The 44,553-nt window shown below is 67.1% G+C and carries 50 protein-coding genes and 1 pseudogene; 37 read left to right on the top strand and 14 right to left on the bottom strand.

Annotation, left to right across the window (positions count from 1 at the left end; translation table 11 throughout):
- The first annotated feature begins 151 nt into the window (after positions 1-151).
- Positions 152-301, top strand: a complete 150-nt coding sequence (locus tag ACFVJS_RS05775) for a hypothetical protein (RefSeq protein ID WP_378877946.1) — start codon at positions 152-154, stop codon at positions 299-301.
- Here ACFVJS_RS05775 and ACFVJS_RS05770 read toward each other — a convergent pair.
- Complete coding sequence (locus ACFVJS_RS05770) at positions 298-480, bottom strand: hypothetical protein (RefSeq protein WP_008359744.1); 183 nt, start codon at positions 478-480, stop codon at positions 298-300. The two genes, ACFVJS_RS05775 and ACFVJS_RS05770, sit on opposite strands and share 4 nt — an antisense overlap.
- A 290-nt stretch (positions 481-770) precedes the next feature.
- Between ACFVJS_RS05770 and ACFVJS_RS05765 the strand changes: the two genes are divergently transcribed.
- On the top strand, positions 771-1,361 hold the full coding sequence (locus ACFVJS_RS05765; protein ID WP_008359746.1) for a hypothetical protein: 591 nt from the start codon (positions 771-773) through the stop codon (positions 1,359-1,361).
- Positions 1,362-1,540: 179 nt separating this feature from the next.
- Positions 1,541-2,254: a Crp/Fnr family transcriptional regulator gene (locus ACFVJS_RS05760; RefSeq protein ID WP_378877945.1), complete on the top strand. Its 714-nt coding sequence runs from the start codon at positions 1,541-1,543 to the stop codon at positions 2,252-2,254.
- 431 nt (positions 2,255-2,685) lie between these two features.
- On the opposite strand, the gene ACFVJS_RS05755 is transcribed toward ACFVJS_RS05760, so the two are convergent.
- From ACFVJS_RS05755 to ACFVJS_RS05745, 3 genes are read right to left on the bottom strand one after another with little or no spacing between them, the layout of a single operon-like run.
- On the bottom strand, positions 2,686-3,555 hold the full coding sequence (locus tag ACFVJS_RS05755; RefSeq protein WP_378877944.1) for an ABC transporter permease: 870 nt from the start codon (positions 3,553-3,555) through the stop codon (positions 2,686-2,688).
- A complete protein-coding gene (locus ACFVJS_RS05750) occupies positions 3,552-4,403 on the bottom strand; it encodes an ABC transporter permease (protein WP_008359755.1) in 852 nt (283 codons plus the stop codon). The genes ACFVJS_RS05755 and ACFVJS_RS05750 overlap by 4 nt, the downstream gene beginning before the upstream one ends.
- Positions 4,400-5,329, bottom strand: a complete 930-nt coding sequence (locus ACFVJS_RS05745; protein ID WP_378877943.1) for an ABC transporter ATP-binding protein — start codon at positions 5,327-5,329, stop codon at positions 4,400-4,402. The genes ACFVJS_RS05750 and ACFVJS_RS05745 overlap by 4 nt, the downstream gene beginning before the upstream one ends.
- 75 nt (positions 5,330-5,404) lie before the next feature.
- Here ACFVJS_RS05745 and ACFVJS_RS05740 point away from each other — a divergent pair, with 75 nt between their 5' ends.
- Positions 5,405-6,052, top strand: coding sequence for a TetR/AcrR family transcriptional regulator (locus ACFVJS_RS05740; protein ID WP_008359758.1), 648 nt, complete (start codon positions 5,405-5,407; stop codon positions 6,050-6,052).
- Positions 6,053-6,096: 44 nt separating this feature from the next.
- Here ACFVJS_RS05740 and ACFVJS_RS05735 read toward each other — a convergent pair whose 3' ends face one another.
- Complete coding sequence (locus ACFVJS_RS05735; protein ID WP_008359760.1) at positions 6,097-6,486, bottom strand: heavy metal-responsive transcriptional regulator; 390 nt, start codon at positions 6,484-6,486, stop codon at positions 6,097-6,099.
- 128 nt (positions 6,487-6,614) lie between these two features.
- Here ACFVJS_RS05735 and merA point away from each other — a divergent pair, with 128 nt between their 5' ends.
- A complete protein-coding gene (gene merA, locus ACFVJS_RS05730; RefSeq protein WP_008359762.1) occupies positions 6,615-8,069 on the top strand; it encodes a mercury(II) reductase in 1,455 nt (484 codons plus the stop codon).
- Positions 7,979-8,719 carry an organomercurial lyase MerB gene (gene merB, locus ACFVJS_RS05725; protein WP_378877948.1) on the top strand — a complete coding sequence of 247 codons (741 nt, stop codon included), beginning with the start codon at positions 7,979-7,981 and terminating at the stop codon, positions 8,717-8,719. The genes merA and merB overlap by 91 nt, the downstream gene beginning before the upstream one ends.
- A 45-nt stretch (positions 8,720-8,764) precedes the next feature.
- Here the strand turns inward: merB and ACFVJS_RS05720 are convergent.
- Positions 8,765-9,352: pseudogene (locus ACFVJS_RS05720) on the bottom strand (MFS transporter); the annotation flags it as partial.
- A gap of 31 nt (positions 9,353-9,383) precedes the next feature.
- Positions 9,384-11,645, bottom strand: a complete 2,262-nt coding sequence (locus ACFVJS_RS05715) for an MMPL family transporter (protein WP_008359766.1) — start codon at positions 11,643-11,645, stop codon at positions 9,384-9,386.
- A 77-nt stretch (positions 11,646-11,722) separates the two neighbouring features.
- Between ACFVJS_RS05715 and ACFVJS_RS05710 the strand changes: the two genes are divergently transcribed.
- The 4 genes from ACFVJS_RS05710 to ACFVJS_RS05695 are packed head-to-tail and all read left to right on the top strand — an operon-like array spanning position 11,723 to position 15,272.
- Positions 11,723-12,115, top strand: a complete 393-nt coding sequence (locus ACFVJS_RS05710) for a helix-turn-helix transcriptional regulator (protein ID WP_008359767.1) — start codon at positions 11,723-11,725, stop codon at positions 12,113-12,115.
- Positions 12,112-14,082 carry a heavy metal translocating P-type ATPase gene (locus tag ACFVJS_RS05705; protein ID WP_378877942.1) on the top strand — a complete coding sequence of 657 codons (1,971 nt, stop codon included), beginning with the start codon at positions 12,112-12,114 and terminating at the stop codon, positions 14,080-14,082. Before ACFVJS_RS05710 ends, ACFVJS_RS05705 begins: the two co-directional genes overlap by 4 nt.
- A complete protein-coding gene (lspA, locus tag ACFVJS_RS05700) occupies positions 14,079-14,639 on the top strand; it encodes a signal peptidase II (protein ID WP_008359769.1) in 561 nt (186 codons plus the stop codon). The genes ACFVJS_RS05705 and lspA overlap by 4 nt, the downstream gene beginning before the upstream one ends.
- 33 nt (positions 14,640-14,672) lie before the next feature.
- Entirely contained in the window at positions 14,673-15,272 is a 600-nt protein-coding gene (locus tag ACFVJS_RS05695; protein ID WP_008359771.1) for a cadmium resistance transporter, read from the top strand.
- Positions 15,273-15,288: 16 nt separating this feature from the next.
- Here the strand turns inward: ACFVJS_RS05695 and ACFVJS_RS05690 are convergent, their stop codons facing one another.
- Together ACFVJS_RS05690 and ACFVJS_RS05685 are read right to left on the bottom strand one after the other, a co-directional pair.
- Complete coding sequence (locus ACFVJS_RS05690) at positions 15,289-16,611, bottom strand: hypothetical protein (RefSeq protein ID WP_008359773.1); 1,323 nt, start codon at positions 16,609-16,611, stop codon at positions 15,289-15,291.
- Between the two features lie 4 nt (positions 16,612-16,615).
- Positions 16,616-16,840: a hypothetical protein gene (locus ACFVJS_RS05685; RefSeq protein WP_378877941.1), complete on the bottom strand. Its 225-nt coding sequence runs from the start codon at positions 16,838-16,840 to the stop codon at positions 16,616-16,618.
- Positions 16,841-17,402: 562 nt separating this feature from the next.
- On the opposite strand from ACFVJS_RS05685, the gene ACFVJS_RS05680 reads away from it, so the two are divergent.
- The 7 genes from ACFVJS_RS05680 to ACFVJS_RS05650 all read left to right on the top strand — a co-directional run bounded on the left by ACFVJS_RS05680 (position 17,403) and on the right by ACFVJS_RS05650 (position 20,928).
- Entirely contained in the window at positions 17,403-18,050 is a 648-nt protein-coding gene (locus ACFVJS_RS05680; protein ID WP_378877940.1) for a M15 family metallopeptidase, read from the top strand.
- Between the two features lie 25 nt (positions 18,051-18,075).
- Entirely contained in the window at positions 18,076-18,453 is a 378-nt protein-coding gene (locus tag ACFVJS_RS05675; protein WP_008359779.1) for a BlaI/MecI/CopY family transcriptional regulator, read from the top strand.
- 38 nt (positions 18,454-18,491) lie between these two features.
- A complete protein-coding gene (locus ACFVJS_RS05670) occupies positions 18,492-19,442 on the top strand; it encodes a M56 family metallopeptidase (RefSeq protein ID WP_378877947.1) in 951 nt (316 codons plus the stop codon).
- A gap of 91 nt (positions 19,443-19,533) precedes the next feature.
- Positions 19,534-19,857 (top strand): hypothetical protein, encoded by a 324-nt coding sequence (locus ACFVJS_RS05665; RefSeq protein ID WP_040755606.1) that lies wholly within the window; start codon positions 19,534-19,536, stop codon positions 19,855-19,857.
- Positions 19,854-20,276 carry a MerR family transcriptional regulator gene (locus tag ACFVJS_RS05660; protein ID WP_008359783.1) on the top strand — a complete coding sequence of 141 codons (423 nt, stop codon included), beginning with the start codon at positions 19,854-19,856 and terminating at the stop codon, positions 20,274-20,276. Before ACFVJS_RS05665 ends, ACFVJS_RS05660 begins: the two co-directional genes overlap by 4 nt.
- Positions 20,273-20,605, top strand: coding sequence for a hypothetical protein (locus ACFVJS_RS05655; RefSeq protein WP_008359784.1), 333 nt, complete (start codon positions 20,273-20,275; stop codon positions 20,603-20,605). Before ACFVJS_RS05660 ends, ACFVJS_RS05655 begins: the two co-directional genes overlap by 4 nt.
- The gene (locus ACFVJS_RS05650) at positions 20,593-20,928 is read left to right on the top strand and encodes a YnfA family protein (RefSeq protein ID WP_008359785.1); all 336 of its coding nucleotides are present in this window, start codon (positions 20,593-20,595) and stop codon (positions 20,926-20,928) included. Before ACFVJS_RS05655 ends, ACFVJS_RS05650 begins: the two co-directional genes overlap by 13 nt.
- A 62-nt stretch (positions 20,929-20,990) precedes the next feature.
- Here the strand turns inward: ACFVJS_RS05650 and ACFVJS_RS05645 are convergent, their stop codons facing one another.
- A complete protein-coding gene (locus ACFVJS_RS05645) occupies positions 20,991-23,003 on the bottom strand; it encodes a cytochrome c oxidase assembly protein (protein ID WP_008359786.1) in 2,013 nt (670 codons plus the stop codon).
- Entirely contained in the window at positions 23,000-23,635 is a 636-nt protein-coding gene (locus ACFVJS_RS05640; RefSeq protein WP_008359788.1) for a copper resistance CopC family protein, read from the bottom strand. Before ACFVJS_RS05640 ends, ACFVJS_RS05645 begins: the two co-directional genes overlap by 4 nt.
- 148 nt (positions 23,636-23,783) lie before the next feature.
- Here ACFVJS_RS05640 and ACFVJS_RS05635 point away from each other — a divergent pair, with 148 nt between their 5' ends.
- A complete protein-coding gene (locus ACFVJS_RS05635) occupies positions 23,784-24,140 on the top strand; it encodes a helix-turn-helix transcriptional regulator (RefSeq protein ID WP_008359794.1) in 357 nt (118 codons plus the stop codon).
- A complete protein-coding gene (locus tag ACFVJS_RS05630; protein ID WP_008359795.1) occupies positions 24,140-25,048 on the top strand; it encodes a cation diffusion facilitator family transporter in 909 nt (302 codons plus the stop codon). Before ACFVJS_RS05635 ends, ACFVJS_RS05630 begins: the two co-directional genes overlap by 1 nt.
- Here ACFVJS_RS05630 and ACFVJS_RS05625 read toward each other — a convergent pair.
- Entirely contained in the window at positions 25,038-25,817 is a 780-nt protein-coding gene (locus ACFVJS_RS05625; protein WP_378877939.1) for a class I SAM-dependent methyltransferase, read from the bottom strand. The two genes, ACFVJS_RS05630 and ACFVJS_RS05625, sit on opposite strands and share 11 nt — an antisense overlap.
- A 190-nt stretch (positions 25,818-26,007) precedes the next feature.
- Between ACFVJS_RS05625 and ACFVJS_RS05620 the strand changes: the two genes are divergently transcribed.
- The 5 genes from ACFVJS_RS05620 to ACFVJS_RS05600 are packed head-to-tail and all read left to right on the top strand — an operon-like array spanning position 26,008 to position 28,728.
- The gene (locus ACFVJS_RS05620) at positions 26,008-26,679 is read left to right on the top strand and encodes a thioredoxin (protein WP_008359797.1); all 672 of its coding nucleotides are present in this window, start codon (positions 26,008-26,010) and stop codon (positions 26,677-26,679) included.
- 41 nt (positions 26,680-26,720) lie between these two features.
- Complete coding sequence (locus ACFVJS_RS05615) at positions 26,721-27,290, top strand: vitamin K epoxide reductase family protein (protein ID WP_378877938.1); 570 nt, start codon at positions 26,721-26,723, stop codon at positions 27,288-27,290.
- Positions 27,291-27,300: 10 nt separating this feature from the next.
- Positions 27,301-27,774, top strand: a complete 474-nt coding sequence (locus ACFVJS_RS05610; RefSeq protein WP_378877937.1) for a cytochrome c biogenesis CcdA family protein — start codon at positions 27,301-27,303, stop codon at positions 27,772-27,774.
- Positions 27,660-28,085, top strand: a complete 426-nt coding sequence (locus tag ACFVJS_RS05605; protein WP_378877936.1) for a cytochrome c biogenesis CcdA family protein — start codon at positions 27,660-27,662, stop codon at positions 28,083-28,085. Before ACFVJS_RS05610 ends, ACFVJS_RS05605 begins: the two co-directional genes overlap by 115 nt.
- A gap of 22 nt (positions 28,086-28,107) precedes the next feature.
- Positions 28,108-28,728 carry a TlpA disulfide reductase family protein gene (locus tag ACFVJS_RS05600; protein ID WP_008359800.1) on the top strand — a complete coding sequence of 207 codons (621 nt, stop codon included), beginning with the start codon at positions 28,108-28,110 and terminating at the stop codon, positions 28,726-28,728.
- 181 nt (positions 28,729-28,909) lie between these two features.
- Here ACFVJS_RS05600 and ACFVJS_RS05595 read toward each other — a convergent pair whose 3' ends face one another.
- On the bottom strand, positions 28,910-29,788 hold the full coding sequence (locus tag ACFVJS_RS05595; protein WP_008359802.1) for a DUF6192 family protein: 879 nt from the start codon (positions 29,786-29,788) through the stop codon (positions 28,910-28,912).
- A 575-nt stretch (positions 29,789-30,363) separates the two neighbouring features.
- Between ACFVJS_RS05595 and ACFVJS_RS05590 the strand changes: the two genes are divergently transcribed.
- Positions 30,364-31,119, top strand: a complete 756-nt coding sequence (locus ACFVJS_RS05590) for a DUF6338 family protein (protein WP_008359805.1) — start codon at positions 30,364-30,366, stop codon at positions 31,117-31,119.
- Between the two features lie 435 nt (positions 31,120-31,554).
- On the opposite strand, the gene mobF is transcribed toward ACFVJS_RS05590, so the two are convergent.
- A complete protein-coding gene (gene mobF / locus ACFVJS_RS05585; RefSeq protein ID WP_378877935.1) occupies positions 31,555-35,163 on the bottom strand; it encodes a MobF family relaxase in 3,609 nt (1,202 codons plus the stop codon).
- A gap of 200 nt (positions 35,164-35,363) precedes the next feature.
- Here mobF and ACFVJS_RS05580 point away from each other — a divergent pair, with 200 nt between their 5' ends.
- The 12 genes from ACFVJS_RS05580 to ACFVJS_RS05525 all read left to right on the top strand — a co-directional run.
- Entirely contained in the window at positions 35,364-36,482 is a 1,119-nt protein-coding gene (locus ACFVJS_RS05580) for a DUF3644 domain-containing protein (protein ID WP_328530734.1), read from the top strand.
- 630 nt (positions 36,483-37,112) lie between these two features.
- Positions 37,113-37,463: a hypothetical protein gene (locus ACFVJS_RS05575; RefSeq protein ID WP_328530733.1), complete on the top strand. Its 351-nt coding sequence runs from the start codon at positions 37,113-37,115 to the stop codon at positions 37,461-37,463.
- Positions 37,464-37,729: 266 nt separating this feature from the next.
- The gene (locus tag ACFVJS_RS05570) at positions 37,730-38,425 is read left to right on the top strand and encodes a hypothetical protein (protein WP_328530732.1); all 696 of its coding nucleotides are present in this window, start codon (positions 37,730-37,732) and stop codon (positions 38,423-38,425) included.
- A gap of 99 nt (positions 38,426-38,524) precedes the next feature.
- Positions 38,525-39,130 (top strand): SAF domain-containing protein, encoded by a 606-nt coding sequence (locus ACFVJS_RS05565; protein WP_378877934.1) that lies wholly within the window; start codon positions 38,525-38,527, stop codon positions 39,128-39,130.
- A complete protein-coding gene (locus tag ACFVJS_RS05560; RefSeq protein ID WP_008359816.1) occupies positions 39,130-39,897 on the top strand; it encodes a hypothetical protein in 768 nt (255 codons plus the stop codon). The genes ACFVJS_RS05565 and ACFVJS_RS05560 overlap by 1 nt, the downstream gene beginning before the upstream one ends.
- A 350-nt stretch (positions 39,898-40,247) precedes the next feature.
- The gene (locus tag ACFVJS_RS05555) at positions 40,248-41,396 is read left to right on the top strand and encodes a CpaF family protein (protein WP_378877933.1); all 1,149 of its coding nucleotides are present in this window, start codon (positions 40,248-40,250) and stop codon (positions 41,394-41,396) included.
- Positions 41,397-41,551: 155 nt separating this feature from the next.
- Positions 41,552-42,244: a type II secretion system F family protein gene (locus ACFVJS_RS05550; protein ID WP_328530729.1), complete on the top strand. Its 693-nt coding sequence runs from the start codon at positions 41,552-41,554 to the stop codon at positions 42,242-42,244.
- Positions 42,241-43,143, top strand: coding sequence for a type II secretion system F family protein (locus ACFVJS_RS05545; protein ID WP_008359819.1), 903 nt, complete (start codon positions 42,241-42,243; stop codon positions 43,141-43,143). The genes ACFVJS_RS05550 and ACFVJS_RS05545 overlap by 4 nt, the downstream gene beginning before the upstream one ends.
- A 32-nt stretch (positions 43,144-43,175) precedes the next feature.
- On the top strand, positions 43,176-43,385 hold the full coding sequence (locus ACFVJS_RS05540) for a hypothetical protein (protein WP_008359820.1): 210 nt from the start codon (positions 43,176-43,178) through the stop codon (positions 43,383-43,385).
- Positions 43,363-43,761 (top strand): TadE/TadG family type IV pilus assembly protein, encoded by a 399-nt coding sequence (locus tag ACFVJS_RS05535; protein ID WP_008359821.1) that lies wholly within the window; start codon positions 43,363-43,365, stop codon positions 43,759-43,761. The genes ACFVJS_RS05540 and ACFVJS_RS05535 overlap by 23 nt, the downstream gene beginning before the upstream one ends.
- Positions 43,758-44,198 (top strand): TadE/TadG family type IV pilus assembly protein, encoded by a 441-nt coding sequence (locus tag ACFVJS_RS05530; protein WP_328530728.1) that lies wholly within the window; start codon positions 43,758-43,760, stop codon positions 44,196-44,198. Before ACFVJS_RS05535 ends, ACFVJS_RS05530 begins: the two co-directional genes overlap by 4 nt.
- The coding region (locus ACFVJS_RS05525; protein ID WP_378877932.1) for a pilus assembly protein TadG-related protein at positions 44,195-44,553 on the top strand (359 nt) is incomplete at its 3' end. The genes ACFVJS_RS05530 and ACFVJS_RS05525, both read left to right, overlap by 4 nt.

Here is a 44,553-nt window from a genome sequence, read left to right as displayed (position 1 = left end):
CCGGGTCAAACAGGTCAGGAGCCGAAGCCGTTTTCGAGGTCGTATAGCCGTTCCTTAGCCGATAGATTTAACCCAGAACGGCTACGCGCCGTGGCTTCGCGTCGATCTGAACCGCCCGCAAGGCGGTCGGGTGGCGCCCGCACCTACCGTCATGGTTACCTACCAAGACCGCACCCGGGTCCCGATCGCGGGGTTCCACGTCGGGTACGGGTTGAGCTCGGCGAAACGTCCCGGGACGTTCGTCTGCTCTTCGGAGACGCAATACTCCGTCACCGAGGCGAGGGCCGCGGTCGCCACCTAGGCAAACGGCGGGTAACTGTTCGGGTACGACAGCGCGATGCCGTCGCGCAGCAGCCGGGTGAAACAGAGCTCGAGCAGGTGTGGCGATTGTCCGATCTCGACGATGCGTGGTCGCAGCGGCTCGAGCGGGAACGGCGCCTCGTCACATCGAACGCGATCGGCAGGTGCCGTCATGGTCACGCCCCCGCCTCGAACAGATCGAGCAAACCTGAGTACCCATCCTCGACCAGTGAGAACGGCCTCCGCCTCGGCGGGCGTGACGCACGGGCGTCATCGTGAGCGTAGGTATGTAGCGCAGCAACGGTCGCACCCGATCGTCGACCTCTGCGGTCTCCAGGTCGGCGAGAAGGTCCAGGAGCCGGCCGAAATTGCGCGAGGCCGGAGTGTAAGCGCGCTCACCGACACGCCCGACGCGCGCGGCAACGCTGGCTGTTATCAGCACAACAGCCAGCACAAGAAGGAGCAATCAGATGAGCACCACCAGTCCCAGCCTCGCCAGGGGTGCCGCATACGGCGCCGGTGCCGGCGCCGTGGCCTCGGTCGCCATGGGTATGTACGCGATGATCGCGTCTCTGATCAAGGACACCGGTTTCTTCACCCCGCTGCACCACATCGCCACGCTGTTCGTCGACCCGACGGCCATGATGGAGTCGATGATGGGCGCCATGTCCGGCGAGGGATCGTTCGAGATCTCGGCCGGCCCGGCGATCCTCGGCCTGGTCATCCACATGATGACCGGAGCCATGTACGGCGCCCTGTTCGGTATCGCAGCCGCCCTGCTGAAGCAGGTCTCCACGGCCGTGCTGGCCGTCGCCGGCCTCGTGTACGGCTTCATCGTCTACCTGATCAGCGCCTTCGTCGGCCTGCCCGTTGCCGCGGCCATCTTCGGCGTTGACACGCTGGCCGAGGGCGACATGAATGGCATGAACCCGATCGGCGACATGGCCCAGATGGCGGGTACCAACGTGTTCATTCCCGAGCACCTGGTCTTCGGGCTCGTCGTGGGCGTGCTCTACGCACTCAGCCTCCGTTCGACCACCAAGGCGACCGTCAACGCGTGATCGTCAGCACCGGTGAGCCGGGCTACCTCTCCAGGAGGGCCCGGCTCAGCCACCAGATGACCCAAGCACGAAAGGCTGGCACGATGACTCTCGACCCTCCTTCCTGCCTCCGCTTCACCAATCCGGTGGATCTGGCAGGCGACGCCAGACCCTGGTCGCCGGGGCGACGAGAGGAAGACGTGGACATCGAACGCGCAGCTAAGAACCCCGACCGGCCCAACCGGCTGTGGTGCATGGCCGAGGTCGACATCTTCCGCGACCTCGACGCCGCTGAGATGGACGCCATGGCGCAGGCCGCACCGATGAGGACGTTCAAGCGCGGCTCGCTCGTCTACACCCCGCACCAGCCGGCCGAGACGCTCTTCATCCTCAAACAGGGACAGATCAGGATCTTCCGGGTCTCCCCCGACGGCCGCGCGCTCACGACCGCCATCGTCGAGCCGGGAACCATCTTCGGCGAGATGATCATCGTCGGCCAGCAGATGCACGACAACTTCGCCGAGGCGATGGAGGATGTCGTGGTCTGCGTCATGACCAAGGCCGACGTCCAGACGCTCCTTCTCGGCGACCAGCGCATCGCCGCCCGTATCTCCGAGACCCTCGGACGCCGACTCGGCGACCTCGAACAGCGACTCTCCGACGCAGTCTTCAAATCCGTCCCACAACGCGTCGCCACGACATTGCTCACGTTGTCCGAAGGACACTCCACACCACTCGGCCGAGGACAACAGGTGAAGCTCACCCAGGAGCAGCTGGCCGCCCTCGCTGCCACGTCACGCGAGACGACGACCAAGGTCCTCGGCGAGTTCGCCGAGCTCGGACTGATCTCCCTCGGTCGCGGCCGAATCGCCGTGATCGATCGGCAGCGCCTCGAGGCCATCTGCGGCGACTGACCCCAACCAGCGCACCGGGTGAAGTCTTGCCTGAGCGACGCCGACTGGGCAGACGCTCAGACCGTGAGCCCCAGCGGGCGCATCACGGCCGCCGTCGGTCGACCCATCGCAGGATCGGGCCGATCACCGGGCGGTCGTGCCAGCCTCGGCCGATCACGGCGGCGCGCGTCTGAGCCAGGGTTCGACGCAGGCCCCCCCGCAGTCCGCGGCGGCCTGCGTCGGCACGCAGCAGGGCCCGGCGTCGTACCCATCGGGCGCAGTCGAAGCAGATCGATACCTCGGGATGGGCGCCTAGGTGGACGACTTCGGTGGCGGGGAACTCGTTGTCGCAGCACCAGCAGCGAAGCCGTTCATCTGCCTTCTGCTCCGCGTGCGTTGTCATAGTTGCAGCATCCTCTTGGCTACCGGCATGCGCAACCACGGCACGTGCATCAGTAGCGGCCCAGCGTGCCCCGGCGCTTGGCGGTGCGCTCGCCGAGGGTGAAGGCACCGATGCCGGCGAGCAGGTACGTCACCGAGACGAGGAGCAGGGGCAGGTAGCCGCCGGTGCCCCAAGCGGTCAGGGACTGGTCGGCGAGGAGGGTCAGGTGCAGTCCGCCGACCACGTCGGTCAGCGGGAGGAACCGGCCCACCGTGGCCCACCAGTCGGGCACCGCGATCAGCGGCAGCGCGCTGGCGCTGAACAGCATCACGACGACCATGAGGGTGTCGTTGACCAGTTGGACCCGCTTCCAGACCAGAGTTGCTCCGGCGACGCCGAGCGAGACCCCGATCGCGGCAACGACTCCGGCCGCAAGCGGGACAAGCGCGGCGAGGCTCCAGTCGATGCTCAGTGGCACGAAGAGGGAGACGATGCCGAATGTCGCAGCCGCAACGAAGGTGGTCTCGATCAGGGCGGCGACTACTCGGCCGGTGGCGACCACCAGCCAGCTCGGCAGCGGCGAGAGGAAGACCTGCTCGATAGTGCCGGCCTGGATCTCTGCCAGGAGTCGCCAGAACATCTTCACGACCTGCATGTAGAAGAAGGAGAAGGGAACGAACCAGACCACCATGACCGAGGTGGTCTCGCTGTCGAGCCTCCAGGTGGTCGTCCCGGTCGCGATCTGGTCGGCCTGCCCGATCAGGGGCCCCAGCAGGAGCACGAATGCGGCGAACATGGGTAGCTCGATGAGGATCTGGGCTCGTTCGGACCAGGCGAACTGCAGTCCCTTGCGGATCTCGTTGACGATCGCCGACGTCAAGGCTCCGGGCCCCAGTCGTGAGCCGGCAGATGCAAGAGCGGGGTTGATATAAGTGCTCATCGGGGGCTCAGGCCTCCTTCGCGAAGCGCGCGGCGCATGGCGGCGTGGTAGGTGGCCAGGCCGATGACTATGAGGACCGAGGTGTGCACCAGCAGCCATGGCAGTGTGCCGTCGGCCCAGGCGGCGTCGAGTCCGCTCGACCCGGTGCTGGACATGGTGGTGTTGAGGGCCTGCACGCCGAGCGCCGTGGGGATGAGGTGGCTGAGGGTCTCGATGCCGTCGGGGAACACCGTGACCGGGACGAGCATGCCGCCGAAGAACATGATCGCCATGTTGAACACGTGGGTGATGGCGCCGATGCTGGCGACCCGCAGGGTGAGTCCGACCATCAGCAGGCCGTAGGCGACCGCGTTCAGCACCGTCAACCCGGCGGTCAATGCGGCGGGCAGCAACGCTGCGGTGCTCCAGTCGTAGTCGAGGTCGAACCAGGTCGTGAAGACGACCGCCAGCGCACCGGCGGCCAGCAAACCCTCGACAGCCAGGGCCGCCATCCGGCCAAGGGCTTGCAGGTACGCCGGTGCCGGGCTGAGCCGGGTCTGCTCGAGGGTGCCGCCGTTGATCTCCTCGGCGATGCCACCGCTGCCGTTGACCGCGGCGGTCTCGGCGATGGTGACCGCGAGCAGTGCGGGCAGCGTGAGCACCATCAGCTCCTCGACGATGTGGCCGCCGCCGATGAACAGGCTGATGCCCAGGTAGGTCAGGGTGTTGAGCACGATGCCGACGACGACGGTGCCCTTGCGATGCCAGGCGAGCCGCAGTCCTTTCGCGGTCTCGCTGCCGAACAGCCCGAGCCGGGTCGGTGTCCGACCGGGCGCACGGACTACGGGGGCGAGGCCGAGAGCGGTCATGGCGCGACCTCCCGGACCTCGGGCGCGACCGTCATAGCGTCTTCGTGCAGCAGCCGGATGAAGACTTCCTCGAGCGTCGGCTGTGCCTTCTCGATCGAGAGCAGTCGGGCACCTGCCGGGAGCACGTCCTCGAGCCCGGCCGCTAAACCGTCTGCGAGCCCGTCCGGCGAGCCGGCGAGGTGGATGTCGTAGCGGTCTTCGGCGTAGCGGGCCAGCAGGTCGCCGGTCGGGAGGTCGGCGATGATCTCGCCCTCGCGGATCACCGCGATCCGGCCTGCCAGCTGTTGGGCGACGTGGAGCTGGTGGGTGGTCAACAAGATGGTCTTCTGCTCGTCGCGGGCCAGGTGGGCGATCCACTCCTTGAAGGTGCGCGCGGACTCGACGTCGAGCCCGAGAGTCGGCTCATCGAGCAGCAGGATCGGCGGATCGGCGATCAGCGCGGCGGCGACGGCGACCTTCTGCTGCATGCCCCGGGAGTAGGAACCAACCGGCTCGTGACGCCGCGGCCACAGGTCCAGGTCGCGCAGCAGCTGCTCGGCCCGGGGCTTGATCGCGCCGCCTCGGAGCCCCTTGAGGTGGCCGAAGTAGAGCAGGTTCTCCCAGGCCGATAGCGGCCAGTACACGTTGCGTGACCCTTCGAGCACCGCACCTATCTGTAGCACCGCCCTGCCGCGATCGGCGCTGATGTCCCAGCCGCCGATCCGGGCGGTGCCGACGGTGGGTGTCACCAGTGCGCTGATCATCTTGATCAGCGTGGTCTTGCCGGCGCCGTTCGGGCCGAGCAGGCCGATCACCTGCCCCCAGGGAACCGACAAAGTAGTCGGGCGCACCGCGACGCGAGCTGACGCGCCACGGCCGTAGGTCTTGCCGAGCCCGTCGAGCTCGAGTGCCGCTGCCGCGGAGGTGGGCCGAGTGTTACGAGGCATCATGTGCGTCCCCTAACTTACAGTGTAAGCAGCGTCTGCTGGACACCCTACGACTTACGCTGTAAGTTCACAAGGGTGAGCACAGGAACCGCCGGCACAGAGATCCGCCTCGCGCTGACTCGCGAGCGGATCATCGAGGCCGCCGTCGACTTCATCGACATCCACGGGCTCGACGCCCTGAGCATGCGCAAGCTGGGCACAGCCCTCGACGTGAAGGGCATGTCGCTCTACAACCACATCGCCAACAAGTCCGAGCTGCTCGACGGCGTGGTCGAGTCACTGTGGGCCGAGACCGAGGCAGCCGCACCCGCGTTGCCCGACTGGCGCGAGGGTATCCGGTCTCTGGCGCACGCGGTGCGCGCAACCGTACGCCGCCACCCCAATGCCGCACCGCTGATCTTCAGCCAGCAGCTGATGCCGCAGGCAGCGCTGCGGCTGGTGCGTACGCATGTGGCCGAATTGGTGGCGGCGGGATTCGACCGGAGCACGGCCTACGACCTATTGCGAACGATTTGGTCCTACGCGTTCGGTTCGGCGTTCGCCGAGATCACCTGGGACCCCGGAAACCCAGGCTGCGCGGTCGACGCACGCCAACTGCTGCGGCCCGGCACGCCCGACGAGCTCGCCGCGGTCGCAGACGTCTTCTGCGGCCAGTCCAACGCGGAGGCACAGTTCGAGCTGGGGCTCGACCTGATGCTCCGTGGCATCGAACAGCCCAGCTGACCGCCCAGCTACTCATCTGCCTGAGGCCGACTCCGAGCGCCCGCTCACAGATAGCGGCAGACCAGATCGGATCCGCAGCTCTCGGGGTCGGGGTCAGCGGCCCCATCACGCAAGGCGGCGATGGTCTCGCGCAGCGCATCCAGTTGAGCGATCTGCTCCTCGATCTCGCTCAGGCGTGAATCGAGCAGATCGAGCACGTGCTCGCAGGGGGCTTGGCCGTGGTCGCGGATGTCGAGGATCTGCTTGATCTGGGCGAGGGTCAGCCCGGCGGCCTGGCCGCGGTGGATGAAGTCGACACGGGCGATCGCGTCGGCGGTGTAGTCGCGGTAGCCACTCGAGGTGCGTTCGGCCGGCGGGAGCAGTCCCCGCTCCTCATAGAAGCGCAGCGTCTTGGCCTTCGAGCCAGCCGCCTCGGCGAGTTCCCCGATCCGCATCCCGATCCCCTTTCGTGTCGCAGGTATCGCCTGGCGCAGGGAGGAGTATCGCTTGACCTTCCCCTGTACTGGAAGGTCCAGTATGGCTGCATCAAGAGCTTTTCCCAACCGCTCCGGGAGGAATCGGGATGCAGACCAGGTACGACCTCGCCATCATCGGCTCAGGCGGCAGCGCGTTCGCCGCGGCCATTCGCGCGACCACGCTGGGCAAGTCGGTGGTCATGATCGAGCGCGGCACCTTCGGCGGTACGTGTGTGAACACCGGCTGCGTGCCGTCGAAGGCACTCATCGCGGCCGCCGAGGCACGCCACATCGCCGTCGATGCGACGGCCCGCTTCCCAGGCATCGCCACCACCGCCGAGGCGGTGGACATGCCGACGCTGATCGACGGCAAGCAGGACCTCGTCGAGAACCTGCGGGGTGAGAAGTACCTCGATATCGCCGATTCCTACGGCTGGCACGTCCGCCACGGCGAGGCCGCCTTCGCCGGCACCCCCGATGCTCCTGTCCTCGAGGTCAGGTCCGCTGACGGCGTCGCCGAGACGGTCGAGACGATCGAGGCGGCGCACTACCTGGTGGCCACCGGCTCCCGACCATGGGCTCCGCCGATCCAGGGTCTGGAGGAGGCCGGGTACCTGACCTCCACCACCGCGATGGAGCTGAGCGAGGTCCCCGAGTCGCTGCTTGTGCTCGGCGGCGGGTACGTGGCCCTGGAACAGGCACAGCTCTTCGCCCGGCTCGGGTCGAAGGTCACCGTCCTGGTGCGCTCGCGACTGGCCTCGAAAGAGGAACCGGAGGTCTCCAAGACCCTGGCCGAGGTCCTCGCCGACGAAGGCATCCGGGTCGTCCGCCGCACGGTCCCGACCAGCGTCACCCGCGACTCCGCCCCCGATGGCGCCCCCGATGGTGACGGCCAGGTAGTCGTGACCGCGGACGTCTCCGGTGGCGCGCAGGAGTTCCGTGCCGACCAGGTCCTGGTCGCGCTCGGCCGCCGGCCGGTCACCGACACCCTCAACCTCGAGGCCGTCGAGGTGAAGACCGGCGAGCTCGGCCAGATCGTGGTCACCGACCAACTGCGGTCCTCCAACCCCCGGATCTGGGCGGCCGGCGACGTGACGGCGCACCCCGAGTTCGTCTACGTCGCCGCACGCCACGGCACCCTGGTCGCCGAGAACGCCTTCACCGACGCCGAGAGGCCGGTGGACTACACCCGGCTTCCGCGGGTCACGTTCACCAGTCCCGCGATCGGCGCGGTCGGGATGACCGAGGCGCAGGTGCTCGCGGCCGGGATCCGGTGCGAGTGCCGGGTGCTGCCACTGGAGCACGTGCCCCGTGCGCTGGTCAACCGCGACACCCGCGGCTTCATCAAGATGGTTGCCAACGCCGAGACCGGCGAGATCCTCGGCCTCACCGCCGTCGCCAAGGACGCCGGCGAGCTAGCTGCCGCCGGGGTCCACATCCTCGGCAAGACCACCACCGAGGTCGCCGAGGCATGGGCGCCTTACCTGACCATGACCGAGGGCATCCGGATCGCCGCCAAGGCCTTCACCACCGACGTCTCGAAACTGTCCTGCTGCGCCTGACCATCACCCACACACGAGACCACCACTCCCGCCACGCAGTTCGTTTCACCCAAATCAGTCATTCACGAAGGAGAATCCGTATGTCGGATCTCAGCACGCAGCTACCCCAACGACTCAGCCAACCCGAGGAGACCGGCCTCGACGCCGGGCTGCTGATCCCGCTCCTGCGGCTGCTCGTCGACGGCGACCCCGTCACCCTCGAGCAGCTCGCCGCGGCCGCCGGGCGCCCGGTCGATGACGTACGCACGAGTCTGGCAGCCGTACCGGACACCGAGTACGACGACCAGGGCCGAATCATCGGGCAGGGCCTCACGCTGCGACCCACCCCGCACCGATTCACCATGGCCGGCCAGGAGCTCTACACCTGGTGCGCCCTCGACACCTTGATGTTCCCGGCCCTGCTCGGGCGCATGGCTCGCGTGGATTCGGTCTCTCCGACCAGCGGCGACCCGATCCGGGTCACCCTCGACCCTGCTGTTGGCCTCACCCGCGTCGAGCCCGCCGACGCTGTGGTCTCGCTGGTCAACCCGGAGCAGATCACCTCGATCCGCTCCTCCTTCTGCAACCAGGCCCACTACTTCACCTCCCCCGAGGACGCCGCAGGCTGGCTGGACGAGCACCCGGGCTTCGATGACCCCGTAGACGAGTGAGGTGAGTCCGGTTGTGGACAGGAGCGCGCCGAGTACGTCGGGGCGGCGCGGTAAGGGGTCGCGCGACTCCGGGAGCAGGACCGCTATCGCGACCGCCCCGAGGATCGCGATCGGGACGTTGATCAGGAAGATGGATCCCCACCAGGAGTGTTCGAGCAGGTAGCCACCGATGATCGGCCCGAGCGGGATTCCGATCCCGAGCCCCATCACCAGCAGCGAGACCGCCTTTCCGCGCTCGGCCGGGCCGAAGAGAGCGGCGAGTACCGCGAAGGCGACCGGCATCACGATGGCTGCCCCCATCCCCATCACGCCGCGTGCGGCGATCACCAGGGCGGCCGAGTCAACCCCTGCGGCGATGGCCGAGGAGATTCCGAACAGGCCGAGCCCGATCAGGAGCAGGCGTTTGCGGCCGTACCGGTCGCCCAGCGCCCCGCAGGTGAGCATCAGGCCGGCGATCACCAAGACATAGGCGTTGACCATCCACTGCAGGCCGTCGGTGCCGACCTCCAGCTCGGTGGCGATGGTCGGCAGCGCGACATTCATGATGGTGATGTCGAAACCGAGAGTGAGTACCGCCAGGCCGAGGGCGGCCAGCGCCCACCATCGCCGTGGGTCGGCGTACGTCGTCGCCATGATGCTCCTTTCGTAGTGGTCCGGTTGGGGGTCAGTCGGTGAGGCCGAGCCGGTCGTGGAGCCGTCGTAGAGGGGCGGGGGCCCACCAGTTCGCCTCTCCGGCGAGCCGCATGATCGCGGGGACCAGCAGGGCGCGGACGATGGTGGCGTCGAGGATGACGGCCAGCGTCAGACCGACGCCGATCACCTTCAGCGCAGTCAGATTCGAGGCAGCTAGGGCGAGGAAGACGGTGACGAGGATGGCGGCCGCGGCGGTGATCAGGCCGCCGGTGCGTTGCAGGCCCTGGGCCACGGCTTCGGTGGTGGTGGCACCCTTGCGGTGGGCCTCGGTGATCCGGGAGAGCAGGAAGACCTCGTAGTCCATCGAGAGACCGAAGGCGATGCAGAAGACCAGCACCGGCAATGTGGTCTCCAAGGTCCCGGTCGGTATGAAGTCACCGACCAGCCAGCGCAGGTGACCCTCCTGGAACACGTACACCAGGGCGCCGAAGGTGGCGCTGAGGCTGAGCAGGTTGGTCACGATCGCCTTCACCGGGATCAGCAGCGACCCGGTGAACAGGAACAGCAGGATGAGGGTGGACAGTGCGATCACGCCCAGTGCCCAGGGCAGCCGGTCGGCGATCGTCTCGGTGGCATCGACCAGGGTGGCCGCGGAGCCGCCGACCAGCACCTCCCCGGGGGCGGGAAGATCACGGACACTGCCGACGACGTCGCGGGCCTCGGCAGGGTCCGCGGCCGACGGGGTCACGGCCACCCACGTTCCCGATGCCGAGGTGTAGCGGGCGTCTAGGACACCGGCCTGCTCACCGGCAGGAGCAGTCGACTGTCCGTCGACGTATCGGCCCGTGGCGGTCTCCACGGCGCTCACGCCCGGCAGAGTTGAGAGCTGGGTGGCGTACGCGTCCAGCTCGTCCTCGCCGACCGCTGTCCCGGACTGTCCGGACAGGACCACCGTGATCGGGTGCTCAGCCGCACCAGGGAAGTCATGCACCAACCGCTCAGCGGTTTCGGCCACGGGATGGTCGGCGGGAAGGGTCCGGTGATCCAGCAACCCGAACCGCACGCCGGTAAATGGCAGCACCAGCAGCACCAGCACCGCGCTGACCGAGACCAGGATCAGCACGGGACGGCGCATCACGAACGCGGCGATCCGGTGCCAGGCCAGGCGGCCCTCCCCAACCTGGGCACGGCGTCGTGTGAACCGCCGGCGGATCGGGGCGAACAGGTCGGCTCGCTCCAGCCGGTGCCCGACCAGGGCGAGAAGCGCGGGAACCACGATCACCGCCATCGCAGCTGCCAGCGCGGTGACCGCGATTCCGGCGTACCCCAGCGACCGCAAGAACGGCATCGGGAACAACAGCAGCGCCGAGAGCGAGAGCGCCACCGTGAGAGCGGAGAACACCACGGTGCGCCCCGCGGTACGCACCGTGATGACCACCGAGGCATCGACAGTGCGGCCGGCACGGCGTTCCTCACGGAATCGGGTCACCAGGAACAGGCTGTAGTCCACCGCGAGCCCGAACCCCAGAGCGGTGGTGAGGTTCAATGCGTAGGTTGACATCGTGGTGGCGTCCGCGATCGTGCCGAGCACGGCCAGTGTGCCAACCACGGCCCCCGCACCCACCAGCAGCGGCAGGCCGGCCGCGATCGCCGAGCCGAAGACCAGCAGCAGGACGAGCAAGGTGATCGGCAAGGTCACCATCTCCGCAGACACCAGATCGCTCTCGGCCTGCTCGTCCACCGCCAGGCCCACGGCGGCTGGCCCGGTGACACTCAGCCTCAGCGTGCCCGACGTCCGCGCAAGGTCGTCGGTGATCTTGGCCGCGGTCTGCTGTGCGGCGTGCTCGCCCCCGGTCAGCTGCACTGCGATGAGCGCGGATCGGCCATCGGGCCCGCGCAGAGATGAATCCGGGGTCGTCCAGTAGGAGTGGACGCCGCCGACGCCAGCTGTCTCGGTCAGCTGTTCAGCGAGGTCTCGTCCTGACTGCACGGGCTCCGGCGAGTCGATGGTGCCCTCGCGCACCTCGGCGATCAGAAGGAGGTTCGTCGGCCCGCCCGGGAACTCGCGGTTCAGCAATTCCTCCGCGCGTTGAGACTCCGCCGATGGGTCCAAGTAGGCACCCGAGACCAGCTTGTCCCCGGCGTCTCGCCCGGCGACGCCGGCGAGAAGGATGAGCATCAGCGCGGTCAAGAGCACCAGTCCACGTCGGCGAAGCAGCAGCTGCAGGAAGGCGCCCGGTTCCGTGTCCGGTTCCGTGTCGTGTCTCCTGCCCTGCTCGTCGCGCATATCCATCGTGACCACCGAAACCTCCAGTCTTGCCGCTGTCAGCGGGATTAGACGATCAATACGCAGGACGCTATCATCGGCGTATGGCAATGACAACGGATAATCCTGAGCCAGCGTTGCGGCGCGGTGCCGCGCTGTTCCATGGCCTCGCGGACCGCAATCGGCTGGCGATCGTCCGTCAGCTCGCCAGCGGCGAACGCCGGGTGGTGGACCTCACCGATGCGCTTGGGCTGGCCCAGGGCACGGTGTCGGGCCATCTGGCCTGTCTGCGCGACTGCGGTCTGATCGTGGGCCGACCCGAGGGTCGGCAGATGTTCTACTCGATCGCGCATCCCGAGCTGATGGACCTGCTGGGTGCGGCCGAGCAGCTGCTGGCTCTGACCGGCGAGGCTGTTGAGCTCTGTCCGAACTACGGCGCTGGCGCCGAGACTCCGGCCGAGATGACTCCGACGACGACCAAGGAAGTAGCACCATGACGGACGCCTGCGGCTGCGGCCACGACGAACCACGCAACGAAGACGGCGAACTGGAGGAGCACGAGCCCGAGCGGCTCTGGGAGATCAGTGAGCTGAGGTTCGCTGCGCTCGCCGGACTGTTCCTCGTGGCCGGCTTCATCGCCGACCGCTCCGGCGCCTCCGGGATGACCGTTACCGGGCTGAACGCCGTCGCCTTGGCGCTCGGCGCCTGGACCTTCGTTCCGAGCACGCTGAGGCGGCTGGCCAAGGGCAAGATCGGCGTCGGGACCCTGATGACGATCGCCGCGGTGGGTGCGGTGATCCTGGGTGAGGTTGCCGAGGCAGCGATGCTGGCCTTCCTCTACTCCATCAGTGAGGGCCTCGAGGAGTACGCGGTGGCCCGCACGCGCCGCGGCCTGCGCGCCCTGCTTTCGTTGGTCCCGGCCGAGGCCACCGTCCTTCGCAACGGCACCCAGGTAAACGTCGCTCCGGCCGAGCTCACGATCGGCGACCTGTTGCTGGTCCGGCCAGGTGAGCGAGTCGCCACCGACGGCGTGATTCATGATGGCCGCACCGCGCTGGACACCTCGGCTCTCACCGGGGAATCTGTCCCGGTTGAGGTTGGTGTCGGAGACACCGTCTATGCCGGCTCCATCAACGGCACCGGCGTCCTCGAGGTCGAGGTGACCACCACCGCCGAGGACAACTCCCTGTCCCGGATCGTCAACATCGTCGAGGCCGAGCAGTCCCGCAAGGGCAACGCCCAGCGCCTCGCCGACAGGATCGCCAAGCCGCTGGTGCCCGGGATCATGGTCCTGGCCGCGATCATCGCGATCACCGGCAGCCTGCTCGGCGACCCCGCCACCTGGATCGAGCGTGCCCTGGTCGTCCTGGTCGCCGCCTCCCCGTGTGCTCTGGCGATCTCCGTGCCGGTCACCGTGGTCGCCGCCATCGGTGCCGCCAGCCGCATCGGCGCCCTGGTCAAGGGCGGCGCGGCCCTCGAAGCGCTGGGCCGGATCCGTGCCGTCGCTCTGGACAAGACCGGCACGCTGACCCGCAACGAGCCCGCGGTCGTCGAGGTCGCGACCTCGACAGGCCGTACCCGCGAGCAGGTCCTCGACATCGCCGCCGCCCTGGAGGCCCGCAGCGAGCACCCCCTGGCCCGCGCCATCCTCGCGGCCGTACCCGAGCACCGCGACGCCGAGGGTGTCGAAGCCGTCACCGGCGCCGGCATCACCGGCATCGTCGAGGGCCGGCCCGCCCGCCTCGGGCGGCCCGGCTGGATCCCCGCCGGCGACCTCGCCGAGCCGGTGACCCGTATGCAGGAAGCCGGCGCAACCGCCGTACTCGTCGAGTACGACGGGGAAGTCATCGGCGCTGTCGGTGTCCGCGACGACCTGCGCCCCGAGGCCGCCGAAGTGGTTGGCCGGCTCCGGGCCGGCGGCTACCAGGTCGCCATGCTCACGGGCGACAACGAACGCACCGCCGCCGCCCTGGCCGCCCAGGCCGGCATCACCGACGTGCACGCCGAGCTTCGCCCCGAGGACAAGTCGGCCATCATCCGCCGGCTCCGCGAGAACCGGCCGACCGCGATGGTCGGCGACGGCGTCAACGACGCCCCCGCCCTGGCCACCGCCGACGTCGGGATCGCGATGGGGGCCATGGGCAGCGACGTCGCGATCGAGACCGCCGATGTCGCGTTGATGGGGGAAGACCTGCGTCACCTGCCACACAGCCTGAGCCACGCCCGCCGGGCACGGTCGATCATGCTGCAGAACGTGGGCCTTTCGCTGGGCCTGATCGCCATTCTGATCCCGCTAGCCGCCTTCGGCGTGCTCGGGCTGGCTGCAGTGGTCCTGGTCCATGAGGTCGCCGAGATCTTCGTCATCGGCAACGGTGTGCGCGCTGGACGCGCCCGTCCGCTGCCCGCGGCGCCGGTGGATGCGCCGACTGCCGCTTCGGCGCCGACGAAGGTCGGGGCCAAGTGAGCCGGGCACCGGCCAGTGCCGCGGTTCACGCGCGGACCGGTCGCGCCGCGGTAGTGCTGGCCGCCGTGAGCGTCGCCGCGGTCGACCTGGCCGCAAAGGCCCTCTCCGAGGCTCGACTCGCCGACTCCACGGTCGACCTGGGACTGATCCAGCTGCAGCTGGTCTACAACCCCGGTATGGCATTCAGCATGGGCGACAGGCTGCCCGGCGGCGTGATCGTCACTGTCACCGCAGCCATCTCGGTCGCCCTGGCCATCTATGCCTGGCACCGGGCCCCACAAGCCGGGTGGGTCGAGCGGATCGCCGGAGGCGCCGTGATCGGCGGCGCGGTCGCCAACGTGGTCGACCGAGCACGCGACGGCGTGGTCACCGACTACCTGCACACCGGGTGGTGGCCCACCTTCAACCTCGCCGACACCTTCCTCGTGATCGGATGCATCGTCGTCGCCCTCGTGAACGCCCGTCCCGAGCACGCGACTGACGAGGAAGCGGCTGACGAGGACGCGGCACCGGCGCCGGTACGCACCAGCCCGACCAAGCCGGACACCGACCTGTGACCCCGCCACCGACGGCGGGTAACTGAGGAAGAGATGAACGTGATCAGCTCGGCTCTGCAAGCGATCGGCTTGTTCCTGGTGACCAACATCGACGACATCATCGTCTTGTCCTTGTTCTTTGCCCGCGGGGCCGGGCAAAGAGGGACCACCGCCAAGATCGTCGCAGGGCAGTACCTCGGGTTCGGTGGCATCCTCGTCGCGTCCATCGCGGTGACCCTCGGAGCCGGACTCTTCCTTCCCGACGAGGCCATCCCGTACTTCGGGCTCATTCCCCTGCTGCTCGGTCTCTACGCCGCTTGGCAGGTATGGCGCAACGGCAGCGAGGACGACGACGACTCCCTGGCGGACAGGCGCATCAGTGCGATCACCGTGGCCGCAGTCACATTCGCCAACGGTGGAGACAACATCGGGGTCTACGTCCCGGTCTTCCTCGCGGTCGGCAACGGCGCCCTCGTCGCCTACTGCGTCGTGTTCCTGGCTCTCGTCGTCGTCCTGGTCCTGGCGGCGAAGTTCATCGCCACCCGAAAGCCCATCGCGGAGGTGCTGGAGCGATGGGAACACATCCTGTTCCCCCTGGTCCTGATCGGGTTGGGCCTCGTCATCTTGATCGAGGGCGGGGCGTTCGGTCTGTAATGCGCTGCGACGTGGTTCAGCCGCTGAAGAGCAGGTACAGGCCGCCGACGGTATAGACGACCATCACGGCGAGAAGCGCTAGCTGGCCCGTGACCTGATGCCGCTTCGGCAAGATCTTGACGGCACGGTCGTGGGCGGAGATGACGCCGATGACGTGTCCGGCGACGACGGCGGCGACCTTGATGACAGCGAGGGTCGTCGGATTGCCGGACAGGAAGTAGTTGACGCTCCATTCGGCGGTCCCGAAGAGGTTGGAGCCGTTCACCATCGGGTCGCTGATCTGGATCAGCACCATCTGGCCGTACTCGAGCAGGAGCGTGAGGTAGTGGGCGACGATGTACCCCACGATGATCGGCACAACCGAGTGCGCGAAGAGCGCTGGCAGCGCTCGCCGGGGCGTGTTGGGCGGCGGTGTGGTCGCCATTGTCCCGGCCGTAAGGGTCGCCCACACGAAGACGCAGAAGGCGAGCAGCACAAGTGTGCCGGAGACGGTGGGGTTGATCCCGATCGTCTGACTGAGCTTCGCCCAGGTCGTGGAGCGGCTGAAGCTGTCGTATGCGGTCGACCCGAGGAGAACCGCGACGATGGCGACGCGGCTGGGGGTCGGGTTGAGGCCGTCGAGGTGGTTCAGCGGCGACTGCCACACCAGCGTTCCCTCCCGCGTGCGGCCGATCGGTGAGAGGTGGGCGATCAGGGTCGAGTACGCCTCGAACGGATCGGCCCGTGCGAACCACTTCGGGCCGAAGAGGACCGCACCACCGAGCACGAAGAGGACGTAGAGCGCGAGCCATCCCTGGAGTGGCGCAAGGTACGTCGAAGCCGGATGCACGAGCTCGAGCCAGACGAAGGCGAACAGACCGAGTGCGGCCGGCCAGTAGCCGACCCATGCAGGTAGGGGGATGAACCCGTCACGAGCACTCGCGCCGGCAGTCCGGGTGATCCCGGCATGCAACGTTCGCAACGGGTTCAGCGCTCGCCACACCGGGCCGAGGGCGAGTGAGGCAGGCACCAGTCCGACCCAGAGCAGCACGTAGACGATCCCGAAGATCGGGTTGCTGGCCAGGTCTGGGCCCCAGAGGGCCCAGACCAGGTAGGCGAGGATCAGCATGCCCAGCGTCCGGGCGACGATCCTGAGCCAGGTCGAGTCGATGGTCGAGGCCAAGTGAGGTCTGAGCGGGATGCCGGTCCTAGTGCCGTCGAATCGGGGTCGGCGCCAGGCGAGGACGAGCACGATGAATGAGACGGCTACCGCGACGCCGGCGCCGGTGATCGCGTATCCCGCGGGGATCGGGAGGTCCTGGGCGCCGCCGACTCCGTGTGCGGGGAGAATGGTCTGCACTGGGTCAGCGGACTTCGAGCTGGGCGATGAGCGCGTCTGACTCGTGCTCCTCGACGTCGACCAGCCCGGGCTTGTCGACGGTGACTGCGATCGTGGTGGTGCCCTTCTTGAACTCCGGCGTCTGCTCAGGGCTCGAGTGCACGTGCAGTCCACCTGCACGGTCCGAGGTGACGATGAAGGTCACCGGCTCGCCGACCTTGGCGTCGATGCGGTCGCCCTTCGGAGACACGTTCTCACCGTTGATCGTCACTTCCACGACGGGCCCGGCCGGTTCGGACGGCTCCGCAGAAGGCGGTGCGGTCGTCGCTTGGCTGCTCGGGCCGGCGGCCGTTGAGCCGATCGATTCGGCCGCAGAGGGTGCCACCGAGGACCGGGGCGCCGTCGACTCGCCTGCACCGCAGGCGGCCAATAGCGCCACCAAGGCTCCAGCAGTCCCGAGAACGAGTGGCTTCCTCACAGGCTTCCTCCAGTTTGCGTGCGTTGCGTATGGTTCGACCGCGCCACTTCGGCGATCTCCGAAGCTGGATAGTACGTTAGATGCGCCCCCTGAGAGTTCCCCCAATCGCACGCGCCCAAACGGTCGCGAACCGACCAACCGCTGGACTCTGCTGGATCGGCTGTCATCAGACCCCCACGACCGACCCACGAGGATGATGAATTCCACCCGACCATCTGGGCGCCACCGCGCCGAAGACTCGAAGCCGTTCTCGCATCGGCCCAGTCCCGGACGACGTCGTGCCCGCCGTCCGACCGCTCCTTGGGTCCTCGGCGCCTCGGCAGCGGTGACCGCGGTGTCGGCGGGTCTCGTTGCGCTCACCGGGGCCACCCAGGCCGACGATGCGACCGGCTCCGAGTCGGTCGACATCGCCAGCGCGCCGGCGAGCCCGCCCGCCCAGACCAAGGCCGCCCCCGTTGCCCCGTCGCCGACGACGACTCCGTCCAAGGACCGAGAGCGACAGGTCTCACGTGGAGGCGACCGGACCTCGCCGGATCCGAAACCGGAATGGCTCGCCTCCTGCGGCCCGGCGGACGAAGAGGGGCGGCACAGCAACGGCCGCCTCGCGGTGTCCGATCTGTGTGAGATCCCGGTCGAAGGCACCCATCTTCTCCATCCCGACGCCGCGACAGCCTGGTGGCGCCTCGACCGCCGCTACCGCGCTCGGTTCGGCGAGCAGATGTGCGTCACCGATTCGTATCGCAGCATCGAGGCGCAGGAGCAGGTCTACGCCGAGAAGCCCGGGCTGGCTGCGACCCCGGGCACGAGCAACCACGGTTGGGGTGTGGCCCTCGATCTCTGCGGCGGGGTCGAGTCCTTCTCCTCAGAACAGTACGCGTGGCTGCGCGAGCAGGCCCCTGCTCTGGGCTGGGACAATCCCGAATGGGCGCGTGCCGAAGGATCCAAGCCGGAGCCCTGGCACTGGGAGTTCTCTGCAGCCTGAGCCCCCAGCAGACACCGATGGGAGAATGACCCGCATGCGACACCTCGGACACCTCGAAGCAAGGATCATGGACCTTCTCTGGTCGGCTGATCGTCCGCTCACGGTTCGCGAGGTGCACGAGCAGCTGCCGACTGACCGCAAGCGTGCCTACACCACGGTCATGACCGTGTTGGACAACTTGTTCAAGAAGGATCTGCTGGCCCGAGACCTTCACGGCAAGGCCTACCGGTATCGACCGGTGACCACCCAGGCCGAGCATGCCGCCGCGGCCATGGAGGAGCTGCTGAGCGCCAGTGGCTCGCCGGGTTCCACGTTGCTGCACTTCGTCGAGCAGCTTGCACCCGAGGAAGCACGAGAGCTCCGCAAGGCGCTTGATTCCGTCACGGAGGTCGATGGCAGATGACCGCCGTCTTACTGAGCTCTGCTGCCGTGTTGCTCGCGGTGCTGGGCGGTCGGGTGCTCACTGCGGCGGGCATCGCGGTCCGCGCCCCTGGGGCCGCGGTGTTGCTGTGGCAGTCGCTCACGATCGCAGTCTTGGGCTCGGTCCTGCTGGCCCTCGTGGTGATGATTCTGCCTGCGTCGCCGGCAATGCTGTCAGAGACGGCAGCCTGGTTGGGGACGTGCCTCGGGTTGCTGGAGGCGCACTATCCCGCGCCGCTCGGAGATGCTGGCTCCCTGGCCGCGCTGGCCCTCTTGGTCGTTGTCGTGGCACGAGGCGCTGCAGGCGTACTCGGCGAAGCGATGGCCGCCGGCCGCGCACGCACACGCGCCAGAGAGCATCTCGCCGTTCTCGTGCGAGACGCCAAGCCAGACTGGCTCGTGGTGGTCGATGACCCTCGCCCGACGGCCTACTGCATACCGGGGCGGCGGCCAGCCATCGTGATGACTTCAGGGGCCATCTCATCGCTCAACGATGCGGAGCGAGGTGCCGTGCTCGCCCACGAGCGGGCACATCTCCGCAGTCGCCATCACTGGGTGATCACCTGGGCGACCGGCCTACACCGCGCCTTCCCGTTCGTCCCTGCGTTCCGCGCAGCGGCCGACGCGCTCCCACTCGTCATCGAGATGCACGCCGACGACGTCGCCGTACGGGTCGCTGGCCGACGCGCCTTGGCCACCGCCCTGGTGCGCATGGCCGAGGGTCCTACCCCGGGGGCGACCCTTGCCATCAGTGGGTCCGGTGCGCTCGTTCGTGTCCGCCGGCTTCTGACGGAACCGTGTCGTCTGAGCAGGGCCGCGATCACCGGGGTCGTGGCACTCATCGTGGCGATGCTGGTCGCGCCGGCGTTGATCATGCTTGCGCCTGCGATGGAGTCAGCACTGCGTGATGACTGCGCTCCGTACGAGCATCCGTGCGACGTGCCCGGTCGCTCAGACGTCTCGCTCAACTGATCGTTCGCGGCTCGATGCCGCGGGTCGCCGGCTCGGTCGAAGCTGCCGAGGCTTGCAACTTGGACCTTGGTACAGGTTTACCGTGGTCTCCATGGAAACCTTGCTCACCACCGATGCGTGCACCATGCCCACAGCTGAACGACCGCTGCGGCTTGCGGAGTTCGACGACCTCTTCGCTACTGCCGTCCGCGCGGTCGAGCGCCGCAGAACCCACGTCCGGATGCACCTCAGCGGCGATAAGGGTCTGGGCGAGCGGGTTCGGGATCTGACGCAGCGGGAGAGCTCGTGCTGCTCGTTCTTCACCTTTGCCATCGATGGCACCGACCAGGCGCTCACCCTCGACATCTCCGTACCGCCGGCGCGGCGCGAGATTCTGGACGCGCTCGCTGCGCGTGCCGAGGAGCTGTCGGCGTGAGTCTGCGCATCAACGAGGTCGCCCAGGCCGCCGGCGTCAACCGCGAGACCCTGCGATACTACGAACGCCGCGGACTGATCGAACAACCCGACCGCAGCCCTGGAGGCCACCGGCTCTACGACCAACGAGCGGTGCAGACGCTGCGGATCATCAAGGCGGCCCAGCGCCTTGGCTTCACGCTGGACGAGGTGGCGGACCTGATCGAGGTCGGCCGCCGACGCGGCCGTGACTCAGGGCTCCAGACACGTGCCAGGGCCAAGCTCCTCGAGGTCGAGGAGCGGATGGCTGACCTCGCCGCGATCCGCGACAACCTCCGTGCGGCGCTCGACGCCGGATGTGATGACCTACACCAGTGCGCCACCAGCGACTGCTGCCCATTGCCGTTCATCGAGATCACCACCAGGAAGGCCGACGCATGAGCGCGAAGATCAAGGACCGCCACCTGGTTGGCGCCGGAGCGGCGGCATGCGCGATCTGCTGTGCACCGCCACTTCTCGCGCTCCTCGGCATCGTCGGCGCCGGCATCGCAGCTACCGTCGCCACCCTGGCTTTCGCCGGCCTCGCCTTCGGCGCTGTCGTCCTGAGCGTGGCCCTGCTCGCCCTCTGGGCACGCCGCCGTGCGGCCCACGCCACCTGCGCGCCAGGTGGTGGTCCCGTCGATGTGTCCATCAGCGGCCGCCCCAGCGATAGCGACGCACCGCAGGATCCGATGCCGGCGGCTGACAAGATTGCGCCGTGGACGCCCTGAGATCGATCGCCCTGTTCGTCGCCGCTGCCGTCGCCGAGATCGGCGGTGCGTGGCTGGTCTGGCAGGGCGTGCGTGAGAACAAGGGTTGGGTCTGGATCGGTGCAGGCGTGATCGCGCTCGGCATCTACGGCTTCGTTGCCACGTTGCAGCCGGACGCCCACTTCGGACGGATCCTCGCTGCCTATGGCGGCGTGTTCGTGGCCGGCTCACTCGCCTGGGGCATGGCGCTCGACGGCTTTCGACCCGACCGGTACGACGTCACCGGGGCACTCATCTGCCTGGTCGGAGTCGCGGTGATCATGTACTCGCCGCGGACCACCTGAACACTGGTCATCTGAGCCCTGGACCGAATCGGCGGTCGAGACCGCCATGATGCGCTCGAGCGTCAGGTGTCCCGGTCCATGGGCTGGCGATGCTGCTCCCGGCCGTCCTCCGATGCATCAGCCAGAGTCTGCAGGTAGGAGTTGTATGCGGTGAGGGCGGCGTCTCCATCGCGGTTTGCCTGGCGGTCGAGACGCCGCGCCTCCCGCTGGTCATCGCGGACCCACGCCACCACGAGAGCCCCCGCGAGCACCGCAAGGGGAAGATCGCCCATCGCCCACCCGAGTGAGGCACCGAGGTACTGGTCATCTGCCAAGCTCGGGCCCCACGAGCGCTCGAAGCTGCCGAACCAGCTTTCAGCCAGGATCTCGCCGCTCGACATCAGTGAGATCGAGAAGAACGCATGGAACGCGAAGGTGACCATCAACAGCACGACGCGGAACGGGTAGGCCGGACGCTTCGGCCCAGGGTCAATCCCGCAGATCACGTTGGCCAGCAGGTAGCCGCTGATCATGAAGTGCGCCGTCATGAACAGATGCCCGGTATGCGTGCGCAGCGACAGCTCGAAGAGCCCGGAGTAGTAGAAGACGAAGAGGCTCCCCACGAACACGACCGCGGCGATCACCGGGTGGCTGACCAGGCGCATCGGCCAGGACCGCACCGCCACCAGAAGCCATTCTCGAGCGCCGCGGGACCCGTCCTCACGCCGTCGAAGCGCCCGGAACGCAAGGGTCACCGGTGCGCCCAGGACCAGCAGGATGGGCACGAGCGTGGTGATCGTCATGTGCTGGACCATGTGCATGCTGAACAGCACGTCGCCGTAGGCCCCGGGAGCTCCGCTCGTCGCCCAGAAGAAGACCAGCCAGCCTGCCGCCCAGCACGTGGTGCGGTCGACGCCCCAGCGCACCCCACGGCGGACCAAGCGTCGCACGCCGCCCAGATAGAGGAGGACGGCAAGGATGGCGACGGGTCCCCAGAACGTGTCCAACTGCCACTGTGTCAGCCACTCCTCCCGCCGGAGAGGAGGCGGCATCGGATGGCCCAGGACGACCTCGGTCGGCGTGGGTACCGGCTCAGAGCCGGCAGGAGGCCCGGTGCGACTCAGGGCGACACCGGTGCCGATCGCCACAGCCATCACGACCAGCTCGCCCAGCACGAGGCGCACGAACCGGCTCCCGGTGCCGGGCTCCGCTGTCGCAGCGATCCTGCGCCGATACCACCAGCCGATGGCGACGCACGCGCCGAGCGCAAGGACCTTGATAGCGAGCAGGAGGCCATACGTGCTGGCGATCGCACCCACCTCTGGCAGCCGGATCGCGGCACTCAGCACGCCGGATGCCGCGACGATGAGCACGCACCAGCCGGCGAGGCGGGAGTAGGCACGCATGACCTGCGGCGTCCGGGCAGCTCGGCCTGCGATGACTATGGCCGCGAGGCCGCCCACCCACACGGTCACCGGGACCAGATGAAGGAACTGGAGATTGACCCCCAGTTCATGGTCGGTGTCGCCCGCCGCATGGCCCGTGAGCGCCAGCGGCCACAACGCCGCGAGTGCGATGACAGCGGAGACCCCGAGCCCGGTGACGCTGCCGACCAAGGTCGCCGAGTACGCAGCGACCGAGGCCAGCACCAAGCTGGCCAGCAGGGCGCGGCCGCCCTCGCTCTGGGTGGCGAAGAACCACACCTCTCCGAACCCGGTCCGGCCGACGGGCTGACCGACGACATCTGAGGCGACCAGCATGAGCTCGGCGACCGCGGCCACCAGCCACACCGCCCCGACCGCGGCGGCCACGCGCTGCAGACGCTGCGGATGTGGCCCGACCAGCGCCGGGTTGTCGTCGCGGCCAGGTAGCAGCACTGCCGCGACCACCAGCGCGCCGATCACGACGGTAGCGGACCCGTCCCGCACGGCCTTCGCCACCGGAAGTCCCCACTGCGTCAGCCACCCCGTATCGGGCAGCCCGACAACAGCAGACGAGCTCAAGCCGCCGGTCAAGGCGAGCAGCACTACTGCGGTCATGGCCGGCAGGAACAGGAGTGCCCAGGTGGCGTGGCGGAGCACGAATGGCGGAGTCAACGCCGCACACCTCGTCTCCGGAGGAGCAAGACTGGGATGCCGAGTATGGCCGCGGCGACGACCGCGATCGCGACCATCATGCCGACGCCGCCAGATGAAGACTCGTCGCTCGGCCCCGACGTCGGTGACTGCGGCTCCGCGAAGCTGCTCGGTGACATTCCCGGCGACGTTTCAGACGGCGGGGTGATCTCGGGGGTTGCTGTTGCGGCCGGCGCACGCACCGTGAACCCGATCTTGCCGGCGATCGGATGTCCGTCCGCCGAGACCACTCGGTAAGCGAGGGTCCATCGCGTGCTGGCCGCCTGTGCGGCAACCGTCGGTCGGGCGGCGCTGACACGTGGCCCGTCTACCTTGGCTCGAAGCTCGACGGGTGAGCCGTTGGCAGGGGTGAGTACGACGTTGGCGTACTGAGGACTGATGTTCTGGTTGAAGGTCAGCACGAGATCGGCGGGAACTGCGGCGAGGCGGGCGCCATCCGCAGGGTTCGACGAAGACAGCTCACTGTGCGCACTCGCCGGCGACACCTGCAAGACGACCGAGACAGCGGCGAGGAGCATCGCGAACAGCGGGATACGGCGTTTCCGCGGCGTGCCTTCCGCACGGCGGTGCTTCTGGAGGTGATGACTGTCCACGGTGCTCCCTGTAGTGGCGGACGACGGAATGTTCTAGAGTCAATCGTACGAAGCCGCATAGTAGAGCGACTGGCCCCACCCCTGAATGATTCAGTGCACGCTGAATTCAGTCTTGCCTGAATTCAGCGTTCACTGTAATTTTTCGAACATGACCCATCTCGAAGATCGCGTCGATGCGGTGCGACGCGTCGGCCGTGCGCTTGCCGACCCGACTCGCGGCCGGATCCTGCTGGAACTCAGCGAGGGTCCTCGCTATCCGAGCGACCTAGCCGACTTCCTTGGCGCCACGCGCGCCAACATCAGCAACCATCTCTCCTGCCTACGCGGATGCGGCCTGGTCACGAAGGTCGCCGAGGGACGACAGGTGCGCTACGAGCTGGCGCACCCCGGCCTGGCGCACGCGCTCAACGACCTACTCGGCGTGGTTCTTGCCGTGGACGAGCACGAGCATCTCTCGCCGGACGACGACGGAGTTGCCCACAACGGGATCGGGGTTGCGATCTGATGGGCGCCGGACACTCGCACGCCGCCCCGGCAGGACACGCCGGGGCGCGCTACCGCATCCGCATGGCGATCGCGTTCGGACTGGTGGCCGCCTATTTCCTCGTCGAGCTCGTTGCGGGCATCGTCTCTGGCTCGCTGGCGCTGATCTCTGATGCCGGGCACATGGCCGCCGACGTCGTCGCGCTCGGGGCTGCGTTGGTCGCGACTCGGATCGCCACCAGGCCCGACTCGACCGGCCGCCGGACCTACGGCTCCTATCGCGCTGAGGTCTTCGCATCCGGCCTTACGGTGCTCATCATGCTCGGCGTGGCGGCCTACGTAGTCGTCGAGGCCATTGGCCGGATCGGCGCTGAGCCGGAGGTCGCCTCCACCACGATGCTGGCGGTGGGCGTGATCGGGCTTGCGGTCAACGTGGTCTCGATGCTGCTGCTGCGATCGGGTGCGAAGGAGTCGCTCAATGTCAAGGGTGCCTACTTCGAGGTCGTCGCCGATGCTGCAGGCAGTGTCGGGGTCATCATCGCGGGCCTGCTGGTCGCAGCGACGGGGAACGGGCTGTGGGACACCCTGGTCGCACTGGCGATCGGAGTCTTCGTGGCCGTGCGGGCCGTGGTCCTGGGCCGCCAGGTGCTGGCTGTGCTCGGGCAGCACGTCCCAGAGGGAATGCACCTGGAGGAGGTGGTGGCTGACCTCAGGTCGGTCCCAGGTGTGCGCGACATCCATGACCTCCACGTTTGGACGCTCACCTCCGGCATGAACGTCGCCACGGCCCACCTCGTGGTCGCCGACGACAGCCCGCAGCAGGTCCTGACCGCTGCCCAGTCGCTGCTTGCCGAGCGTCACCACATCGAGCACGCCACCCTCCAGGTAGAGGCGACGCCCACCAACCGGTGTCACGAGATCAACTGGTGACCTCCGGTGTCGGCCGTTTCGCGGTCACGAGCCACGCCGCTGCGTCGAGGAAGACCCCGCCCTCTGAGGCGTACGGAGCGACTGCAGATGCAATCGCGTTCCAGCCGGCGATCGCCTCAGAAGCATCGACTCTCGAGAACACGGACTCGGCGAACTCACTTCGCTTGAGGTACGTCAGCATGTCGGAGAGGTCTGACCCCTGGAACTGTGCGGCTACGACGGGTTGAACCTCGATGGCTTCGAAGCCTGCCTCGAGAAGGGTCGCCTTGATCACCGACGGGTCGGCTAGGGAGAACGCGGCGTGGGACCAGTTGTTGGCGTCGAACTCAGGGACGGGAACATGCTCGAGTGCGGCCGTCAGCGGCACCATGAAGCACTGCTGCTGCAGGAGACCTTGCCAGCACGTGAAAGCCAAGCGGCCACCGGGCCGCAGCGAGCGGCGTAGGTTGGCGAAGGCAGCCGCTAGATCACTGAAGAACATGACGCCGAACTGGCTGATCACCACATCGAAGGCACCGTCCGCCGTGTCGGCGACCTGGGGGTCGACCTTCTCGAAGGCCACGTTTCCGAGAGCGCGGTCGACTGCCCGGGCCTGGGCCGCTTCGACCATCGCTCCCGACAGGTCGACACCCAACACACTCCCGGTGCCACCGGCCACCCTCGCGGCGTCCAACGTCCGGCTACCCAGCCCGTAGCCGACATCGAGCACATCGTTGCCCGGTTCGATGCGTGCCGCGGCCATCAAGGCGGCGCCGAAAGGCGCATGCATGCGTTCATACCGGTCACGATCTGTGACCCACCGCCTGCCGACGCCGCCGTCCCAGATCGAGACCATGCGCCCATTGGGCCCAGCCACCACCACGCTGCTCCTCCGCACCTCTTCGGCCGCTGCTCGGCTCCGTGTCCCGGTCGATTACGATGCACCATAGTACTTTCGAGGAGAAGAAGGATGTGCCTGGGTGAAGCCCCAAGTGAAGGTCTCACTGATTGTGGCCGTCGTGTTCGCCGTGCTGACCGCGGTGATGTTGGTGGTCGCCGGTCGAGACGACGGCGAGGCCAACCCAGCCGATCCGGGCGATCCGAGCGCGGCCTCCGAAACCAGTCGGCTCGTCCGCGATGACAGCCGGATCATCGGGAAGCGCGGAACGAGTGACGTCGTCCTCGTCGAGTTCCTCGACTTCGAGTGCGAGGCCTGCGGCGCCGCATACCCGATCGTCGAGGACCTGCGCGAGAAGTACGGCGACCAAGTCACGTTCGTAGCTCGCTACTTCCCGCTGCCCGGGCACTTCAACTCGGAACGAGCGGCTCGCTCGGTGGAGTCAGCTGCCCGGCAAGGGAAGTTCGACGAGATGTACAGCAAGATGTACGAGAAGCAGGGGTCATGGGGCGAGAAGCAGGTGCCGATGGACGACCTGTTCCGGCAGTACGCCGAGGAGATCGGGCTCGATATGGCGAAGTACGACGCCGACTACGCCTCCGAGGAGGTCGCAGCCCGCGTGCGGCGCGACGTCGAGGACGGGACCGCGGTGGGCGTCCAGGGGACCCCGACGTTCTTCCTGAATGGAGAACCTCTCGAACCAGCATCGGTTGAGGACTTCGAGGCCGCGATCGTGGAGGCGCTGGCCGAGTGACACCGGTGACAGCTTCGACCCGATCCGCGTCGGACCGAGGAGTGGCGGTGCTACTCCTGATAGGCGGGTTGGTCGGTTTCACCGCCGCCTTCGTGCTGACGCTGGAGAAGATCACCCTTCTCAGTGACGCTGGATCCGCGCTGTCGTGCGACCTCAATCCCATCCTCAGCTGCGGGTCGATCATGAAGACGGAGCAGGCCGAGGCATTCGGGTTCCCGAACCCGCTCATCGGCGTGGCGGCTTTCCCGGTCCTTGCTGCCACCGGTGCCGCCGTCCTTGCCGGCGCACGGTTCGCCCGGTGGTACTGGCTGGGACTCCAACTGGGGGTCACCCTGGGCATCGCGTTCATCGGCTGGCTGATCTTCCAGAGCCTGTACCGCATCGGCGCCCTGTGCCCGTACTGCATGGTCGTGTGGGCCGTTGTGCTCCCTGTCTTCTGGCATGTGACGGTGCGCAATGCGAGCGCCGGGGTGTTCGGCGCCCGCATCGCCGGTTCCCGAATTACGCGGTGGGCGCGGGAGTGGAGCGTGCTCGTCATCACGGTCGCTGTCCTGCTCGTTATCGCGCTGATCACCGAGCAGTTCTGGTACTACTGGCGGACGCTCGTATGAGGTCCATCGCATGAATGGACTGCAGGAGACCGTGCTCGCCGGTCCGCTGCTCCTCGCGTCGCTCGTCGCGGTGACAGCGGGGATCGTGTCGTTCTTCTCTCCGTGTTCTCTGCCCCTGGTGCCGGGCTATCTCTCCTACGTCGCAGGAGTCTCGGGACAGGAGTCCGTCGTGGTCCGCGACCTGAGGGGCAACGAACCCTCGCCCCGAGGCCGCGGCCGCACCCTGCTGGGCGCGACCCTGTTCGTGCTCGGCTTCGCTCTGGTCTTCACCAGCTACGGAGCCCTGTTCGGGGCACTGGGTTCACAGCTGGTCCTCCACCAGGCCACGATCATCCGCATCTCAGGGGGCTCACCATCCTGTTCGGCCTGGTGTTCGCGCTTTCGGGCGCCCGGGTGCCGTTGCTGGGCCGGACGATGCGCCTGCGCTACCAGCCCCGCGTCGGCTTGGCCGGCGCACCGCTGCTGGGCGTCGTGTTCGGCGTGAGGTGGACGCCGTGCATTGGACCTGCTCTGGCGGCAGTGCTGACGCTGGCTACGAGTTCGGCGACCGCGGGCCGAGGCGCAGTCCTTGCGTTCGCGTACAGCGCGGGGCTCGGCCTGCCGTTCCTGCTCTCGGCATTGTCAGTCAGCAAGGCGATGCGCCGATTCGGCTGGGCCCGCAAGCACGGCATGACCGTCGCCCGCCTCGGTGGGGCCTTCCTGATCGCGCTCGGACTGCTTCAACTCACCGGCGTCTGGTCGGAACTGATGGCCGCCCTGCAGTCCCTGATCACCGGCTGGAACACGCCGATCTGAGCAGCCCGATGGAGAACAACACATGAGCCAGACCGAGACCCCAGCACCCACCACACCCGCACGCGGCAGACGCATCCTGATCGCGATCGCCGTCGCCGGCGCGATCGCACTGGTGGCCTGGGTCGTCGCAGACCGCTCCGAGGAAGCCCCCCGCGCCAGCGCCGAGGGCGGGTCGGTCGTCGAGGAGTTCGACATCGCCGACCGCGCCGCGGGCAAGCCGTTCCAGGCTCAACTCCTGAGCGGGAAGCAACTGGACTCGGACACGCTGAAGGGCAAGGTCGTGGTCTACAACGTCTGGGGCTCGTGGTGCGCCCCCTGTGTCGCTGAGGCACCAGACCTGGTGAAGGTGGCCAACGAGTTCACCGGCCAGGTCACCTTCATGGGGATCAACGTGCGCGACAACGATGGCGCGGCCAGAGCGTTCGAACGAAAGCACCTGGTGCCCTACGACAGCATCACGTCAGCCGGCTCCATCCAGGCCATGGGCGCGTTTCACAACTCGCTAGCAGCCTCCGCCGCGCCCACGACACTGGTCGTGGACCGCGAGGGACGTGTAGCGGCACGGGCAATCGGACCGGTCACCGCCACGACCCTCCGCAACCTGATCGAGCCGGTTCTCGCCGAGGACAACGCCTCGAGGTAGAGCGCTCCCCCGCGGTAGCGGACGGCTCAACAAGACCGAGAGCGCACGACAAGTGACGCTCCACAGCAGCAAACAAACCGCGTCGCGCAGCACAACGAGCACACCGCGAGCAGGACACGAACCAGCGACCCATCTCACTGTTTAACTTTCGTTACACAGACCGCGAAACCAGACCCATCTCTCAACCGAATACCGCGGACCACACTGAGATGATGGACGACCAGAACCGATGACCAACACCCGCACTCAGCATGGCCCTCGTGTTGGTGTCGTAGTCCGCGACGTGGAGCTCTGGCAGCATCCGCTGAATCCTCGAGTAGAAGGTTGTGCAGACACCGATTAACTCCAGGACCTCTCGAGGAGGGTCTTGCTCGCGCGCAGCGACAGGTGCGGTCGGGCGCGCGCCAGATGCTTCCTGACCTGGCTCGTCGATGGTGGTCGCTGCCCAGGGCTCCCCCATCTCGTCGTCGTCGACGACGACGCCGTCGCCGACGAGATAGTCGAGTCCGTGCTTCTCGGCGGTACGAAGGATGTGACGCGATGAGGGATCTCTCATGACCTCTTCGGCAACCTGCGGGCGCCTCAGCACGTCCATCACGACGTGGGCGGCGTCGGAGTCTTCGTGCAGAAAATCACGCACGTGGTCGACGCGCTCCTGCGCACTGACCGGATACTTCGGCTTTTGACCGGCCGCCCGCATGGCCTCGTTGACGGTCCAGACACCACCGTATTGGTTGATCCGGGTGAACCGGTCTTCGAGTGACGACAAGACCTTGTAGATCGTGAACGACACGTTGGCTGTCCTAGTCTCCCGTGGCCACCGGATCGCTACATGTCGGTAACCCGCCAATGTCGACGGCGCCAGCCCGACGGCCTCTGCGTACCGGGCCAACAGATCATGAACACCGTGATCCTCGAACCCGCTGGGCTGGGCCTTGATCATCTCAAGGGTCAGGTCACCCAACTCGAACTGGATGTCGGTCTCCGACCGGACCAGTTCACGACCTCGTGCTACCCACCCATCCCACTTGATGGGGTCGATCTCCGGAACGCTTCCCATAGCAGCCTCCTCATCGGATTGCGCTCCATGAGGTGCTGCTGGTGTCGCGGGCTTGCTCGATTGGGAGGGAGTCCACGGGCGCTTGCAGCACCCGCCAATTTGCTCTGCCGGTCGCCCGGCGGGAGGCGTCCTAGACGCGTGGCAGCGCCCTCTCCACCCCTGTCGCCACTATCCCACTCGGAGCTCGGCCGATGAAGGTCTACTCCTCTCGAACCGGAGTGATCGAGCTTGAGCGTGCAGGCATCGGGTTGGGCCATGCGAGATGGGCGACGCCGCGCGCATCAACGTTGGTTGGGAACGCTTGTCGGTGCGAACCGCTAACGTCCTGCACAGCGCCGCGACATCCGCGACGCGAAGCGGGAGGGAACATCAAGATGACCAAACAGAACGGACCCGGCGAGCGGCGCATCAGGACGATGGATGCCAAACCGGGCGAGACTTTCGAGCAGCGTGGCCAGGCCAAGCCGAACAAGCCGGTCACACCTCCGAAGCGACCCGCGGGTTCGAAGCCACCGACAGCTCAGGCTCAGATTGCCCAGCAGAATCAGAGACGTGCCGACTCGGAGTAGCCCGCCATGCCGAGTTCGGTCACCCATCTGATCCTCTTCATCGCGTGCCTTGCGCCGGGCGCCGCATTTCTCGCAGTGCACCATCGCGGACCGTACGCGCCCCGGAGCAAGACAACGCTGCACGAGACGAGCACCGTCGTTTTCGCGAGCTTGGTCTTCGATGCGATCGCGATCGTCATCCTGCGGCTCGTGGCTCCGCATGCGGGACCGTTTGCGCTCGACCTACCGGCGTTCGTAGCGTCGCCGGGGAGATACGCACGTGGTTCGTTCGACCTCGTCGGCGGCTGGTTCATGCTGTTTATCGGCTTGGCCACGATACTCGCAGCGCTTGGAGCTGGCCTGCTCAACGGCGCGAGGATGTCAGGCAAGTTACATGCCGCCGCAGTGGCTTGCCGTCTGCTCCCGGCGGGGGCGGCGCGTACGCGGTCTGGGTGGACGCACGTGGTTCGAGAATTCGAGCCGGATGCGTACAAACAGGTCACCTGTCTCCTGGATGACGGCTCGCGGGTCGTCGGCTGGTTGGCCTCCTACAGCACCGTGCCCGAGGACGTGCCTGATCGAGACGTCGTTCTCGCCGCGCCATTGATTTTCTATCGGCCCGATGGGGGCGCGGACGTAGCGAATCACGGTGCGGTGTCGCTCAGCGCACGGTCGATCAAGTACCTGTACGTCGACAACTGGCCAGAGCCACCCGGCCCGCTCGAAGACGTCGACTTCGATCCCGAGGATGCGGTTGCTGACCCTGCTCCATCTGAAGCCTGAGTAGTGCCTGCCGCTGCCGACGACGAGAAGCGGCCAATGTGAAAGGCGTGGTCAGCGCGTTGAGCGTGAACTTGAGGGCGTTCCAGCAACAGAGCATCGCGAAGAAGCCCAGCCATGGCGGTCCGCCACGGTCCAGGACGCTGACCAGTGCATCGGCGGCCCAGGCGTAGAGGGGCGTCACCACGAGCGCGGCGGGGATCGCCCACTTGATGCCGCGGCGGGTGCGGAACCAGGCGATGGCGATGTTCGTAGGGGCGTACGCCTGGAGGTAACTGTAGATGCTGGCGCTGAGGCGCCAGGCGAGGATGAACATGATCATCCGTCCTCCCGGTGATGACAGAGTTCCTCCCGCCAGCGTTGTTGGCATCCCGGGCTCTTGCCCCTTCATCTTTGCCCGTGTGGATAACTCGTGCACGTTCCACGGTTCGGGACGTCTTACGGCCCCTGGATCGACGGACCGGCGCTCCCGGCGCCGATCATGGATGGGGCGATCGCGGCGTTCGTCGCGGTTCGCAACGCGTGGTGCGCGCGGTCTGCGTCGGCTCGTTGGGCGACCGAGCCCGGTCGCACGCCAAGGGGTACGTCGCTGTCGATCTGATATCGGTCGCGGTAGGCGGCGATGGTGACGACGGCGTGGAACCATCGATCGCGGGCAACTGGGCCTGTGGGTGGCGTGCCCATGCGCTGTAGCCATGGCGGAGCAGCCTGGACCGCCTGTTCGGCGAGCGCTCGAGCTCTAGACTCGATCAAGGCCGCGCGCTCGCTGAGCGCAGTGCCGTACCCGTCTGGCAGCGGCCCGCTCACGGCAGGGATGAGGCCAGCGACGAAGCGTCCACTCGTCGATGTTCCTCGATCGGATGCGAGGCGGAGTCGGTGATGGAGCACAGCCGCTATGTCTTCGGCGTCGCCGAGCCCGCGTCGCCCGACCGCCTTCTTCAGCACGTTGCGAGGGTCTCGGCCGTCGGCTTCGACCCTTCGCAGCACCGCGGCCAAGGGACCAAAGGCATCGGAGTCAATGACTTCGTCTGCTTGGTCCGGCGTGAGGCCCGAGCCACGGATCAGTGTGATCCATCGGTCTCGCTGAGCGTGAGCCGCGAGGGTTTCGTACTCAGCCGCAAGCTGGGCGATAGATCTCCATGTCTCCTGCTCGGCCTTGATGGCAAGGTGAGCGGATAGCTCGGCTCCGGCATGACGCAGTACGGCTTGGAGGACCGTCACCGCGGTGACATCGTCATCTTCAAGACCAGTGTGAGTCTCGTCGGGCTGGTCCAGGGCGACGTACGCGGTGTTGGCTTCGCGGCCGCGCGTCATCGCGACGTACAGATGTTCGCGGGTGGTTCTCGCGGTGACCAGAACGTGCGCCGTGTCGACGGTGAGGCCCTCGGCTCGATGGGCCGTGACGGCATAGCCGAGGTCGACGTGGGCAGCGGCGTAGTCGGCGGGGAGGGTGAGCGTGGCCCGGTGGCCATGCTTGCGGCGTACGGTCATGGAACCGTCGCGGTGGACCTGGGTCACCTCCCATCGGTGGCCGTTGCGGACCCAGGAGCCGGTGAGCGTACGCAAGGTGCGGTCGTTGCGGCGGGTGATCACCCAGTCGCCGACCGATGCCCGGTGCTCGTCTGCGAGAACCGCCTCGCGCCCCGGGAGGGTCCTGCCGGTCCGGAGCCGAATGGCTCGCAACTCCTCGTTGATGACGTGGACCTGCTGGCGAGTCTCGGCGATGAGGAGGGTCGCCTTGCCATTGCGTACGTCGTGTTCCCACGCCTGGCGGGCTTGGGTCGCGATCTCGTCCGTGGTGCCCGTACGCAGACGGTCGTGGCGGGCGTACGCGCTGATCGCTACCGGGTTGCCGTCACGGAGCGCGAGGGACGCCGCCTGCTCCCACTCGTTGGCGAAGCGGTGGATGTCGGTGAGTGTCGCGACGTCGGCTCGGCTGGAGGCAAGTAGGGCGAACGCTCCCCCGGCGTCGACCGCGTCGATCTGGGCCGGGTCGCCAACCAAGAGCACCTTGGCGCCGGACTCGACGGCGGCCGCCGTGATCTGGTCGAGTGTCCGTGTGTCGGCCATGCTGGCCTCGTCGAGGATGACCAGGTGGTTAGGTGTCAGCGCGAACGCGGGGTTGCCACGGACGTGTTCGTGGAGCCATTTCGCGGTGTTCTCGCAGGTGATGCCGAGATCATCCGCTAGAACCTCCGCGGCTGAGGCCGACGGGGCGAGGCCAACAACAGAACGCTTGCCGTACGTCGTGGCCCATGCTGCTCGCAGCGTCCGCATCGTCGTGGTCTTTCCTGCGCCGGCGGGGCCGACCAGGACGTCGACCCTCCTGCCCGAGGACGCGATCTGCTCGATCACCCTCGCCTGCTCGTCGCTGAGCCTGCCTGCGTGATGCGCCCGGCTGGTCACTGCTCGAACGACGGGGACGGCGACTGTCTTGGAGGTCTGGCTGGCGGCTCTCGCGAGGAGGCGTGCCTCGGCATCGATCATGTCGTTCGACGAGTAGACCTGTGCGTGGCGGGGCCGGAAGACACTGGTGCCGTCATCGCGCTGAAACTCCGGCGGTGTCGGCGCCGACTCCGGTGGCGTCAGCACTACCGACTGGCGTTCGGCCGCCTCCACGACGCGGGCGACAACCGCTTCACGGGCCTGGACGCTCTCGAACCTCCAGCACATCGTCTGTCGCGATGCTTCGGCCCAGAGGTTCCAGTGCCGCCAGGTCGTACGCTTCTGGCCAACGCCGGCAACGACCCGTGCACCCAACTCATCGAAGAGACCCTGGTCGAACTCTTCGGGGCGACCGAAGGTCGGGGCTTCCGCCGACGTGACCGCCCGCCCCCAGGTCGTGGCGTCGGTTCCGACAACGCCGCGGACCCGAGCACGCCACTCGGTCATCAGATCCGCGAGTGGACGTACGTGCTTCTTCGGCCGCGTAGCCAAGGTCGCTTGCGCACGAAGCTCGACGATCGTGGCTTTCGACGGACGACGTCCGTGCGCCGCGACGTACTCACTGATCAACCTCTCCTTCTCCACCTCGATCGCGCGAGTTCTCGAGGAGAACTCCTTGATCAAATCGTCGGGGACTCCGGTGATCTCCCATTGCGGGTTCCGCTCGGGGCCGCGGTCGCGCAGGTCCCATCGAATTCCGAACGTGCCGGTGAGCCTGTCTGCCAGCACTGCGTTGTAGTGCGCGGAGATGGCGGTCACGGCGGCGTGCATCGGTCGGCCGTCAAGGCTGCGCCAACGCCCGTCCAGAATCGCCTTCACCTTGTTGGAGATCACGACGTGCGTATGAAGCTGCGGGTCGCCGAGACGAGAATCCCAGTGGTCGTACGCTGCCGCAGCCACACCGGCTACGGCGACCTGAGCGACTGCGCCATTCCCGGCTGCTACTCCCGTGCGGGTGGCAGCCACCTCTCGCTCAAGGAAGGCGAGCACGTCGAGGACCGCCGCGTGATGTGCAGCGACGATCAGCTCCTGGGTGGTGGCGTCTGCCGCTCCCCACAGCACCGAGACCGACTTCGGCACGCTGAAGGTGTAGTCGTACCCCGCAACGGCGCGGCGCCCGCCACGCGATGCCTCGTCTGCCTCGATCCGTGAGGTCTCGGCCTCAGTGTCCTCAAGACCCAGCGAGGGATCGATCTCCGCGACGCGCTCTTCGATCCGCTCCGCGGTGCTCTTGTATTCGGGGTACGCGCGGCCGAGCGCCTCCCCCGTCACCGGGTCACAACCCTGGCCGATGAGCTGAGCGAGTTGCTCTTCCGTCACCTCATCACCTTCGGCAAGTCGGCCAGCTGCGAGTTGTGCGACCCCTGATCCGACCCATCGACCGGGCGGTGTTCCGGACTCTGCGTAGTACCTCGTCAACGGCGTGGACATCGCGCGGTCACCGTCACCGGCGGCTACGCTTCGAAGCAGGTAGCGGTAGCCATCGCCAGCAGACATCACCCGCATCGATACGGTCACCTGGCCCACCTCCCAGTGACAGGCAGGTGCACGCAAGCCGCCAACGTCGGTAATTCGATTCGATATCGAAACCTCGATCTGCAAACCGTGTGCTGCCGTTGATGGATCGGTGGCAGCAGAAACTCGAGGCCGTGGCGCGAGCCAGTTCTGTGGTTGCCTTTCCGGGAGAGCCTGTGCTCCTACGACCGCGTCACCGCTCGAAGACCGCCGGATTGCCGAAATCGGTGTTCCCCGGCAATCGAAAACCTGCTGCGCTCAATGCCGGCCCGCGGGACTATCGGACTGTGAACCTGAGGCAGGACGCGCGGCACTTGAAGACGAAAGCCATCTCCTCGATGCGCTCAGCGATGATGTCGTTCAACAGTCCTGACGACGATGGCAGGGCAACGCGAGTCCTCCTACATCTCCAGCACGCCTTCGAGATGTTGCTCAAGGCGGCGCTGGTCCAAGATCGGTTGGCCGTCTTCGACAGAAAGTCCGGGAGATCGATCGGCTTCGACCGCTGCCTGCATGAAGCCAAGCAGTCGTCACGCATCAAGCTCACCGAGGCGGAAGCCGGCACGCTGCGTAGCATCGACGCGATGCGTGATGACGAGCAGCACTGGTACACGATCGTTGACGAAGGGCTCCTCTACCTGCACGCTCGCGCAGGAGTCACGCTATTCGACGATCTCCTTCACCGTGCGTTCGACGACCGACTTGCGGAGTACCTCCCGTTGCGGGTTCTGCCGATCGGATCGGAACCGCCGCAGGACTTCCAGACCCTGGTCGACCGCGAGTACGACAACATCGCCGAGTTGCTAAAGCCGAAGCGGCGGGCTGGCGCCGAGGCCGCAGCTCGCGTGCGTGCACTACTTGCGATGGAGGCTCACGTGGCCGATGACGCCGCGGTCTCCAACACTGACGTCCGGCGTGTGGTGAAGGGCATCCGGGACGGTAAGAGCCGCCCCCAGGTTTTCCCCAAATTGGGCGAGGTCGCCGCAAGCGTTGCCGGCGAGGGTCTGTCCGTCGAGGTCCGCTTCGTGAAAGCGGGAGGTCTCCCGGTCCAACTGGTAACCGACGCCGATCAGGACGTCGCGGCCATCCGCGAGGTTGACCTGCAGAAGAAGTACCACCGTTCGGCGACCGACCTCGCCAATGCCGTGGGCCTCACGTTGCCGAAGTCGGCGGCGCTGCGCCGACACCTCGGGATCGACGGTGACCCTGGGTGCGTCCACACGTTCACGTTCAAGAGCCAGAAACTAACGTACTACTCGGACAATGCATTCACGAAGATGCGCGGCGCGCTCAGGAACGGCGTCGACATGGATGCGATCTGGCTTGCCCACGGCACTGGTCGGTCACGGACACAGCCTCCGGTGTGTAGTCAGAGCGGTTGTGCGCTCCGCGCCAAGGCGTCTTGACCTCGAATGACGTGCCGACCGGCGATCGGCTCCCCCGCGCCGCTACCTCACTGATCCGAGTGCGTGCATGCGACACGTCATCGACGTCAAACAGGAATTGGCCCAGGAAGGCATCTGACCTGCGGAAACGCGCGTTCCTCCTCGGTGTCCATGTAACCGCGGTGAGCCACCCGAGGAGGTAGGTGCGGCAAGGTTGAGGTCGCGACGATAGGAGGGATAGGACCATACGCGCCAGTCCCGATTTTACGAAAACGTTGCGCTTCATGCCGTTTCAGTGAAGTAATGGGACCTTGACTTTGTCAGCCCTGGCTTGGGTGGAGCGGCAAGGTCAAAGTCCTCCCACGCGGAGGGAGACCGTAACCGATGATGAGGAATTCTCGACGAGTCCTGAGAGCCACGACAGCAGTTCTACTGTTCGCCGTCGCTGTCGGCTGTGCCCAAACGCCATCCACGGACCCGACGTCGGACACCGGGGAGTCGACCAAACGGCCGCCTACCTCGTCGAAGCCGACGTCCACGTCGGAAGCTGCAGTCGAGGCGGCGACCGAGAAGCTCCGTGACTACTACGGAACTCTCGACTCCCTGCGCCAGGACGGCGACGGTTCGCTGAAGTCGATGGAGAAGGTGGCGGTGAGCAAGCAGCTCACCGCGGACACTCTCTACCTCGAGGACGAACGGAAGAAGGGTCACCGGCAGACTGGCGACACTCAGCTCGCGGTCGTCAAGGCTCAGTCGGTCAGCCTCGACAACTCCAACCCGTCCGCTGGGAAGGTCCCCACCGTCATCGTCGACGTGTGCTGGGACGTGACCGATGTTGATGTGCTCGACAAGAGCGGGAAATCTATCGTCGCCGCCAGCCGGCCCGACACCGGCTGGACCCGCTTCCTCGTGGCCAACTACCGCTGGTCCGACGACCCCACCGGAGGCTGGCGCGTCGCGTCCGGCCACGACCTCAAGCAGACGCCATGCAAAGGATCCTGAGGCACTCCCTCCCCATACTTCTCATCTCCGCCACCATCGTCTTCCTCGGGACTGGGCGGACGTACGCCGACACCGTCTGTGAGCAGGTGGATGCCGCAACTGGTCAGTGCAAGATCTGGGCTGACGCCCCTGGTGGTGGCGGGAGTGGAGGTGGAGGTGGAGGTGGAAACGCCGCACCCGTTGATGACGGGCCAAAGGACACCGGCTCTGGCAACCCCTGCTACTGGGACCCCGCGAAGCAGGGCGCACCAGGAACTGCCGGACCGGTGGACTGCACGAGCCCGTACGGGACGTGGAGCAACACCTACGGCTGCTATCTGGAGGTCGCTGACCCACCGCCGCCCGCTGGCGACCCGGCGTGGAGGGGCCACGAGCCCGGCGACGGCGCGGTTTACAGCTGCTTCCAACCGCAGACCTCACTGCTGATCTACATCTGGGCGGCAGACCCGCCGGCCGGTGCGGCCGCCGGACCGACTCCGCGTGAAGTCGCGCAGCTGGCCGTCGATCAACTCGACCTGGCAGCCATCGACATCGGGATCGCGCCGAAGCCCGGGCAAGACAACGTCGGCTTGGTCGGGATGCCGGTGTGGATGTGGGCCAGGCATCCCGACCGGCACACGTACGGCCCGGCAACGGCATCCGCGAGCGCTGGCGGGATCACGGTGAGCGCGACGGCGCGAGTGCACTCGATCACCTGGGACATGGGCGACGGAACCTCCATCGTCTGCAACGGTCCTGGTACCGCCTACAGGCCCGAATTCGGAAAGAAGGCGTCGCCCGACTGCGGACACGTCTACCGCAAGAGCAGCGCGCACGAACCTGGCAAGACCTACACGGTGACAGCGACGTCGGCGTGGGTTGTGCAGTGGACGGGCGCAGGGCAGACCGGGACCATCCGGCTGAATGGACTGTTCCGTTCGGTGCAGATCGCGGTCGGAGAGGCCCAGGTGCTCGTGAACTGAGCATCTGTCGAGTTTGAGAGGCACCGCGAGATGAGCAAGACCAGCAAGAGCAATACCCAGGTCGTGGACATCGACCAAGTCACGGCCAGACCGCAACCGATGCCACCTCCCAAGCTTCGGCGTCGCCCCGGAATGATCCTTGGTGCGGCCGCAGCAGTTGCCGTCGGAGCGATCGTCACCGGCTGGGCCTGGCTCGCCACCACCGACACTCAGGATGTGTTGGTCGCCCGCCACACGATCGAGCGCGGAAGCCTCATCGAGGCTGACGACATCAAGCGGATCCAGATCAGTGCCGACCCTGCACTCGAGGCGCTGCCGGGATCGTCCTACGGCGATGTCATCGGCAAGAAGGCGGGGCTCGACATCGCGGCGGGTGCGTTGCTCACCGAGGAAGCCACGACCTCCTCACCGATGCCTCCTGACGGCATGTCGGTGGTCGGTCTGGCGCTTGCAACCTCCCACTCCCCTGCGGTGAACCTTCGAACGGGCGACCGCGTGCGCGTGGTCGTTACACCGGCCGAGGGTGCCGAGGCTCCGGCAGGAACACCGGAGTTCACCGAGGCGGAGGTAGTGGCTGCTCGAGCTGACGATACATCGGGGATGTTCCTTGTCGACGTGCTCGTGCCGTACGCCGATGCGCCGGTGCTCGCGTCGAGGGCTGCATCCGGAAACGTAGGGATCGTGCTCGACCCGGAGGCACCCTGATGGCCGTCATCACGCTCACCTCCGCGTTCGCCTCACCGGGCGTCACGACCACATCAATCGGCCTCGCTATCGCGTGGCCCCGCCCGGTGCTGCTCGTCGAAGCAGACCCGACCGGCGCGTCAGGCGTCCTCGCAGGGTTCTTCCGAGGAGCGTGGAGCTATCAGACCGGACTCGTTGAGCTTGCTCTCGCATCGAGCGGCGTTGCCGACGCACTCCCCACCGTCGTCCAGCGGATCGGTGACACCTCGGTCTCGTTCCTCGCCGGGACGAGGTCTCACACGCAAGCCACGGGACTTCGCGGGCTCTGGGACTCCCTCATCACTGCTCTGGCGGAGCTGGAGTCGTCCGGTCAGGACGTTATCGTCGATGCTGGCCGACTCGGCGTTGCCGGTTCTCCTGAACCGTTGATCGCTGGCGCCGACCTCACGCTGCTGCTGACGCGTTCGTCGCTGGCGTCGCTCGCAGGCACCAAGTCCTGGGCAGAGACTGCACGTGAGCCCGGTATCGGCTGGCGACAGCCAGGAGCCCTGCTCATCGGCGAGAGCAAGCCCTACCGGACGTCCGAGGTGAGCAAGGTGATCGGACTGCCCGTCGTCGCTGCCCTTCCCGACGACCCGGTGGCCGCAGCGGTCTATCACGATGGTGCTGCTCCGCCCGCGCGCTTCGAGACGAGTGCGTACGCCCGTGGAATGCTCGCCGTGGTCGAGGCGATCCAAGCCAACATCGCGCACAGCCGGTCCCAGCTCGTCGAGGACGGGCTCCGATGAACCACCCCCGCAACGGCCACATCTTCTCGCCGACGAATGCCGAAGCGCCCGACCCATCTCGGCTGCCGTTCTTTGCCGATCCTGCGCCAACCCTGCGCGCGGTAACTTCTCCTGTCGCGACGCCCTCGGGACCGAGCGCCGGGTCGGGCGTCGACTGGTCGCTTGTCGCTGCGCTGCGTGCTCAGGCATCCGAGCAGCTCAGTCAGGCGGTTGCCGCTGAGCGAGGCGGCCTGGACAGGCCCGCTCAAGAACAGTTGGGCCGATCCATCGTGCTCGACCTGATAGAGGCGGCGATGGCAGACGCGGTCGATGCTGGAGATTCGTCCTGGACGCTGGCCCACCAACAATCCATGGCACAGGCGGTTTTCGACTCACTCTTCCGCCTCGGACGCCTCCAGCCGCTGGTGGACGACGATCGGGTCGAGAACATCATCATCACCGGCTACGACCACGTGCTGCTCGAGCTCGTCGACGGATCGATCGAAATCGGCCCGGCCGTAGCGGACTCCGACGACGAGCTGAAGGACTTCCTCGTCTTCCTGGCCTCGCGCAGCGAGGTCAACGCTCGTGGGTTCTCCGAGGCACAGCCGCGACTCCATCTTCGTCTGGACGACGGGTCGCGCCTTGCCGCCGCCGCGTGGGTGACCCCGCGGCCCTCGGTGGTGATCCGTCGTCACCGCCTGATGGAGATCACTCTCGACGAGCTCGTCGATCGGCAGATGCTCACCCCGGTTGCGGCGTCCTTCCTTCGTGCTGCGGTCCGCGCGCGGAAGTCGATCGTGGTCTCCGGCGCGCAAGGTGCGGGCAAGACGACACTCGTTCGCGCGCTCTGCGCGGAGATCGACCCCATCGAGGCGATCGGCACCTTCGAGACCGAATACGAACTGCATCTGCACCAGCTCCGTGACCGGCACTGGATCGTGCACGCCTGGGAGGCCCGCCCCGGCTCCGGCGAACGCGGAGCCGACGGGCGCCAGGCTGGCGAGTTCACCATCGACGAGGCGCTTGTCGACTCCTTCCGGTTCAACCTCTCGCGCCAGATCGTCGGCGAGGTCCGCGGCAAGGAGATCTGGGCCATGATCAAGGCGATGGAATCCGGCACCGGCTCCATCTCCACCACCCACGCCTCGGACGCCGTCGCCGCCGTACGCAAGCTCGTCACCTGCGCCATGGAGGCAGGCGCTCATGTGACCCAAGAGCTCGCGACGTCCAAGTTGGCCGCCACCGTCGACCTGATCGTCCAGCTCGATCTCGACACTCGAAGCGAGAATGGCGCCTTTCAACGTACCCGTCGGGTCGCCGAGATCATCGCCATCGCACCCGGCGAGCGAGAGACCGGGTACGCCACGACACACGTCTTCGCGCCGGACGCCAGCGGCACGGCGGTGCCCACCGTTCTTCCCGATGAGTACCGCGTGCTGTCTGACTACGGCTTCGACCTGGCCGGCTATCTCGCTGGCCAGCGGAGCGTCGACTCCTTCGGAAGAGGGCCGTCATGACCCCTATCATTCCGGCTTTCGGCGGTGCGCTGATGGTCGCCGGCCTCATCGGCCTCATCGCTGGACTCCGCCCTGTCCCGGTCAACGACCAACCCAGGTCGGCATCGGGTGTTGTACGTCGTCTCCGTCAGATGTCGCGACGTACTCAACTCCTGGTGATCGGCGGCCTCGGGCTGGGGATCGTTGCTTGGCAAGTGACTGGCTGGATCCTCGCGCTCGTCCTGGCGCCTGCCGCCTGCATCGGCCTTCCAGTGCTGCTGTCGACGGCCGGCGCCACCACCCAGATCCAGCGGCTGGAGGCGTTGGAAGAGTGGACGAGGTCCTTGTCTGGCGTCCTCACCGTCGGGGTGGGCCTCGAGCAGGCGCTCATCGCCACGCTGCGCTCCACTCCCGCACCGATCGTGGCCGAGGTAAACCGGCTCGCAGCGCGGTTGCGTGCTCGCTGGTCGACGGAGGATGCGCTGCGTGCTTTCGCTGATGAGCTCAATGACGCCACCGGAGACTTGGTCGCCGCGAACCTGATCCTCGGCGCGCGGCGCCGCGGCGCAGGTCTGGCGGCTGTCCTGGAGGGCTTGGCGGAGTCGGTGGCTGCCGACGTACGAGCTCGGCGACAGGTCGAAGCCGACCGAGCCAAACCTCGAGCGACCGCGCGTTGGGTGACCATCATCAGCGCGGTAGTTATCGTCGTGCTCGCAGTCTCTGGCACATACGTCGACCCATATGCCACCCCGCTCGGCCAGGTCATCCTCGCGACTCTGCTGGGCGCCTACGTCGGCATCCTCGTGTGGATGAAGCGCATGGCCAACGGCCGTCCGCTCCCTCGCCTGTTCACGAAGGACGTCCGATGACCAGCGGACTCCTGCTCGCGATGATCTCCGGTGGCTTCATCGGCCTCGGTATCTACATGTTCTTCGTATGGATGCTGCCCGTGCATGTCGATCTCGCGGACGCTCTTGCACGCCTCTCCCCCACGCGTGTCCAACAGAACCAACATCAGGACGAGGCGACCAGCACGACCGAGCGTCTCGGTCTCTGGGCGATTCGAGTACTCCCGCCGGGAATCTGGGTGCGTACGCCGATCCGCGAGCTTGCCTTGCTGCGGATCTCGCTGGCTCGGTTCTATGGCGAGAAGCTGCTCTTCGCATTGCTGGGGTTGACGATCCCACCGCTGCTGACCGTGTTCTTCGGCGTGATCGGGATCGAGCTGCCATGGACGATCCCGATCGTCGCCTCGATCGGGCTAGCGGTGCTGATGTTCTTCCTGCCCAACTACAACGCCGTGGACGACGCGAAGAAGGCCAGGCTGGAGTTCACCCGCGCACTCGGTGCGTACATCGAGATGGTTGCTCTGGAGAGGAACACCGGCTCCGGCGTACGCCAATCGATGGAGGCCGCGGCGAACGTCTGCACCTCCTGGGTCTTCACCCGGCTCTCCGAGGAACTGACCCGATCGCGATGGTCGGGGTTGCCACCTTGGGATGCTCTTCATGCACTCGGCGTCGAGCTCGGTCTGCCTGAGCTGGACGACTTCGCCGACATCATGCGCCTGTCCGGGGAGGAGGGCGCGTCTGTCTACGCCACCCTTCGCGCTCGGTCGAACGCGATGCGCACCGCCATGCTCAACGACGAGCTCACCGAGGCCAACGCCACGGGTGAACGCATGTCGATTCCCAGCTCGTTGCTCGGGGTCGTCTTCATGGGGCTGCTTCTTGCCCCTGCCCTTCTCCGGATGGTCATGCCCACATGAATGGCTACCTGCGACACGAATCGAGAACGCTCATGCCCCGACTCACCACGGCCCTCCTGGGTCTCCTCCTCATCGCTCGCCTCCGACTCGACGACTTCGTCGGAAGTAGACTCCGGCGGGACGAGCGTGGCTCGGTCACCATCGAGAACGTGCTCTGGGCCGTCGCGGTCATCGCGATCGTTGCGATCGTCGTCGCCGCCATCAGATCGTTCGTGACCAGTGAGTCCGGCAAGATCAGGTAGGAGACGCCCGGACGAGCGAGGCGCTGCCTCGATCGAGCTGGTCATCCTGCTGCCCGCACTCTTCGCGGTCCTCTTCCTGGGGATGCAGGCCGCGTTGTACTTCCATGCGCGCACGATCGCCATCGCTGCAGCACAGGAGGGTGCCCGCGCCGCTGGCGCAGAGAACGGCACGTCCGGTGACGGAAGCCGGGCGGCTGCGGCGTACCTTGCCGACGTCGGTGGCGATGCGTTGGAGTCGACCCACGTCCGGGTTTCTCGAACGGCTACGACCGCGTCGGTCACGATCACCGGGCGAAGCCTGAGCGTCTTGCCGGGGTGGAGGCCGACGGTACGGCAGGAAGCGACGGTCACAGTCGAGAGGCTGACGGCGCCATGACCACGTCATCGCGAGACGAGCGCGGGTCTGCCACGATCGAGGCCGCCGTTGGCATCCCTGCATTCGCCTTGTTCGTCGGGCTGATCATCTTCGGTGGGCGTACGGCTATGGCCCACGAAGCCGTGCAGTCCGCTGCTGCGGACGCCGCCCGGACGGCTTCGATCGCTCGCTCTTCTGGCGTCGCAGCCCGGGATGCCGAGCAGGCTGCTCGCGAGAATCTCGCCAACCAAGGGATCCGGTGTCGCTCAGTCGCGGTGCGGATCGACACGCGCGCTTTCGGGACGGCGGTGGGAGAACGGGGATCCGTCTCAGCATCGGTCATCTGTCGTCTCGACCTGTCCGATCTCTCGGCGCCGGGCGTGCCAGGATCTCGAACGATCCGCGTCACGATGACCTCGCCGCTTGACCAATGGCGCGAACGAGGTGATTCCCGGTGAGTCGAACCTCCGACGAGCGCGGCTCAGTGTCGGTTTGGCTGGTCACCGCCACTTTCGCGATGACCACCTTGGTCGGCCTCGCCGTCGATCTCGGCGGCCAGGTCCACGCCCAGCAACGTACTCACGACATCGCGGCCCAGGCTGCACGGGCGGGCGGCCAAGAGGTTCAAGCAGGGCCAGCCGTGGAAGGTCGCTACGCCAGGATCGACGCAGCGGCCGCACGGCAGGCAGCGAAGGCGTACCTATCAGCTGCCGGCGTCGGCGGCTCAGTCTCGATCCGCGACGGCAACCGGATCGTGGTCAACCCCCCATCACCCCACCACCAGAAGCCTCAGAAGCTCGCCCGCCTCAGAAG

This window comes from Nocardioides sp. NPDC057772, from assembly GCF_042798075.1.
Lineage (GTDB): Bacteria > Actinomycetota > Actinomycetes > Propionibacteriales > Nocardioidaceae > Nocardioides.
Note: the sequence above shows the minus strand (reverse complement) of the source record. Positions and strands in the feature narration are given on the sequence as shown.

What these genes read in the sequence shown, in the direction of transcription:
- ACFVJS_RS05775 (WP_378877946.1), top strand. Translation starts at nt 152, where the DNA reads ATGGTTACCTACCAAGACCGCACCCGGGTCCCGATCGCGGGGTTCCAC.
- ACFVJS_RS05765 (WP_008359746.1), top strand. Translation starts at nt 771, where the DNA reads ATGAGCACCACCAGTCCCAGCCTCGCCAGGGGTGCCGCATACGGCGCC.
- ACFVJS_RS05755 (WP_378877944.1), bottom strand. Translation starts at nt 3,555, where the DNA reads ATGAGCACTTATATCAACCCCGCTCTTGCATCTGCCGGCTCACGACTG.
- ACFVJS_RS05750 (WP_008359755.1), bottom strand. Translation starts at nt 4,403, where the DNA reads ATGACCGCTCTCGGCCTCGCCCCCGTAGTCCGTGCGCCCGGTCGGACA.
- ACFVJS_RS05745 (WP_378877943.1), bottom strand. Translation starts at nt 5,329, where the DNA reads ATGCCTCGTAACACTCGGCCCACCTCCGCGGCAGCGGCACTCGAGCTC.
- ACFVJS_RS05735 (WP_008359760.1), bottom strand. Translation starts at nt 6,486, where the DNA reads ATGCGGATCGGGGAACTCGCCGAGGCGGCTGGCTCGAAGGCCAAGACG.
- merA (WP_008359762.1), top strand. Translation starts at nt 6,615, where the DNA reads ATGCAGACCAGGTACGACCTCGCCATCATCGGCTCAGGCGGCAGCGCG.
- merB (WP_378877948.1), top strand. Translation starts at nt 7,979, where the DNA reads ATGGGCGCCTTACCTGACCATGACCGAGGGCATCCGGATCGCCGCCAA.
- ACFVJS_RS05715 (WP_008359766.1), bottom strand. Translation starts at nt 11,645, where the DNA reads ATGGATATGCGCGACGAGCAGGGCAGGAGACACGACACGGAACCGGAC.
- ACFVJS_RS05710 (WP_008359767.1), top strand. Translation starts at nt 11,723, where the DNA reads ATGGCAATGACAACGGATAATCCTGAGCCAGCGTTGCGGCGCGGTGCC.
- ACFVJS_RS05705 (WP_378877942.1), top strand. Translation starts at nt 12,112, where the DNA reads ATGACGGACGCCTGCGGCTGCGGCCACGACGAACCACGCAACGAAGAC.
- ACFVJS_RS05695 (WP_008359771.1), top strand. Translation starts at nt 14,673, where the DNA reads ATGAACGTGATCAGCTCGGCTCTGCAAGCGATCGGCTTGTTCCTGGTG.
- ACFVJS_RS05675 (WP_008359779.1), top strand. Translation starts at nt 18,076, where the DNA reads ATGACCCGCATGCGACACCTCGGACACCTCGAAGCAAGGATCATGGAC.
- ACFVJS_RS05665 (WP_040755606.1), top strand. Translation starts at nt 19,534, where the DNA reads ATGGAAACCTTGCTCACCACCGATGCGTGCACCATGCCCACAGCTGAA.
- ACFVJS_RS05655 (WP_008359784.1), top strand. Translation starts at nt 20,273, where the DNA reads ATGAGCGCGAAGATCAAGGACCGCCACCTGGTTGGCGCCGGAGCGGCG.
- ACFVJS_RS05635 (WP_008359794.1), top strand. Translation starts at nt 23,784, where the DNA reads ATGACCCATCTCGAAGATCGCGTCGATGCGGTGCGACGCGTCGGCCGT.
- ACFVJS_RS05630 (WP_008359795.1), top strand. Translation starts at nt 24,140, where the DNA reads ATGGGCGCCGGACACTCGCACGCCGCCCCGGCAGGACACGCCGGGGCG.
- ACFVJS_RS05625 (WP_378877939.1), bottom strand. Translation starts at nt 25,817, where the DNA reads ATGCATGCGCCTTTCGGCGCCGCCTTGATGGCCGCGGCACGCATCGAA.
- ACFVJS_RS05610 (WP_378877937.1), top strand. Translation starts at nt 27,301, where the DNA reads ATGAATGGACTGCAGGAGACCGTGCTCGCCGGTCCGCTGCTCCTCGCG.
- ACFVJS_RS05600 (WP_008359800.1), top strand. Translation starts at nt 28,108, where the DNA reads ATGAGCCAGACCGAGACCCCAGCACCCACCACACCCGCACGCGGCAGA.
- ACFVJS_RS05595 (WP_008359802.1), bottom strand. Translation starts at nt 29,788, where the DNA reads ATGGGAAGCGTTCCGGAGATCGACCCCATCAAGTGGGATGGGTGGGTA.
- ACFVJS_RS05590 (WP_008359805.1), top strand. Translation starts at nt 30,364, where the DNA reads ATGCCGAGTTCGGTCACCCATCTGATCCTCTTCATCGCGTGCCTTGCG.
- ACFVJS_RS05565 (WP_378877934.1), top strand. Translation starts at nt 38,525, where the DNA reads ATGCCACCTCCCAAGCTTCGGCGTCGCCCCGGAATGATCCTTGGTGCG.
- ACFVJS_RS05560 (WP_008359816.1), top strand. Translation starts at nt 39,130, where the DNA reads ATGGCCGTCATCACGCTCACCTCCGCGTTCGCCTCACCGGGCGTCACG.
- ACFVJS_RS05555 (WP_378877933.1), top strand. Translation starts at nt 40,248, where the DNA reads ATGGCACAGGCGGTTTTCGACTCACTCTTCCGCCTCGGACGCCTCCAG.
- ACFVJS_RS05545 (WP_008359819.1), top strand. Translation starts at nt 42,241, where the DNA reads ATGACCAGCGGACTCCTGCTCGCGATGATCTCCGGTGGCTTCATCGGC.
- ACFVJS_RS05540 (WP_008359820.1), top strand. Translation starts at nt 43,176, where the DNA reads ATGCCCCGACTCACCACGGCCCTCCTGGGTCTCCTCCTCATCGCTCGC.
- ACFVJS_RS05530 (WP_328530728.1), top strand. Translation starts at nt 43,758, where the DNA reads ATGACCACGTCATCGCGAGACGAGCGCGGGTCTGCCACGATCGAGGCC.